Origin of the sequence: Natrinema altunense (assembly GCF_000731985.1) — an archaeon.
Taxonomy (GTDB): Archaea; Halobacteriota; Halobacteria; order Halobacteriales; family Natrialbaceae; genus Natrinema; species Natrinema altunense.
Genome location: NZ_JNCS01000005.1, coordinates 111,856 through 168,336 on the forward strand (window position 1 = coordinate 111,856; position 56,481 = coordinate 168,336).

The 56,481-nt window shown below is 65.4% G+C and carries 51 protein-coding genes and 1 tRNA gene (2 of these 52 cut by a window edge); 29 read left to right on the forward strand and 23 right to left on the reverse strand.

Annotated features, from left to right (window positions below; genetic code table 11):
* Together ALTAJ2_RS11530 and lrp are read right to left on the reverse strand one after the other, a co-directional pair.
* Positions 1-190 carry the 5' portion of a HalOD1 output domain-containing protein gene (locus ALTAJ2_RS11530; RefSeq protein ID WP_007109583.1) on the reverse strand. It extends 65 nt beyond the left edge of the window, so 190 of the gene's 255 nt are visible here — the first part of the coding sequence; its start codon is at positions 188-190; the stop codon falls past the left edge of the window.
* A gap of 129 nt (positions 191-319) precedes the next feature.
* Positions 320-775 (reverse strand): HTH-type transcriptional regulator Lrp, encoded by a 456-nt coding sequence (lrp, locus tag ALTAJ2_RS11535; RefSeq protein WP_050031469.1) that lies wholly within the window; start codon positions 773-775, stop codon positions 320-322.
* A 245-nt stretch (positions 776-1,020) separates the two neighbouring features.
* Between lrp and ALTAJ2_RS11540 the strand changes: the two genes are divergently transcribed.
* The gene (locus tag ALTAJ2_RS11540) at positions 1,021-1,338 is read left to right on the forward strand and encodes a hypothetical protein (protein ID WP_007109585.1); all 318 of its coding nucleotides are present in this window, start codon (positions 1,021-1,023) and stop codon (positions 1,336-1,338) included.
* A 190-nt stretch (positions 1,339-1,528) separates the two neighbouring features.
* Here ALTAJ2_RS11540 and ALTAJ2_RS11545 read toward each other — a convergent pair.
* Positions 1,529-1,603 (reverse strand) — tRNA-Glu (locus tag ALTAJ2_RS11545).
* 409 nt (positions 1,604-2,012) lie between these two features.
* Between ALTAJ2_RS11545 and ALTAJ2_RS11550 the strand changes: the two genes are divergently transcribed.
* Positions 2,013-2,750, forward strand: a complete 738-nt coding sequence (locus ALTAJ2_RS11550; protein WP_007109586.1) for a fumarylacetoacetate hydrolase family protein — start codon at positions 2,013-2,015, stop codon at positions 2,748-2,750.
* Positions 2,751-2,810: 60 nt separating this feature from the next.
* Complete coding sequence (locus ALTAJ2_RS11555) at positions 2,811-3,509, forward strand: MBL fold metallo-hydrolase (RefSeq protein ID WP_007109587.1); 699 nt, start codon at positions 2,811-2,813, stop codon at positions 3,507-3,509.
* A gap of 107 nt (positions 3,510-3,616) precedes the next feature.
* Here the strand turns inward: ALTAJ2_RS11555 and ALTAJ2_RS11560 are convergent, their stop codons facing one another.
* Positions 3,617-3,922, reverse strand: coding sequence for a hypothetical protein (locus ALTAJ2_RS11560; protein WP_007109588.1), 306 nt, complete (start codon positions 3,920-3,922; stop codon positions 3,617-3,619).
* Positions 3,923-4,170: 248 nt separating this feature from the next.
* Here ALTAJ2_RS11560 and ALTAJ2_RS11565 point away from each other — a divergent pair, with 248 nt between their 5' ends.
* A complete protein-coding gene (locus ALTAJ2_RS11565; RefSeq protein WP_007109589.1) occupies positions 4,171-5,523 on the forward strand; it encodes an Nramp family divalent metal transporter in 1,353 nt (450 codons plus the stop codon).
* Positions 5,524-5,585: 62 nt separating this feature from the next.
* Complete coding sequence (locus ALTAJ2_RS11570; RefSeq protein ID WP_144240244.1) at positions 5,586-6,578, forward strand: zinc-ribbon domain-containing protein; 993 nt, start codon at positions 5,586-5,588, stop codon at positions 6,576-6,578.
* A gap of 106 nt (positions 6,579-6,684) precedes the next feature.
* Here ALTAJ2_RS11570 and ALTAJ2_RS11575 read toward each other — a convergent pair whose 3' ends face one another.
* The 7 genes from ALTAJ2_RS11575 to ALTAJ2_RS11600 all read right to left on the reverse strand — a co-directional run bounded on the left by ALTAJ2_RS11575 (position 6,685) and on the right by ALTAJ2_RS11600 (position 16,120).
* Positions 6,685-7,776, reverse strand: coding sequence for a DNA topoisomerase IV subunit A (locus ALTAJ2_RS11575; protein ID WP_007109591.1), 1,092 nt, complete (start codon positions 7,774-7,776; stop codon positions 6,685-6,687).
* Positions 7,773-10,247: a DNA topoisomerase VI subunit B gene (locus ALTAJ2_RS11580; RefSeq protein ID WP_007109592.1), complete on the reverse strand. Its 2,475-nt coding sequence runs from the start codon at positions 10,245-10,247 to the stop codon at positions 7,773-7,775. The genes ALTAJ2_RS11575 and ALTAJ2_RS11580 overlap by 4 nt, the downstream gene beginning before the upstream one ends.
* A 121-nt stretch (positions 10,248-10,368) precedes the next feature.
* On the reverse strand, positions 10,369-10,725 hold the full coding sequence (locus ALTAJ2_RS18735) for a DsrE family protein (RefSeq protein WP_081603370.1): 357 nt from the start codon (positions 10,723-10,725) through the stop codon (positions 10,369-10,371).
* A 150-nt stretch (positions 10,726-10,875) separates the two neighbouring features.
* Positions 10,876-12,324, reverse strand: coding sequence for a dihydrolipoyl dehydrogenase (locus tag ALTAJ2_RS11585; protein WP_007109593.1), 1,449 nt, complete (start codon positions 12,322-12,324; stop codon positions 10,876-10,878).
* Positions 12,325-12,431: 107 nt separating this feature from the next.
* Complete coding sequence (locus ALTAJ2_RS11590) at positions 12,432-13,436, reverse strand: hypothetical protein (protein ID WP_007109594.1); 1,005 nt, start codon at positions 13,434-13,436, stop codon at positions 12,432-12,434.
* Positions 13,433-14,692, reverse strand: coding sequence for a hypothetical protein (locus ALTAJ2_RS11595; protein WP_007109595.1), 1,260 nt, complete (start codon positions 14,690-14,692; stop codon positions 13,433-13,435). Before ALTAJ2_RS11595 ends, ALTAJ2_RS11590 begins: the two co-directional genes overlap by 4 nt.
* A gap of 189 nt (positions 14,693-14,881) precedes the next feature.
* Positions 14,882-16,120, reverse strand: coding sequence for an NRAMP family divalent metal transporter (locus tag ALTAJ2_RS11600; protein ID WP_007109596.1), 1,239 nt, complete (start codon positions 16,118-16,120; stop codon positions 14,882-14,884).
* A 343-nt stretch (positions 16,121-16,463) separates the two neighbouring features.
* Here ALTAJ2_RS11600 and psmA point away from each other — a divergent pair, with 343 nt between their 5' ends.
* The 4 genes from psmA (at position 16,464) to gyrA (ending at position 22,450) form a co-directional block, all read left to right on the forward strand.
* On the forward strand, positions 16,464-17,207 hold the full coding sequence (psmA, locus tag ALTAJ2_RS11605; RefSeq protein ID WP_007109597.1) for an archaeal proteasome endopeptidase complex subunit alpha: 744 nt from the start codon (positions 16,464-16,466) through the stop codon (positions 17,205-17,207).
* Positions 17,200-17,919: an archaeal proteasome endopeptidase complex subunit beta gene (psmB, locus tag ALTAJ2_RS11610; protein ID WP_007109598.1), complete on the forward strand. Its 720-nt coding sequence runs from the start codon at positions 17,200-17,202 to the stop codon at positions 17,917-17,919. The genes psmA and psmB overlap by 8 nt, the downstream gene beginning before the upstream one ends.
* Before the next feature lie 100 nt (positions 17,920-18,019).
* Complete coding sequence (gene gyrB / locus ALTAJ2_RS11615) at positions 18,020-19,948, forward strand: DNA topoisomerase (ATP-hydrolyzing) subunit B (RefSeq protein WP_007109599.1); 1,929 nt, start codon at positions 18,020-18,022, stop codon at positions 19,946-19,948.
* A gap of 18 nt (positions 19,949-19,966) precedes the next feature.
* Complete coding sequence (gene gyrA, locus ALTAJ2_RS11620) at positions 19,967-22,450, forward strand: DNA gyrase subunit A (RefSeq protein WP_007109600.1); 2,484 nt, start codon at positions 19,967-19,969, stop codon at positions 22,448-22,450.
* 182 nt (positions 22,451-22,632) lie between these two features.
* On the opposite strand, the gene ALTAJ2_RS11625 is transcribed toward gyrA, so the two are convergent.
* On the reverse strand, positions 22,633-23,166 hold the full coding sequence (locus ALTAJ2_RS11625; protein WP_007109601.1) for an Rrf2 family transcriptional regulator: 534 nt from the start codon (positions 23,164-23,166) through the stop codon (positions 22,633-22,635).
* Positions 23,167-23,457: 291 nt separating this feature from the next.
* Positions 23,458-24,138 carry a metal-dependent transcriptional regulator gene (locus ALTAJ2_RS11630; RefSeq protein ID WP_007109602.1) on the reverse strand — a complete coding sequence of 227 codons (681 nt, stop codon included), beginning with the start codon at positions 24,136-24,138 and terminating at the stop codon, positions 23,458-23,460.
* Between the two features lie 97 nt (positions 24,139-24,235).
* On the opposite strand from ALTAJ2_RS11630, the gene rocF reads away from it, so the two are divergent.
* Entirely contained in the window at positions 24,236-25,156 is a 921-nt protein-coding gene (rocF, locus tag ALTAJ2_RS11635; RefSeq protein ID WP_007109603.1) for an arginase, read from the forward strand.
* 103 nt (positions 25,157-25,259) lie between these two features.
* On the forward strand, positions 25,260-26,429 hold the full coding sequence (locus tag ALTAJ2_RS11640; protein WP_007109604.1) for an NAD(P)/FAD-dependent oxidoreductase: 1,170 nt from the start codon (positions 25,260-25,262) through the stop codon (positions 26,427-26,429).
* A 126-nt stretch (positions 26,430-26,555) separates the two neighbouring features.
* Here the strand turns inward: ALTAJ2_RS11640 and ALTAJ2_RS11645 are convergent, their stop codons facing one another.
* The 3 genes from ALTAJ2_RS11645 to ALTAJ2_RS11655 all read right to left on the reverse strand — a co-directional run bounded on the left by ALTAJ2_RS11645 (position 26,556) and on the right by ALTAJ2_RS11655 (position 29,213).
* On the reverse strand, positions 26,556-27,650 hold the full coding sequence (locus tag ALTAJ2_RS11645; RefSeq protein WP_007109605.1) for a DUF4013 domain-containing protein: 1,095 nt from the start codon (positions 27,648-27,650) through the stop codon (positions 26,556-26,558).
* 123 nt (positions 27,651-27,773) lie between these two features.
* Complete coding sequence (locus ALTAJ2_RS11650) at positions 27,774-28,304, reverse strand: acyltransferase (RefSeq protein ID WP_007109606.1); 531 nt, start codon at positions 28,302-28,304, stop codon at positions 27,774-27,776.
* Between the two features lie 99 nt (positions 28,305-28,403).
* Positions 28,404-29,213 (reverse strand): Nmad3 family putative nucleotide modification protein, encoded by an 810-nt coding sequence (locus tag ALTAJ2_RS11655; RefSeq protein ID WP_049900536.1) that lies wholly within the window; start codon positions 29,211-29,213, stop codon positions 28,404-28,406.
* A gap of 332 nt (positions 29,214-29,545) precedes the next feature.
* Between ALTAJ2_RS11655 and ALTAJ2_RS11660 the strand changes: the two genes are divergently transcribed.
* The 3 genes from ALTAJ2_RS11660 to ALTAJ2_RS11670 all read left to right on the forward strand — a co-directional run bounded on the left by ALTAJ2_RS11660 (position 29,546) and on the right by ALTAJ2_RS11670 (position 34,379).
* Positions 29,546-30,280 (forward strand): MBL fold metallo-hydrolase, encoded by a 735-nt coding sequence (locus ALTAJ2_RS11660; protein ID WP_007109608.1) that lies wholly within the window; start codon positions 29,546-29,548, stop codon positions 30,278-30,280.
* A 215-nt stretch (positions 30,281-30,495) separates the two neighbouring features.
* Entirely contained in the window at positions 30,496-33,627 is a 3,132-nt protein-coding gene (locus ALTAJ2_RS11665; RefSeq protein ID WP_007109609.1) for an MMPL family transporter, read from the forward strand.
* Complete coding sequence (locus ALTAJ2_RS11670) at positions 33,624-34,379, forward strand: TrmB family transcriptional regulator (RefSeq protein WP_007109610.1); 756 nt, start codon at positions 33,624-33,626, stop codon at positions 34,377-34,379. Before ALTAJ2_RS11665 ends, ALTAJ2_RS11670 begins: the two co-directional genes overlap by 4 nt.
* A 28-nt stretch (positions 34,380-34,407) precedes the next feature.
* On the opposite strand, the gene ALTAJ2_RS11675 is transcribed toward ALTAJ2_RS11670, so the two are convergent.
* On the reverse strand, positions 34,408-35,475 hold the full coding sequence (locus ALTAJ2_RS11675; protein WP_007109611.1) for an mRNA surveillance protein pelota: 1,068 nt from the start codon (positions 35,473-35,475) through the stop codon (positions 34,408-34,410).
* Between the two features lie 190 nt (positions 35,476-35,665).
* Between ALTAJ2_RS11675 and ALTAJ2_RS11680 the strand changes: the two genes are divergently transcribed.
* From ALTAJ2_RS11680 to ALTAJ2_RS11700, 4 genes are all read left to right on the forward strand, one after another.
* Positions 35,666-36,283, forward strand: coding sequence for a hypothetical protein (locus tag ALTAJ2_RS11680; protein ID WP_007109612.1), 618 nt, complete (start codon positions 35,666-35,668; stop codon positions 36,281-36,283).
* A 340-nt stretch (positions 36,284-36,623) separates the two neighbouring features.
* Positions 36,624-37,166, forward strand: a complete 543-nt coding sequence (locus tag ALTAJ2_RS11690; RefSeq protein ID WP_007109614.1) for an HTH domain-containing protein — start codon at positions 36,624-36,626, stop codon at positions 37,164-37,166.
* Between the two features lie 406 nt (positions 37,167-37,572).
* Entirely contained in the window at positions 37,573-38,613 is a 1,041-nt protein-coding gene (locus ALTAJ2_RS11695) for a lysylphosphatidylglycerol synthase transmembrane domain-containing protein (protein WP_007109615.1), read from the forward strand.
* Between the two features lie 174 nt (positions 38,614-38,787).
* A complete protein-coding gene (locus ALTAJ2_RS11700; RefSeq protein ID WP_239647732.1) occupies positions 38,788-40,065 on the forward strand; it encodes a glycosyltransferase in 1,278 nt (425 codons plus the stop codon).
* A gap of 59 nt (positions 40,066-40,124) precedes the next feature.
* Here the strand turns inward: ALTAJ2_RS11700 and rqcH are convergent, their stop codons facing one another.
* Positions 40,125-42,272 carry a ribosome rescue protein RqcH gene (gene rqcH / locus ALTAJ2_RS11705; RefSeq protein ID WP_007109617.1) on the reverse strand — a complete coding sequence of 716 codons (2,148 nt, stop codon included), beginning with the start codon at positions 42,270-42,272 and terminating at the stop codon, positions 40,125-40,127.
* A 281-nt stretch (positions 42,273-42,553) separates the two neighbouring features.
* On the opposite strand from rqcH, the gene ALTAJ2_RS11710 reads away from it, so the two are divergent.
* From ALTAJ2_RS11710 to ALTAJ2_RS11720, 3 genes are all read left to right on the forward strand, one after another.
* Complete coding sequence (locus ALTAJ2_RS11710) at positions 42,554-43,198, forward strand: hypothetical protein (protein WP_007109618.1); 645 nt, start codon at positions 42,554-42,556, stop codon at positions 43,196-43,198.
* Between the two features lie 147 nt (positions 43,199-43,345).
* Positions 43,346-43,585 (forward strand): hypothetical protein, encoded by a 240-nt coding sequence (locus ALTAJ2_RS11715; RefSeq protein ID WP_007109619.1) that lies wholly within the window; start codon positions 43,346-43,348, stop codon positions 43,583-43,585.
* A gap of 134 nt (positions 43,586-43,719) precedes the next feature.
* Positions 43,720-44,550, forward strand: a complete 831-nt coding sequence (locus ALTAJ2_RS11720) for a ZIP family metal transporter (RefSeq protein WP_007109620.1) — start codon at positions 43,720-43,722, stop codon at positions 44,548-44,550.
* 442 nt (positions 44,551-44,992) lie between these two features.
* Here the strand turns inward: ALTAJ2_RS11720 and ALTAJ2_RS11725 are convergent, their stop codons facing one another.
* Positions 44,993-46,693, reverse strand: a complete 1,701-nt coding sequence (locus ALTAJ2_RS11725) for a tRNA uridine(34) 5-carboxymethylaminomethyl modification radical SAM/GNAT enzyme Elp3 (RefSeq protein WP_007109621.1) — start codon at positions 46,691-46,693, stop codon at positions 44,993-44,995.
* A 153-nt stretch (positions 46,694-46,846) separates the two neighbouring features.
* Here ALTAJ2_RS11725 and mbhE point away from each other — a divergent pair, with 153 nt between their 5' ends.
* The 7 genes from mbhE to mnhG all read left to right on the forward strand — a co-directional run bounded on the left by mbhE (position 46,847) and on the right by mnhG (position 53,066).
* Positions 46,847-49,279, forward strand: coding sequence for a hydrogen gas-evolving membrane-bound hydrogenase subunit E (gene mbhE, locus ALTAJ2_RS11730; protein WP_049900452.1), 2,433 nt, complete (start codon positions 46,847-46,849; stop codon positions 49,277-49,279).
* Positions 49,276-49,740 carry an MnhB domain-containing protein gene (locus tag ALTAJ2_RS11735; RefSeq protein WP_007109623.1) on the forward strand — a complete coding sequence of 155 codons (465 nt, stop codon included), beginning with the start codon at positions 49,276-49,278 and terminating at the stop codon, positions 49,738-49,740. Before mbhE ends, ALTAJ2_RS11735 begins: the two co-directional genes overlap by 4 nt.
* The gene (locus ALTAJ2_RS11740) at positions 49,737-50,090 is read left to right on the forward strand and encodes a sodium:proton antiporter (protein ID WP_007109624.1); all 354 of its coding nucleotides are present in this window, start codon (positions 49,737-49,739) and stop codon (positions 50,088-50,090) included. Before ALTAJ2_RS11735 ends, ALTAJ2_RS11740 begins: the two co-directional genes overlap by 4 nt.
* Positions 50,091-50,166: 76 nt before the next feature.
* Positions 50,167-51,816, forward strand: a complete 1,650-nt coding sequence (locus tag ALTAJ2_RS11745; protein WP_007109625.1) for a Na+/H+ antiporter subunit D — start codon at positions 50,167-50,169, stop codon at positions 51,814-51,816.
* Positions 51,816-52,421 (forward strand): Na+/H+ antiporter subunit E, encoded by a 606-nt coding sequence (locus tag ALTAJ2_RS11750; RefSeq protein WP_007109626.1) that lies wholly within the window; start codon positions 51,816-51,818, stop codon positions 52,419-52,421. The genes ALTAJ2_RS11745 and ALTAJ2_RS11750 overlap by 1 nt, the downstream gene beginning before the upstream one ends.
* Positions 52,414-52,704 carry a monovalent cation/H+ antiporter complex subunit F gene (locus tag ALTAJ2_RS11755; protein WP_007109627.1) on the forward strand — a complete coding sequence of 97 codons (291 nt, stop codon included), beginning with the start codon at positions 52,414-52,416 and terminating at the stop codon, positions 52,702-52,704. Before ALTAJ2_RS11750 ends, ALTAJ2_RS11755 begins: the two co-directional genes overlap by 8 nt.
* The gene (gene mnhG, locus ALTAJ2_RS11760) at positions 52,701-53,066 is read left to right on the forward strand and encodes a monovalent cation/H(+) antiporter subunit G (protein ID WP_007109628.1); all 366 of its coding nucleotides are present in this window, start codon (positions 52,701-52,703) and stop codon (positions 53,064-53,066) included. Before ALTAJ2_RS11755 ends, mnhG begins: the two co-directional genes overlap by 4 nt.
* A gap of 4 nt (positions 53,067-53,070) precedes the next feature.
* Here mnhG and ALTAJ2_RS11765 read toward each other — a convergent pair whose 3' ends face one another.
* Positions 53,071-53,523, reverse strand: coding sequence for an SHOCT domain-containing protein (locus ALTAJ2_RS11765; protein ID WP_007109629.1), 453 nt, complete (start codon positions 53,521-53,523; stop codon positions 53,071-53,073).
* A gap of 54 nt (positions 53,524-53,577) precedes the next feature.
* Positions 53,578-54,921, reverse strand: a complete 1,344-nt coding sequence (locus ALTAJ2_RS11770) for an RNA-guided endonuclease InsQ/TnpB family protein (RefSeq protein WP_007109630.1) — start codon at positions 54,919-54,921, stop codon at positions 53,578-53,580.
* 39 nt (positions 54,922-54,960) lie between these two features.
* On the opposite strand from ALTAJ2_RS11770, the gene ALTAJ2_RS19450 reads away from it, so the two are divergent.
* The gene (locus ALTAJ2_RS19450; RefSeq protein WP_160163692.1) at positions 54,961-55,101 is read left to right on the forward strand and encodes a hypothetical protein; all 141 of its coding nucleotides are present in this window, start codon (positions 54,961-54,963) and stop codon (positions 55,099-55,101) included.
* A 330-nt stretch (positions 55,102-55,431) separates the two neighbouring features.
* Here the strand turns inward: ALTAJ2_RS19450 and ALTAJ2_RS11775 are convergent, their stop codons facing one another.
* Positions 55,432-55,884, reverse strand: coding sequence for a response regulator (locus ALTAJ2_RS11775; protein WP_007109631.1), 453 nt, complete (start codon positions 55,882-55,884; stop codon positions 55,432-55,434).
* Positions 55,885-55,993: 109 nt separating this feature from the next.
* A protein-coding gene (locus tag ALTAJ2_RS11780; protein ID WP_007109632.1) for a DUF790 family protein crosses the window boundary here: on the reverse strand, positions 55,994-56,481 show its final stretch. It continues 1,090 nt past the right edge of the window; only the last 488 of its 1,578 coding nucleotides appear in the window; the start codon falls outside the window, past its right edge; its stop codon occupies positions 55,994-55,996.

A 56,481-nucleotide genomic window follows, 5' to 3' on the forward strand; every position in this document is an offset into this window, starting at 1 on the left:
AGGAAAACCCGATCCGACCGGCTCGGCACTCGCCCGATTCGGTCGTTGCAAAGATCGCTGCGAGGGCATCGGGATCGACCGCCTCGAACAACGGCGGTAACGACAGCGGATCGATGCCCTCGAGCGTCGCGACGCCGGTGACGATTCGCTCGTGCACCTCGTCGGTGTCGACTGCGAGGGAGTGGCCCATCGATACCTATCGCCACATCGTACTATTAATAACTTTCGGGGCGGCCAATTATTGTAGTTGTTCCGCACCCAACAAGAACCGGCATTGTTTCGATCGCAATCCGGGCTGGAAACCGTAGTATTCGGCGGCTTACTCCGTGTCGAGTTCGAACTGTTCGTTCTCCGAGACGGAGTTGAGAACGATGCTCGTATTCGACTGATTGATATCGGGATCGGTGATCAGCGTCTTGATCTGATCGTTCATATCGTCCGTATCCTGAAACTTCCCGATGGCGATCACGTCGTAGTCGCCAGTGACTTCGTAAACCGAGATCATCTGACGGTGGTCCTTCAGCGTCTCGGTGATCTCGGGGAGGGCGTTCCCTTCGGCTTTGAATTGCATGACGGCGGTGACGTCGTAGCCGACGGCATCGTAGTCGACTTTCGGCGTGTAGCCCTCGATCACGCCCTCGTCCTCGAGATCGGAGAGGTGGTTCGAGACGGTCGTGACGGAGACGTCGAGTTCCTCGGCGAGGCTTCGCAGACTCGCGCGGCCGTCGTCGAGCAGTTCGTTGACCAGATCGGAATCCAAGTGTTCGTAGGTCATTGTCCGATATACATTCCTCCTCGTACTAGGGGTTTACGAATATCCAGTTCTCTCCGGTACTATTGAGACGGTGTTGCGATGTGTGCGGACGAGTCGTCCGGAGGGCTGAATTAGTGACCGGGACCCGACCAATCTTCGCGGTCCTTGCCGGAGACACCACTGCATCTCGGTGCCCGATGGATGCGGCTATAACTCGTGAACGATTCAATGAGCGCGGTCATAGAGTCCGAGACGAAACGACCCGTATGACCTCCCTACTCGTCGGGGCAGTCCTTTTGCTCTGCCTCCTTCCGTCGCTGCTCTTCCTCGGGTTCTGGAACGGACTCGTCCACATGCAACGGCGTTCACTGATCGCTCGGACGAGTTCCCGTGCGGGCCACTCCGATCCGACCGTCACGTGGAGCGACGTCATCGACGCGTACGCCGATCCACGACACCGCCTCCTCGCGGCCCCGTCCGAACCGCAGTCGGCGACGACTCGTGACGGACAGTGTGCCGCGTGTGCCACAGTAAACGACTCGATCGCGTCGTTCTGTCGCAACTGTGGCCACACACTCGAGTGAGACAACCGACCGCTGCTCACGAAGGTGGTCGACTCGTCGCTTCCTACCGACCACGCGGACGGATCGCACCCGTGAACCGCCTCGGGGGCAAACCCGAGGCTTCCCGGCGACGCCTCGCTTCGCCCGGATGTCCGCGCTTCGACTACCGGAGCGTTCGCTCACCGTTTCGTTCTGTCGATCCTCAGGAGAGTGCTCCGTCTGGGATTTGAACCCAGGTCATCGGCTCGAAAGGCCGAAATGATTGGCCGGACTACACCAACGGAGCGTGCTTCGCAACTGGTTGTTGCCGAGGGCTAATGAAAAACGTTCCGTTCCGATCCGGCAGTGTCACGAGATCACGCACGCTAACCGGTTATTTCGCCGACAGCAGACGGTGTCAGCCGCTCGAGGACGCCGACTACTCCCACCCCCCTGCGTTCGGTCAGCCAGAATGGCATCTCGGGGCGGAAGGGCGGGCACGGTCTCCGAACCCCGTTGGACCGACGAACCGACGTCAGTACGCGGGTGGGAGCCGCTGCCCGGCGACCTGCCGAGCGAGACGGCGCTCGTTTCCGCGGAAACGGATCGGATGGGCGACGCTGAGTTTGCCGTGGCTGGACGCCCGGTCGTGGCCATCGGCCGGACGAAACCCGCCTCCTCAATCCTTTTTATCCCCTGCGCCCATTCCACCGAGCATGAAATACGTCCGCTTTCGCGATCCGGCCGGTGCGGTCCGCCGCGGCGAGTACGAGAACGGGACGGTTCGGTTCGGCACCGAGCGCTACGCGCTCGAGGACGACGATATCGACGTCCTCCCGCCGTCGGAGCCCTCGAAGGTCGTTTGCATCGGGAAGAACTACGCCGAGCACGCCGCGGAGTTCGACTCCGAGGTCCCCGACCGTCCAATGTTGTTCCTGAAGCCGCCGAACGCGCTCGCGGCCCACGGCGACACCGTGTCCCTGCCCGCGGGCAAGGACCGGATCGACTACGAGGCCGAACTCGGCGTCGTCATCGGCGAGCAGTGCCGGCACGTCTCCGAGGACGCCGCGATGGAGGTCGTGGATGGGTTCACCTGCGTCAACGATCTCTCGAATCGCGACGATCAGCGCCAGGAGCAAAACTGGATCCGCGGTAAGGCGTTCGACGGCGCTGCGCCCATGGGTCCCGTCCTCGCGACGCCCGACGAAGTACCCGCCGACGCGTCGGTGCGGACGCGAGTCAACGGCGAGACGAAACAGGACGGCTCCCGCGAGCAACTCATCTTCTCGGTCCCCGAACTGATCGCCGAGATCACGACCTACCTCACCTTGGAGCCCGGCGACGTGATCGCGACCGGCACGCCGGAGGGCGTCGGCCCGCTCTCGGACGGCGACGAGATCGAGATCGAAATCGAAGGCGTCGGCACGCTCGAGCACGCGGTCCGGATACCCTGAGTTGGGAGCCGCCGACGCGATCGGTGAACCCTTTTCGGGTCGCTCGAGGAACCACTAGACATGACGGTACGATTCGACGCGGTGACTCTCGAGTGGGTCGGCCTCGCGACCGTCAGGCTCGAGGGACAGACCGGCGCGGTCGTCTACACGGACCCCGGCCCGGAACGAGCCGGCGTTCTGGACGGCTCCGAGCCTCGAGACGGGGATCTGATCCTCGTTTCTCATGGCCACCACTACGACCCCGAATCGATTCGACGGGTCGCTCGCGATGACGCACTGGTCGTCGTCCACGAATCGATCGACGCGAGCGAGGGCAGCAGCGAGCGACCCGAGGACCTGCCGTTCGATGTCGAACGCGTCCGCGCGGACGAGTCGTTCGTCCTCGGACCGCTCGATCTCTTCACGACGCCGGCGTACAACGACCCCGACGGACCGCACACGGACGACGAGGGCGTTCCCTATCACCCCGAAGGACGAGGCTGTGGCTTCGGCATCACGATCGACGGCGTCACGGCGTTCTGGCCCGGCGATACCGACGTTCACGGCTTTCACGACGCCGTGACCGTCGACTGCTTCCTCCCACCGATCGACGGAACGGTCACGATGGATCGCCACGAGGCCGCGTCGCTGGCCGAACGAATCGAGCCCGACCTCGTGGTCCCGGTCCGCTACGATACCGTTCCTGCGGTCGAAGCCGACGCGGACGCGTTCGTCGTCGACGTCGCGAGACGCGGGATTCCGGTCGCTCTCGACGAATAAACGGCGCTGACGGCTGCGCCGAGGGTGCGCATCTCTCGAGCGACGAACGCGGTTACCGCGGTCGTCACGGGCGGTTGGCGGTGGTCGGGAAACACGCTCGCGGTGGATCAGACGCCCAGTCGCGACCAGACGAACACCGCGATACCGACGAGTACCAACACTGCGAACGCCGCCCACTGCCCGAACTCGGTGTCCGCGATCGGTGCGAACAGATCGACGAGGCCGGTCCCTTGCAGGAGGCCCAGCCCGAGCACCACCATGGCACCGATGGCGATGAGACCGATCGTGACGCCCTCCTTTAACATCCACGCGGTCTCGTCGGCCTCCTGTGCGGGGGAGGTCGTCGGCTCGTCGATCGCCTCCTCGTCGGGTTCGCTGTGCAACGGGCGTTCGCTGTCGTTGTCGTCGGCCATATCGCGAGTCTAGCCGGGAAGACCCGCCACAGACGGGAACCGATTGCACCTGCAGTCACAGGGCACCGACGAGAGGCCCGGCCATCTCGCCGACGTGATTGGTATCGAGTCGCAAGTCGCACGATATAAGTACCCCGTGGAAAATTCTTCGACAGTCATGATGTTTGTTACCATAGCCGGAGAGACGATCCGACTCGCCCCCGCGTTCTCGGGCGACGAGACGACACCCGGGACGATCGGTGATCCGGATGGGCAGTGAGGAGACGACGGTCCCCGAGCCGGACCTCGAGTACCCGGAGCGGGACTGGCGGGGGTTTTTCAGGGAACACTTCGGCCCATCGATGCTGTGGGCCCTGATCAGTATCGGCGGGAGCCACATCGTGCTCGCACCCACCCTCGGCGGGACCTTCGGGCTCGTCGCGATCTGGATGTTCGGGCTCATCTACGCCGCGAAGTACGGGGCCTGGGAACTCGGCATTCGGTACAACTACGGCGCTGGCGCGAACCCGATCGAAGCCTACGACCAGCTCCCCGGGCCGAAGAACTGGGCACTCTGGGTGACGATACTCGTGTTCACCGGGATGTACACGTTCATCACGGCCAGCGTCGGAATGAGCACGGCCGCGTTCGTCGCCGCGCTCACGCCCGGGTGGGTCACCGCTCCCATCGCGTACGTCGTCTTCGTCGGCGGCGCGGGCCTTCTCGTGACCGTCTCGCGGTACAGCCTGCTCGAGACGGCCCTGATCGCCTTTACGATCGCACTGGGCCTTCTCGTCCTCCTAGGCGTGATCGTCGGCCCGCCGTCGGGCGATGTCGTCCTCGAGACGGCCTTTGCGGTGCCCGATCTGACCGGGCCGGTCTTTATCGGACTGTTCGCCGCCGCCGCGGGTTTCGCACCGACCGGCTTCAGCACGAGCATCCTGATCGGCAGCTGGAGCATGGCGAAAGGCGACGGCGCGAGCGAACTCGAGGAGCGAGGGCTCGATCCCGACGACCCGAAACACCACGACTACATCCGGGCGTGGATCCGGACCGGTCGCCGCGACTTCAACATCGGCTACCTGTTCAGCTTCCTGCTGATCGTCGCGATGGTGGTTCTGGCGTCGAACGTGCTCTATCCGGAGCCACCGACGGACGCGAACCTCGCGGTCGCGATCGGCTCGATCCTGAGCGACTCCTTCGGCGAGTGGTCGTACTACGCGATGTTGCTCGGCGGGTTCGCCGCGCTGTACTCGACGGTTATCACGCTGCTGGACGGCGCTGCGCGCGCCACCGGTGATGTCCTGCCGATGGCCCTCGAGAACGACGATATCGACAGCGAGCGGGTACGGAAGCTGGTGGTCGTCGGCGTCGTCACCGTCAGCAGCGCGATGGTCCTCGCGCTGGGTGAGGTCCCGGTGACGCTGTTGCTCTCCGTCGCCGCGGTGTTAGCGGTCACCGAGATCGTTTTCTACCCGGCCAACTGGTACGTCGTCGAGAAGAACCTGCCCGACCCGTTCCGTCCCTCGCGGGCCTGGCACGCGTACTACGTCGTCAGCCTGCTCCTGGTATTGCTTTTCGGGGTGATGGGTGCCGCGGTTCGACTCGGGGTCATCGGTTGACCGTCCGGGTTGGAATTCCGACGGCTCCAAAGAGTTAGTGTCGCAGTCACCGACGGACGACTATGCGCAGTGACCGCCCACGACGCCGGCGCGACGGCCGAACTGGGTCGCTGTACTGCACCGACTGCGGCACACCCCTCGAGCCCGCGATGCGCTACTGTCCACGCTGTGGCGCGATGACCGCCCGCTCGAGCGGACGGTCGCGGTCGGCGGCGACATCGCTGTCGCAGCCGGGGGCCGAACACCGCCCGCGATCGGATACGAGCCGCGAGCCAGGCGGGACGATCGGCCGCGATTCGAACACGGCGACGGACCGCGACCGTCTCGAGCGTCGAATCGCCGCCGCCTCGCGGGAGGGCTGGCGACTGGAACACGACTTCGGCGATCACGCGGTGTTGGTCCGACGAACGTTCGGGGGCGTGGCCGATCACCTGTTGATCGCGTTGCTCACCGTCTGGTGGACGATGGGGATCGGAAACGTCCTCTACGGCGCGTACCGATACGTTGACGGTACCGAGCGGACAGTCGTGCGAGCGGAGTCGGTCGATACCGCCCGACCCGATGACACCACGACCGACTCGACCCTGTTCCGGCGGGGGTTCGCAGCCCTCGGATGGGTGCTGGCGGCGCTCACCGTCGCGATCGGCATCCAATTGGGGTCCTCTGCCGTAGGGCTCGGTCTGTTCGTGCTCGCACTCGGTCTCGCGATTGCGGCGACGAGCGTGCTCCCGTCGGTCAGTCGCCGCCTCGAGAACCGCCACTCGGTGCTGACGAACGGGCGGACACACACGGTCGACGACCGCTCCGTCGTCGCCCCCGACGAACCGTGTGCCGCGTGTGCCGGTCCCATCGACCGCGGACTCGAGCGGCGCTACCGTGCGGAACTGTGCATACTGGGCGTGCCGGTGACCGCCACCGGCGGCCGCAACTATTACTGTCGACAGTGTGCGAACGCGGAGTCAGCCGCGACCGCCGCGGGCGATCATGCGCCGGTCGTGGACCCGGAAATGAGCGATTCGTCAGCGGAGCCGAACGCGGAACGGGATCGGCTCTGAAATCGCCGTTCGTGGGGCTCGACCGTCCTCGGGACACGCCAGCGATCCCGAAGCGGCCCCGGTCGCGTCCGGACCGACCCGTCGGGTTTCGACGACGGTCGCCTCCTCAGAGGACGCCCATCTCGTCCAGCCGCTCCGGCAGATAGGTTTCGGTCACGAAGTCGAGGCCGTGAGACGCCAGCGACTGCTGTTCGGACTTCTTCCCGAGGTCGAGTTGCAGTTCGATCTGTTTCTCCCAGTACTCGGTCTGGAACCGCGGGTCCTCGAGTTCGCTCTCCAGGGCGTTGATGTCCGAATCGGAGAGCGGATCGGTCGGCAGTTCGTACTCGACGATGTCGGCGGGCTGGATGCCGATGAAGTCCGCTTCGGGGGTCGCGAGGTACTCCGACAGGTGGGCGGACTTGATCGAACCGTAGGCGACGGAGCCGTAGATGCGGTACGACCACGGGTCACCGTCGGTAAACACGGTCACTGGGAGCCCGAGTTCGTCGTGGAGTCGCTTGGTGATCCGGCGGGTCGCCCGCGCGGGTTGGCCCTTGAGGTGGACGATCAGGGCGTCGTACTCCTCGTCGAACCCGTTTTCGACGAGCCGGTCTCGCATGCCGCCGGTTTCGACGGCGAGGATGAAGTCGGCGTCACAGTCGAGAAATTCGATCGTGTCCGGATTGTTCGGAATCTGGTACCCGCCTTCGCCGACGTCTTCCTGACAGTGAATCTCGCGTTCGCCCCGCCGGGTCTGCTCGCGGAGGTGTAACGGCCCCATGAGGGTCGCACCGGATTCTTCGGGGCGCATGTGGAAGTCCTCGCGAGTGACCCCGGAAACGATTTCGAGGTCCTCGACCATGCTGTTGGACTCGTCCTGGTCGTTGAACTGGGCCTCGTCGTTGTCCCAACTCTCCGAGAGGTAGTAGAGTTCACGCAGGGTCGAGGACCGGTCCTCCTCGAGTTGGTCGGCGAGGAACTCGATCGTGTAGACCGCTTTGAGGAGCTTTCGTGCGCCGCGGACGGAGTTGGCCGATCGCGTCGACTCGCGGTCGCCGTAGACCCAGACGTCCATCTCCTCGTCGTACTCGATGTTGTTCTTCGTCCGCGTCGGCACGGACATGTGGGGGATCTCGCCCAGTTCGAACTGGTCGTAGAACTGCGCCGCGAGATCGATCAACTGTTCTCGTGCCTGTTGGGTGTCGTCTGCGCTCATTGGTTTACGGTCAGTTTCTCGCTTTCGACGCCTTTGACGTCCAGATCGAACGTCGCGTCGGCCGGGACCTCGTACTCGAGGGCCGCCTCGTCGTCGCTTCCCACCTCGGGTTCCCACTTGACGAACCACTCGCCGTCCATCTCGACGACCGTCGCGCCGTCCGAAAGGGCGGTCGGCTCCGCCGAGACGATGTCGGTGATCTCGAGGGATTCGTTCGTACTCGAGTTGTTCTCGACCACGACCGAGACCGCCTGTCCGTCGCCGTTTTCGTTCACGTCGCGCTCGACGAGGACGTTGTTCATGATGCGGGCGATCGCGTCGTCGATATCGGGCTCGTCGCGACCGGTCACTTCGGCGACCTTTGTGGCCATCTCCGGGAGGATCTTCCCGAGGACGTTCTGTTTCTTCCGGCGCTGTTGCATCGACCGGCGCTTGTTGAGGTAGCTCTTGAGGTCGCGGGCCGCCTCCCGGATCGCGAGCTCGATCTCGTCTTCGATCTCCGGGACGTTCGCGACGGCGTCTTTCGACTCGCTCGTGAAGGGAACGTTCGTCGAGGCGACGTGGATCATGATTACGACCGGCCCGTTCGGCAGGCCGGAGCCGCCTGGCTGGTCGAGCCCGTAGTTGCGCCAGCCGATCGACTTGACCACGTCCGTCGTCGCACAGGCACCGCGCTGATAGACCAGCGGCACTCGGTTCGCGAATCGCATTACGTCACCGGTCCCCTCCGCGGGTAACTCGCCGCCGTAGGCGATCCCCGCCTCGACGATGAACGGATCGCCGCCGGAGACGCCCGCATCGCGGGTCGCGGAGGCGTAGAAGTCCGCGTCGAACTCCTTCTTGAGACCGGCGGTGATGAGCTCCTCGGAGATGGGCGCGAGACACCGCGTCGGCGGTGCCATGATGTCGGTCGCGCGCATCGCGTCGACGAGGTCGCTGGTGGCGTCGCGGTCGCCGTCGAGTTCCCGGACGAGCGGCGGGTCGTCGGGGACGGTTGCCATCACGCCCCAGATCGCGTCGGTGACGTTCTCGCGGGCCGTCTTGCCGAAGGAGACGTCGTCGTACTCCTCGGTGAGGTCGGCGACCCGGTCGACGTGCTCCCGGAGGTCCGTGCGGGTGAGCCGGTGGCGGACGTTCCCGGCGTCTTCCTCGTCGCTCTCGAGTTCGGCGTCGAACTTGGCGGCGAGTCGGTCGGCAAAGGCGTGGATGATCTCGTCGTCCTTGCGGGTACTCGTCGCCTCGTCCGCGAGGTCGTAGAGGTCGGCGACCAGCCGGGAGTCGCCGTCTCCCTCGGCCCCGTCGCCCTCGTCCGTCTCGACGGCGTCGATCAGTTCGAGCCAGACCGCTTCGACCGCGTTCTCGCGGACGGTGTCGCCGAACGTCGTTCCGTGCTCGTCCTCGACCGCCTCGGCCGCCGATTCGACCGTCTCGAGCAGTTCGTGGTGTGCGATGCGGTCGTGGTCGGCGACGCCGTCGGCGATTGCTTCGGCGAACGCCGCCGTCGCCTCGGCACCCTTGTTCGCCGTCGCGTCCTCGACCGCGCCGTGGAGGTCGATGTCTTCATGTGTGGTCGGCGGCCGCCAGCGCATCTCCCGGCCGTAGTGGCGGTCGCGGAACGCGTCGATGATCGAGTCAGCGGTCTTCTTGCCGACGCGGGTGAACTCCTCCTGGACGAACCCCGAGACAGTCTGGGAGTCCGTCGCCGTCAGCATCTTCATCACGGTGCCGAGTTCGACGCCGTGGGGGTGGGGACGGATCTCCTCGGTCTCCGCGGGGAGTTGGTCGGTCGCGCGCTCGAACTTGAAGTGTTCCTGCGGTTCGCGCAACTCGAGGCGGGCGTGGGGATTGACGACCGCCGTGTGCTTGATGTAATCGTGGAGTTGCTGGCGGGCGCGCATGTTGGCCTCCATCTCGAGTTCGATGCGCGTCCCGTGGGGTCGATCCCAGGTGGTCGTCTCCTCGACGCTGATTTCGGGCTCGTTGGTATCGGTATCGACGATGAGTTCGAAGTACTCGGCCTCATCGGAGCCCTGCGTGCGACTGGTGATCTTGGCGGGTTTGCCGCTGGTCAGTTGAGCGTAGAGAACGGCGGCGGAGATCCCGATCCCCTGCTGGCCGCGGGATTGTTCGCGTGCGTGAAAGCGAGAGCCGTAGAGTAGTTTCCCGAAAACCTTCGGGAGCGATTCCTTGGTCAGACCCGGACCGTTGTCCTCGACGATCAGGCGATAGTAGTCGCCGATTTCCTGAATTTCGACGTAGATATCCGGGAGAATGCCCGACTCCTCGGCGGCGTCCAAGGCGTTGTCGACGGCCTCCTTGACGGCCGTGACGAGGCCTCGAGCGCCGCTGTCGAAGCCGAGCATGTGCTTGTTCTTCTCGAAGAACTCGGCGATGGAGATCGACTGCTGGCTCTCGGCCAGCTCCTCGGCGATCCCCGACTCGTCACCGAGTGTCGACTGGAACGACGTCATCGTCCCCCTGTACTAACGGCGGGGCTAAAAGCTGTGTGCTACCGGAGTGAAAGTGAATCCGCAGCGGCGTTTTCACTTCGTCGGTGCCGCAGATCGGTCCGTTGTCGGGTTCTCGAGCCGGTTAGTAGGTGATGATCTCGTAGTCGTCGTCGATCAGCGAGCGGATGCTCGGGTGCCCCTCGTTGTCGTCGATCGTGACGACCCCGGCGTCGTCGATCGCATCCTCGACGCCGAACGCGCCCGCGCAGTAGTCACAGGCCGCCGCCTCGTCGCTGACCGACCGATAGAGGTCGTGGTAGTCGTGGTCCTCGGCTTCCAGTTCCGGAATCCACTGAGTCCCGGCCCCGTCGAAGATCAGCTCGAGGTCGTCGTCGGGGTTCTCGACGAACTCCCTGGCCGCCTCGAGACCGTTGACGAGTCGCCCGGTATCGCTGTGCGATTCGGTGCCTGCCAGGATTACGATTGCTGCGTTCGTCAGTACGGATGGAGGGATGCCGGTGGACTACAAAAGGGAACGGCGGTCGTATGCACGGTCGAAGAGCCGTCGACGGCGGCGACTGTTAGTCGACTCGAGGCGTGCGATATCGGGGACGGAACGCGGCGGGTGGTCTCATCTTGCCGAACGACGTCAGTGATCGGGGCCGTGGTCGTGCCCGCCACCCCGCGTGAACTGCCCCGAAAAGGCCCGCTGGACGACCTCCGAGAGCGCGGGGTGGATGTGGACCGATTCCCGGATGTCCCGAACCGTTCCGGAGCCGGCCGTCATCGCGACGACGACCTCCTGGATCAGATCCGAAGCCTCGGGGCCGACGATGTGACAACCCAGAATCTCCCCCTCGAGGTCGATGATCGGCTTGACGAACCCCGACGCTTTCATCGCCGACCCGCGGGCGGTCTCCTCGTAGCGGTAGGTGTGCGTGGCGTACTCCCGATCCGCCTCCCGAACTTCTTGTTCGGTCAGGCCGACGCCGGCGACCTCCGGCGAGCCGAAGACGGCGAAGGGCATCGCCGAGTAGTCGACTGGCTCGAGGCCCTCGCCGAACAGGTTCCGCGTGACCGCCCGCGCCTCGTGGTTGGCGTTGTGTTTCAGCAGGTACTCGCCGACGATGTCGCCCAGCGCCCAGACGCCGTCGGCGGTCGCCCGCAGGTACTCGTCGGTCTCGACGAAGCCGGCCGCGTCGGTCTCGATGCCGGCGGCCTCGACGTTCAGCGTGTCGGTGTTGGGGACGCGGCCGGTCGCGACGAGCAGTTCGTCGCCGGTGACCGAGACCGTCTCGCCGGGACCGGCCGTCTCCGCGTCCGCGTCGCCGTCGGATTCCGAGAAGGGCCGAGCCTCGACGGTGATCGAGCCTCCGGACTCCACGACCGTGGTGGCCTCGTAGCCGGTGTAGACGTCGAAGCGGTCGGCGTAGCGCTCGGTAAATTCGGCGGCGACCTCCGCGTCGGCGTCGGGCAGCAGGTACGGCCGCCGGCCGACGATCGAGACGTCGCTGCCGAAGGTGCCGAAGAACTGCGCCAATTCGGCCGCGATGTAGCCGCCGCCGACGATGACGAGGTGGTCCGGGGTCGACTCGAGTTGGAGCGCCTCGCGGCTGGTGAGGGAGTCGACGGCCTCGATGCCGTCGATCGGCGGGACCGCCGGGCGGGTCCCGGCCGCCACGAGGACGGTGTCGGCGGTGAGTCGTTCGCCGTCGTGGTCCCCGACGACGAGTTCGATCGTCCGCTCGTCGACGAACCGACCCTCCGCTTGGTAGAGATCGTGGCGGTCCGACGAGACGAGGCCACGCTCGATCGAGTCGGAACTGCCGTGGACATCCGCGGTGACTTCCCGGACGATCTCGGCGAAGTCGACGTCCTCGACGGTCGCGTCGATGTGGAACGCGTCGGCCCGCTCGATCGTCTCCAGCACGTCGGCGTGATACAGCAACTGTTTCGAGGGGATACAGCCCCGATTCAGACAGGTCCCGCCGAGCCGCCCCTTCTCGACGATCGCGACCGACTGGCCCTGATTCGCCGCCGCGTTCGCCACGTCGAGCCCCGATCCGGAGCCGATGACGAGGAAGTCGTACTCCTCCATGGGCGGAGGACGGCCGCCAACGCAATGAATATCGGGCTGCGTTTCCGCGGGACCAGGTCGGAATCCGCTCGAGAGGTATTCGAAAACTACCGGGTGCCGACCCCGTGCTACCCCTCGACCGGCGGCCACTCCCACGCGTCCGCCTCGACCACGCCGAGGAGCCGCCGTCGCCGCTCGGTCTGGTCGGCCAGCGCCTCGGCGAAGGCCTCGTCGGAGACGGTCGGGATATCGGCCTCCCGCAGGCGCTCGAGGTCCGGGGCTCGCGGAACCGACGGTGCAGGATCGATGAACGAGTCGTCCAGCGTCTCGAGGTAGCTCTGTGCGCTCGAGCGACCGTTCTCGACGATCGCGGGGTCGAGCCCGTCCCCCTCGGGCATCGCATACCGGGACAGCATGAGCGTCTCGTCGAGGATCGGAACGGCGACGGCCGAGGCCCGCTCGGCCTGCTCGCTGTGGTAGTAGTGCAGGATCGGGTAGGACTTGTGCTGCTCGGCGAGGGAACTCAGATCCGCCGCGAGCGATTCGACGGTCAGCTCGAGCCCGCGGAAATCCTCGCCGTTCCAGCCGGTTCGGAGGACTGCCTCGCTGCGGTTGCCCAGCCCCGTGACGGTGCTGGCGAAGGAGCGTTTGTCGGCGACGGCACCGAGGACGGTCAGCACGTAGGAGACGCCGAGCGTGACGAAGGCCATACCGGTGGCCGTCGTGAACGCGCTGGCGACCTCCCAGACGTTGCCGCCGTAAACGGGCGTGTAGTCGCCGTTCCCGTCCGTGAACATCGTGTAGGCGACGTAGTAGAACCGCCCCCACCAGTCGGCGGGGCCGCCGGTCCGGCTGTTGACGACGGCGAGGGGCTCGCTCGCGAAGATGATCGTCCAGCCGATCCAGATGAGACCGATCCACGTCGCGAGCGTGAATATCAGAATGAGGGGGCCGGCGAGGCTGAGCGCCCGGTTGCGGTCCCCCGTCGCGGCGCGGAGCCCCTTCCAGATCCCGGTCGTAAGCCGGCCCGAGACGGGCCCGGAGCCGCCGTCGACCCACAGCGTCGTCCAGACGATGTCGACGATTCCAGTGACGAGGACGACGATCCCGACGGCGAGATAGACCGGGTTCATTCGGCGACCGCCCGTTCCTCGACGACCGCGGCCAGCACCTGCGCGATCTCGGCGTTGGTTTCGGGGCTGTAGTGGCCGCCCTCACCGCGTTCGACGTACAGCGACTCGACGTCACCGTCGTCGGGGACGAGATGCGTGGCCATATCGATCGTGGTCAACGCGTCGTATCGATCCGCGAGTCGCTCGAGCAAGTCGCCGTAGATGGGGCCGTGTTCCGACTCGTAGGTCGCGTACCGGAGCTGCTGGACCATCACGAACGTCGGTTCGAACTCCCGTTCGGCCGCGTAGTCGACGAACTCCTCGACGAGCGCGTCGAAGAGGAACTCGTGGGTCTCGAACAGCCGCTCGTGATACCGGACGCGGGGCCGTTCGAGCCGCAGCGCCGACTGCGTCTGGGCCAGGTCGAAGTCGATCCCCGGCAGCGACCGGCCGAACCGGCGCTCGAGTTCTTTCCCCGCGGTGTAAGCCGCATAGCGGACGTGTTCGTTTTTCTCGAGGAAGGCAGCGGTGTAGGGCCGCGTCGCGAAGTGCGGTTCGAACCAGTGGTCGTAATGGAAGTCGTACTCCCGGAGGACGTCGGCTTTCGACTCGAGGTCGAGCAGGTCCACCTTCTCGTCGACGGGGCTGTCGATCCGTTCCAACTCGCCGTCCTCGAGGACGTACCGTGGCTTGACCGCGAGGACGTTCCCGAACTCCTGATAGTGTTTCCAAACGGAGAGGATGCGCGCGATCGAGGAGGCGGTGACGACCATGAAAACGTGGTCGGTCGGATCATCCGGATACTGGCGTTTGAGCCGCATGAGCGCCTGGTCGAGGCCGTAGTTCCCGCCGCCGTAGTTGGCGACGTGGGTGTCGAGTTCCTGCGCGAGGTAGTGTTGGAACGTCTCGTCGTTGTCGACCTCCCGGCAGAAGCAGTAGGAGTCGCCGTAGGTCGAGACGGTGAGTTCGGCGTCGGGGTCGCGCTCTGCCGCCGGACAGACCCGGCTCGCGTACTCGTCGGTCGAGTAGGTGACGACGCTCCGGACCTCCTCGCCGGGGAGGTGGTCGCCGGTGTCCTTCTGTTTTTCCCGGTTCGGCTGGGGACACCAGCCAAGTTCGGGGTCGAAACTGCTGAACTTCCCCAGTAATTCCCGGTCGATCTCGGGGAACTCCTCGGTGGCGACCGAGGGGATCAGTTCGAGCGCCCGATACGACACGAGTTCGAAAACCACCGCACAACCGACGAGAACGAGCACGCCGGCGACGAGCGGAAGCATCGGCCCACCCTACCAGAACGGGGGATAAGTGGATTGTGCCGGAGCATGCCACATTCGGAGCGACGGCGACGGTCGAGACGCACGAACGGTCCGGCGAGCGGCCGAAAAGCAGGTCGAACGGCGGTGAGACGGTCCGTTCCCGACGTATCCACACCGGGACCGCTGACCCCGTCGCTCGCGAACGGCTACTCACAGGAGTTCGACGATCGAGCGAGTCAGCGATTCGGCCGTCACGAGCGAGATCAGAAACATCAGCACCACGGCGGCGATGAAGACCGCTTGCTCGAGTCGACTCGGGTCGGCGTACCGTTTGATCGCCGCAAACAGCGCCAGGGCCGTGATCGGCAGGCCGACGACGCCGTTGACCGCGGGCATCAGAAGCGCCAGCCTGACCGGTGTAAACTCGGTAAACGCCAGGATCGGGATCGCGAGGGCGACGGAGAGCCCGATCAGGAAGTGAACGGTCCGACGGAAGTGCATGTCGCCGAACTGCGTGTGCAGCGCGTAGGATTGAGGCACCATGAACCCGGCGGCGAACAGCGTGCCGGTCGCGCTCGTAAAGGATGCAGCGCCGACGGCGAGGACGAACACGCCGAGGACCCACGGCCCGACCATGTCGATGAGCGGCCGTGCGGGTGCGGTCAGCGTGAGCGTCCCGTCGGGAACGGCCATCGCCGCCGCGATGATCACCGTCGCGCTGAGGGCGACGACGGCGGCCAGTCCGAACGTGTGGTCTTTCCGGTACCGGGAGACGGCCTCCCAGTCCTTCTCGTGTTGCATGCTCGTCTGAATGAAGAAGTTCGGATAGTAGACCGTCGTCCCCATCAGCGCGATGATCATCGTCAGGTAGTCGAGGTCGGCGGCGATCGTCGGGACGAAACCGAGGGCGACCCCCCCGAGCGACGGCTGGAGGTTCGCGACGATAACGAGATACGAGGCGAAGATCCCGAGCACGAGCGTGGCGATGACGCCCTCGATACGGCTGTAGACACGGAGCTCGACCAGCGAGATACCGAGCGCAGCCATGAGGATAATTCCCACGCACAAACTCGAGAGCGGGGTGAGAAAGACCAGTGCGGCCCCGGCGAGTGCGTAGTTTGCGACGCTCCAGAACTGCATGATGAATGCGATGCCGATGGCGAACGGTTTCGCCGCCGTCGGTCCGATCACGCTCCTGATGTACTCCATGAGTGGTTCGTTTCTCGCCGCCAGCCGGGCCGACATCTCGTGCATCGTTAGCCCGACGCCGAGCGCCAGCGGCAGGACCCACAACAGGCCGAACCCGAAGCTGACGCCCGCCTGCGTCAGAATGTACACGGACCCGGCTCCGAAAATATTCGCCGCAAAGAGGAGCCCGAGCCCGTATTGATGAATTGTTTCTTTGGCCTTTTCGACGGAAACGTCCACCGCGGTACTGTGTTCTTCCATAAGTCGTGGCATCCCGAAAAGCGGCAGGTGTCTCGGCCCCCTCGAGCCACCCGACGGCTGCGCGGTTCTCGAGGCGGTTCGGACGGAACCCACGCACCTGTGTACACCTGTTCGGAATGCTGTACCAGAGTGACGGCTGGGAGTCGGTTGAGGGGAACGCTTGAGATAGCAGACGGCTCTTTCGTTCGCTGGCTCCGAACGAATCGCCGCATTCCCGCGAGCGCGGCGTGTGCTGGCAGTACGTTCTTGTGTGTCCGGGACGGACGGACCGCCGTAGGCCAGGTTGCCTTCAGAAGAAGGCCTATATATTTCTATCCCTTACCAGAGGTGAAGACTGAAATCTATGCAAGGACAATCCAATCAGCAGGCGTACGATCGGGGAATTACCATCTTCTCCCCGGACGGACGCCTCTACCAGGTCGAGTACGCCCGCGAGGCCGTCAAGCGCGGCACCGCGAGCGTCGGTCTTCGAACGTCCGACGGCGTCGTTCTCGCCGCCAACCGGCAGGTCAGTTCGCCGCTCATGGAACGCGAGAGCGTCGAGAAGATCCACAAGGCCGACGACCACGTCGGCGTCGCGAGCGCCGGCCACGTCGCCGACGCCCGCCAACTCGTCGATCTCGCTCGCCGCCGCGCACAGGGAGAACAGCTCCGCTACGGCCAGCGAATCGGCGTCGAAACGCTGACCCGCGCGGTCACCGACCACATTCAGGAGTACACCCAGACCGGCGGTGCCCGGCCGTTCGGCGTCGCCCTCCTCGTCGGCGGCATCGACGACGGCGAGCCGAAACTGTTCGAGACCGACCCTTCGGGGACGGACTACGAGTGGAAGGCGGCCGCTATCGGCGGCGACCGCGACACCATCCAGGGCTACCTCGAGGAGCACTACCGTGAGGACCTCGACGTCGACGGCGGCATCGAACTCGCCTTGAGCGCGCTCAGCGCCGCCGAGGACGACCTCGTCGATGCCGTCGACGTCGACGTCGCGACGGTCACGACCGACGACGAATCGTTCCGATCGGTCGAAACCGACCGCCTCGAGTCGATCCTCGCGGAGGTCGACACGCCGGAGGAGACCGATGAATAACTGGACTCAGCCGTCGACACCCCAGGGGAACGGCGACCCGTCGCCGTACGAGCCCGAACTGGGATCGCTTCCCGACGGCAGCCAGGCCAGCGACGACTACGGCGAGAACGTCAACTCCACGGGGACGACGACCATCGGTATCACGACCGACGAGGGCGTCGTCATCGCGACGGACATGCGTGCCAGTCTGGGCGGGCGGTTCGTCTCGAACAAGGACGTCCAGAAGGTCGAGCAGATCCACCCCACGGGCGCGCTGACGCTCGTCGGCTCGGTCGGCGGCGCACAGTCGTTCATCCGAACGCTGCGGGCCGAGGTCAACCTCTACGAGTCGCGTCGCGATGAGCCGATGCCCATCGAGGCGCTGGCAACGCTTGCGGGGAACTTCGCCCGCGGCGGCCCGTTCCGAGCGATCAACCCCATCCTCGGCGGCGTCGACGCCGAGGGGAGCCACGTCTACAGCATCGATCCCGCCGGCGGCGTGATGGCCGACGACTACACCGTCACCGGCAGCGGGATGCAACTCGCCTACGGCCTCCTCGAGCAGGAGTACGAGGACGACCTCTCGCTCGAGGCCGCCCAGTCAGTGGCGGCTCGTGCGATCGAAAGCGCCGTCGAGCGCGATACCGGCTCCGGCAACGGCGTCTTCCTCGCGGCGATCACCGACGAGGGCGTCGACATTCGGGGTCACGACGACTTCGACGCGGTTATCTAGGCCACAGCGGGGCCGTTCGCTCGGCGCTGTCCTGCTCGCGCTCGCGCGCGTACACGTGACTTTTATTAGGGCCGGACTGCTATCCGAAAGCAGGTTTTACATGTCCCAGGAAAGCGAGTACGGAGCCGGGCAGATTCAGGTCTTGGAAGGCCTGGAGGCTGTACGAAAGCGACCGGCGATGTACATCGGCTCTACCGATTCTCGAGGACTCCACCATCTGGTCTACGAAGTGGTGGACAACTCGATCGACGAGGCACTGGCCGGCCACTGCGACGACATCACCGTCTCGATCCACGAGGACGGATCGGTGAGCGTCGCGGACGACGGCCGTGGTATCCCCGTCGATACACACGAGGAGTACGACCGCCCTGCGCTCGAGGTCATTCTGACCGTCCTCCACGCCGGCGGCAAGTTCGACAACAAGTCCTATCAGGTCTCCGGCGGCCTTCACGGCGTCGGCGTCTCGGTCGTCAACGCCCTCTCCGAACGCCTCGAGGCCGAGGTCAAACGCGACGGCGTCTTCCGTCACGCGTTCGAGGCCGGGGAACCCGTCGGCGACATGGAGCGCGTTCGCGACATGGAACCCGACGAGGAAACGGGCACGGAGATCCGGTTCTGGCCGGATACCGACATCTTCGAGACCGGCGAGATTTCGTTTTCGACGCTGTCGAACCGGCTTCGAGAACTGGCCTTCCTCAACTCGGGGGTTCGCATCACGCTCCGGGACGAGCGCGAGGAGACCGACGAGGGCGAGACGGTCGCCGAGACCTACGAGTACGACGGCGGCATCCGCGAGTTCGTCGACTATCTGAACGAGACGCGCTCGGCGATGCACGACGACGTCATCTACTTCGAGGACGAGGCACAGAACATCCAGGTCGAAGTCGCGATGCAAGCCACCGAGGAGTTGCAGGGTTCGATCCACGCCTTCGCGAACAACATCAACACCCGCGAGGGCGGGACCCACCTCACCGGCTTCAAGACCGCGCTGACGCGGTGTGTCAACGACTACGCCAACGAGAACGACCTCCTCTCGGACCTCGATAACAACCTCAAGGGCGAGGACATCCGCGAGGGGCTGACGGCGGTCATCTCGATCAAGCACCCTGATCCCCAGTTCGAGGGGCAGACCAAAACGAAACTCGGTAACTCGGAAGTTCGTGGCATCGTCGAGAGCGCCATGCACGAGGGGCTGGGTACCTACTTCGAGGAGCACCCCGACACCGCCGAGGCGATCGTCGCCAAGGCCGTCGAGGCCGCGAAGGCCCGGATGGCTGCCCAGAAGGCCGAGGAACTCACCCGCCGGAAGTCCGCTCTGGAGTCCACCTCGCTGCCCGGTAAACTGGCCGACTGCCAGACCAAAGACCCCGACGAGGCCGAACTGTTCATCGCGGAGGGCGACTCCGCGGGCGGCAGCGCGAAACAGGCCCGCAACCCCGATTTCCAGGCTATCCTGCCCATCAAAGGGAAGATCCTGAACGTCGAGAAACACCGCCTCGACCGCATCCTCGAGAACGACGAGATCCGGAACATGATCACCGCCATCGGGGCAGGGATCGGCGACGAGTTCGACATCGAAGACGTCCGCTACAAGAAGATCATCATGGCGACCGACGCCGACGTCGACGGGGCACACATCCGGACACTCCTGTTGACGTTCTTCTACCGACACATGCGGCCGCTGCTCGAGGGCGGCTACGTCTACGCCACCCAGCCGCCGCTGTACCGCATCCGGTATCGCGGCGAGACCTACGACGCGATGACGGAGGCCGAACGCGACGCGATCGTCGCGGAGAAGTGCGACGGTACCCCCTCGCAGGTCCAACGGTTCAAGGGGCTCGGCGAGATGAACCCCGAACAGCTCTGGGAGACGACGATGAACCCCGACAACCGCATCTTAAAACAGATCACCATCGAGGACGCGGCCGCGGCGGACAAGATGTTCTCCGTCCTGATGGGCGACGCCGTCGAACCCCGCAAGCAGTTCATCAAGGACCACGCCCCCGAAGCCGAGTGGATCGACATATAGACGACGTGACGTAACCATATGAGTTCAGACGTACCCGATCCGACGGACGTAGAGGCACGGTCAGTCGAAAACGTCCGTATCGAAGACGAGATGGAGCAGAGTTACATCGACTACGCGATGAGCGTCATCGCCGGTCGCGCACTACCGGACGCCCGCGACGGGCTCAAACCCGTCCACCGGCGCATCCTCTATGCGATGCACGAGATGGGCGTTTCGAGCGGCTCGAGCCACCGCAAGTCCTCCTCGATCGTCGGGGAGACGATGGGTGACTACCACCCACACGGCGATAGCGCGATTTACGACACCTTGGTCCGGATGGCACAGGACTTCTCGATGCGGTATCCGCTGGTCGACGGCCAGGGGAACTTCGGCTCGATGGACGGCGATCCGGCCGCCGCACCCCGATACACGGAGGCCCGGATGGCCCCCGTCGCCGAGGAGTTGCTCGAGGACATCGACAAGGACACGGTCGACTTCTCGCCGAATTACGACGACCGCCTGCAGGAACCCGACGTGCTTCCGGCGGCGTTTCCGAACCTGCTCGTCAACGGCTCTTCGGGGATCGCGGTCGGGATGTCGACGAACATCCCGCCGCACAACTTGGGCGAGGTCATCGACGCGACGATCGAACTGATCGACGATCCCGACGCGACGGTCGACGACCTGATGGCGCACGTCAAAGGCCCCGACTTCCCGACGGGCGCGAACATCGTCGGCCGCGACGCCATCTACTCGGCGTACAAGACCGGCCGCGGTCGCCTCCGAGTCCGCGCGGAGTTCGAGGTCGAGGAGTGGAAGAACGGGCGCGAACGGATCGTCGTCACCGAACTCCCATTCCAGGCCAACAAGGCTCGCCTGGTCGAGCGCATCGCCGACGACGTCAACGAGGGCGAGATCGAGGGGATCTCGGACCTGCGCGACGAGTCCGACCGCGATGGTGTCCGGATCGTCATCGAACTCAACCGCGGGGCCAACGCCGAGGTCGTCAAGAACAAACTGCTCGAGAACCACCTCGAGCGGACGTTCGGCGTGATCAACCTCGCGCTGGTCGACGGCCAACCGCGCGTGCTCTCGCTCAAGGAGACGCTCGAGGAGTACATCTCCCACCGTCGCGAGGTCGTCCGCCGACGCAGCGAGTACGACCTCGCGGAAGCCGAGGACCGAGCACACATTCTCGAGGGACGGCTAACGGCCGTCGAGAACGCCGAGGACGTGGTCGAGTTGATCCGCGACAGCGAGACGCGGTCGGACGCGAAGGCGAACCTCCAGGCGGCCTACGACTTCTCCGCGGACCAGGCCGACCACATCGTCCGGATGCAACTGGGCAGCCTCACCTCGATGGAGGCTGCCGAGATCAACGAGGAGTACGAAGCAGTCCAGGCCGAGATCGAGCGGCTGACGGCGATCCTCGAGAGCGAGTCCGAGCTGCTCTCGGTGATCAAAGACGAACTCCGCGAGATCAAAGACGAGTACGCCGACGACCGTCGGACCTCGATCGTCGAGGACGAGGGGACGGTCACCCACGAGGACCTCATCCCGGAAGAGGAGGTGTTCGTGGTCATGACCGAAGACGACTACGTCAAGCGGATGCCGATCGAGCAGTTCGACCCCCAGGGTCGCGGCGGGAAAGGGATCATCGGCGCGGACGTCAAAACGGACGACAACGTCTCGACGGTCTTCCGGGCGAACACCCACGATTACCTGCTGTGCTTTACGAATCAGGGTGCAGTCTACCGGCTCAAGACCTACGAGATCCCCGAGATGGGGCGGACCGCACGCGGGAAATCCGCCGTCAACATCCTCGATCTCGATCCCGGCGAGGACATCACGGCCATCGTCGACACGGACGCCTTCGGCGACGACGAGTTCGTGACGATGGCGACCCGGAACGGCTACGTCAAGCGCACGGCCGGCGAGGAGTTCGACAACATCCTCTCGACGGGAATCATCGCCGCGGACTTGGAAGAAGGCGACGAACTCGTCGACGTCGAGGTCACCGACGGCTCGCAGGACCTCGTCATCGCGACCGAAGGCGGCATGACGATCCGCTTCGACGAGGCGGAAGTCCGCGCGATGGGCCGGAACGCACGCGGCGTCAACGGCATCAAACTGCAGGAGGGCGATGCCGTGGCTGGCCTCGTCGCGACCGACGAGGGCGACGAGCAGGCGCTGCTGACCGTCACGGAAAACGGCTACGGGAAGCGAACGCTGCTCTCCGAGTACCGCACTCAGTCCCGGTACGGCAAGGGGCTGATCGACATCAAGACCGGTGAGCGAAACGGTCCCGTGACGGCCGTCAAGGCGGTCGACGACGACGATCAACTCGTGTTGATGAGCGAGCGCGGCCAGATCGTCCGGACCCGCGTCGACGAGATTTCGACCGTCGGCCGCAACACGATGGGCGTGATCGTCATGGCGGTCGAAGACGGCGACGCGGTCGCCGCGGTCGACGACATCCCGGCGTCGGCGACCAGCGACGACACGTCCGACGCGTCCGAATAACGCGTTTCCGGCGACCGGAAACGACTCGAGACCGGCGGTTGGGGTCGGTCGACGGCAGCAAAACGAGGAGTACTCGAGTCCGTAACGAGTTGCACGCTGATCGCGCGGTCGGCATGCGATCGGAGATCAAGAGACGGCAGCGGCGACGCTCGAAGAGAGGGAGAACGCGGCCGCCCGGCGGATCAGTGAGCCGGTTCCTCGGCGGGCGCGACCATGTCGTCGATCCGCAGGATGAGGATGTTGTTCGTATCGTCTTTGCCGTCGACCGTCCCCTCGATGAGGAGCTTCGAGAGCGGCGTCGGGCCGACGGTGACGGAATCGTCCTCGTGAATTTCGCTGAGTGTGCCCTGAATGTGGATCTCCGCACGGCAGAGTTCCGGATGGTGAACGCTCGAGAGGTCGATCTCTTCGATGATGGTGTCGTCGATGGGTTCGCCCTCGTGTTGCATCGGGACGGCCGCGGGTTCGTCCATCTGCTGGATCTCGAGGGCCTCGTAGGCGGCGGCCGTTGGTTTGTAACCGCCCTTCGGGCCGGGGACGCCTTCGACCAGTTGGAGGGCCTTGAGGCTCTGCATCTGGTTGCGGATCGTCCCCGGGTTGCGGTCGACCTGTTCGGCGATGTCCTCGCCTTTGATGGCGTCTTCGGTCTCCTTGTGGAGGTTCGTGAGCGCGCGGAGGATTTTCTTCTGGCTCGGCGTGAGTTCGATTGATGACATAGGTATTTATTCGTATTTGGATTCCTTAAACCCGGCGGGTCAGCGGAATCGTTTCGCCAGGATTGTGACGTTTGAATCGGGTATGGGAAGGTGTTTCTCTTCGTTCGCCAGGGAGAGATCCGGGTATTTTATTCCACGCCCATCGGATTGGAAATAGCATTTCACTACGCCGGACGCCGTCGAGACCCACTCGAGGCGACCGGGCCGGACCCGCCTCCCAGCGGGGTTCGATTGCGTCACAGCAGCCGCGACCCGGTCCCATCCGAGTTGGGGAGTCGCAGTCCGGATCGACTACGGCTCGGGCTCTGCGGGCGCTGCGACCCAGACGTGGCTCGCGACGGATTCCGGTAGTGAAACGGGGTCGTCGGCCTCGCTCGAGCGGGCCGTCACCATCCCGAAGGGTGCGATCTCGATGATCTCGAGTTCGACGCCGGGCTCGACGCCGTGCTCGGCGAGATAGGAGAGGACTTCCGGATCGCGGTCGGCGACCTCGGCGACGGTCACGACAGTCCCCTCCTCGAACTCGGCGATCGATTTACCCTCGGGCCGTGTCGGGGGTTCGAGGTCGGCGCTCGGAATCGGCGAGCCGTGGGGGTCGACCTCGGGTTCGCCGAGGGCGTCCGCGACGCGCGCCTCGAAGTCCTCGCTGATGTGGTGTTCGAGTCGATCGGCCTCCGCGTGGACCTCCGACCAGTCGTAATCGAGGTGCTCGGTGAGGTAGGCCTCAAGCAGCCGGTGATGGCGGACGATCTCCAGGGCGACTGTCTCGCCCTCGTCCGTCAGGGTTACGCCGCGATACTTCTCCCGATCGACGAGTTCCCGGTCCTCGAGTTTGTCGAGCATGCTGGTGACCGTCGGCGACGTGACGTCCAGCTCATCGGCGATCTCCGAGGTCTTGATCCGATCGTCGGTCTCGCGTTGAAGCTGGTAGATCGCTTTGAGGTAGTCTTCCATCACGTCGCTCAGCATCATGCTGTGCCGAGTTTAGACGGGTCTAACCCTAAAGCTGTCGCCAGGGCGACCGCACCGCAATCGCCACGACCAAGCCGGCCGGTGATCTATCGGGCGTATGGAACGGACCGTCAGAATCATCGGGGCACCGATGGACTACGGAGCGAACCGCCGAGGCGTCGACATGGGACCGTCAGCGATTCGATACGCGGACCTCGCGGACGGCCTCGAGCGAGCAGGCGTCGACCCCGTCGACGACGGCGACCTGACGATGCCGCGGGCGGAAGAGCGCGATCCGGACGCCGACCAGCCCAGTCGGGGGGATGCGAAGTTCCTCCGGGAGATCGAGGACGTCTGTAAACGGGTACGCGACCGGGTCGCGACGACGCTCGCGGACGGCGAGTTCCCGCTCGTGCTGGGCGGGGATCATTCGGTCGCGATCGGGTCGCTGACCGGTTCGGCTCGCGACGCCGACCTCGGGGCGATCTGGTTCGACGCACACGCCGACCTCAATACGCCCGAGACGTCTCCCAGCGGAAACGTCCACGGGATGCCGCTGGCCGCCGCCCTCGGCCGCGGTGCGTTCGGCGAGACGGAGTGGGCACCCGCGCCTCGGCTACGGGAGTCGTCGATCGCCTACGTCGGACTCCGGAGCATCGACGACCGCGAGCGCGAACTGATCCGCGAGAGCGAGATCACCGCCTTCACCATGGCCGACATCGACCAGCGGGGGATCTCCGCGGTCGTCGACGACGCCCTCGCGGTCGCGACCGACGGCACCGACGGCGTCCACGTGAGCCTCGACCTCGACTGGCTCGATCCCAAGACGGCACCCGGGGTCGGCACCCCCGTCCGCGGCGGTGTCACCTACCGGGAAGCCCACGCCGCGCTCGAGACGCTCTCCCGACGCGACGAGGAGCAAGGAATCCTCCGATCGATGGACGTCGTCGAGGTGAATCCGATCCTGGACGAGGGGAACGAAACGGCGACGCTGGCGGCGGAGCTAACGGCCAGCACGTTCGGCAAACGTATCCTCTGAAGGCACTGACGACGGCGTTCGGACGAGCCGATGGCCTGTCAATAGTAAACATACCGATTCCTGTTTCAACAGCTTTGTATCATAGTGATTCCCAGTGTGGGATATGACTGAGAACGTCGTCGTGCTCGGTGCTGGATACGCCGGTACCGGTGCAATCAACAAGCTCCAGTCGGAGCTCGGGGGCAACGCGCGGCTGACCTGGATCGCCGATGTCGACTATCACCTCGTGCTACACGAAGCACACCGCGTTATTCGGGACCCGGACGTCCGGTCCGACATCACGTTCCCGACCACGCAGATCGCCGACCCGTCGACCCGGTTCATCCAGGACGAAGTCACCGGCCTCGACATCGACGAACAGGTCGTCGAACTCGCCGACGGCGACGACGTCGAGTACGACTACGTCCTCGTCGGGCTCGGCAGCCAGACCGCCTACTACGGCATTCCGGGTCTCGAGGAACACTCACTGACCCTCAAGAGCTTGGACGACGCCCTCGAGATCCACGAGGCCGTCAGCGATGCCAGCCGCGACGCGACCCGCGGCGAGCCCGCCCAGGTCGTCATCGGCGGTGCCGGCCTCTCCGGCATCCAGACCGCCGGCGAGATCGCCGAGTTCCGCGACGAACACCGCGCCCCCATCGAAATCCACCTCGTCGAAGCGCTCGAGGAGATCTTCCCGGGCAACGATCCGGAGATCCAGCAGGCGCTGCGCGACCTGCTCGAGGAAGCGGGCGTCCAGATCCATACGGACGACCCGATCACCGAGGCCACTGCGGATCACATCGAGTTCGACGAGGGCGAGCCCCTAGACCACGACGTTCTCGTCTGGACCGGCGGCATCACTGGACGGGACGCGATGGGGAACGCCGACCTCGAGAAGGAACACAACCGCGTCAACACCGGTGCGAACTTCCAGACCTCCGACGAGTGCGTGTTCGCGATCGGCGACTCGGCGATCATCGATCAGGGCGACCAGCCCGCACCGCCGACGGCACAGGCCGCCTGGCAGGCCGCGGAGGTCGCCGGCGAGAACATCGCGCGTGCGATCGAGAACCGACCGCTCCGGACCTGGGAACACGAGGACAAGGGGACGGTCGTCTCCGTCGGGGAAAAGGCGGTCGCCCACGACGTGAAGCCGGCCTTCGGGATTTCCCTGCCCGTCGATACCTTCGGCGGCCTCCCGGCCCAGAACCTGAAGAAGATGATCGCGGCCCGCTGGATCGCCGACGTGACCTCCTGGAACGAAGCACGGAAGTCCTGGTCGTCGCTGTAGTCCCGGCGTTTGAACCCAGGGTAGCGGTGGGTCGCCCCATCGGTACGGCCGGCGTCGTCGTCTCGCGGACCGATCCCATCGCGGACTGTTTTTGCTCGAAGTCGGTACGACGTTCCGACCGGATCGCTATCGCAGGCCGAGCGATGCGTCGGGGGCGACGGGTTCGACGTCGCCGGCCGCCGCCGCTTCGTTGTAGATGTAGCCCCACATGGCGAACGCGAGGTTTGCAGTGTACGCCGTGAACACGAAGTACAGCGGAATCAGCAGGACGATACCGAGAACGGTAATCGCGAGGACTACCGCAACGATACTGGCCGCGATCGACAGGACGAACCAGAACACGAACAGGAGGACGACGCCCTTGAGATAGTGTCGCGAGAGCGCGAACTCGAGGAGGCGACCGTTCGAAAACGTCTCGGTGAGACTGCCCGTCCCGATCAGGACGGGGACGATCGCCCCGGCGACGTAGACGCACGCGAATACGAGCAGTGTCCCGATCGCGAGGAGGACGAGTACGAGCGCCGAGGACTCCCCGACCACGGCGATCGCGCCGATGAACGCGGCCACGAGCACACTGAACGCGAGTGCGACGCCGAGATAGACGCCGACGAGGATCAGTCCGTCCGTTCCCAGTCCGCCCCAGTCGTCGAACGAGGGGACGTCGCCGTCTCCTCGCGCCGCCGCGCGACCGACGCGGTAGGAGTAACCGTAGGAAAACAGCAGCGGTACGAGGAGGAAGGACAAGAGAAGGAGGACGGAGTCGATCAGCAACGGCTTGCCGCCCTTCCCGAGCGGGAACGCGAACGAGAACTCGAAGATATCCCTGTCGTGGGACCGCGGTTCCGACGCGCCGGCCGGCCCCGGTTCCCGGTGGGCCGTCGCCGCGCCACTGGTTTCCGCGGTATCGCCGCTCCCCCACCCGGAGTCGTCCCTCGTCGAATCGGTGCTCGACCACCCGGACGTATCGTCGCGTGCGGAATCATCGGTCGACCACCCGGACGTCTCATCGGTCGTAGGAGTATCGGTCGACCATCCGGACGTGTCAGTACTTGCCGAGTCGGTACTCGACCACCCGACCGTGTCGTCGCTTCCGGAATCGTCGGTCGACCAGCCCGACGCAGTACCCGTGTCATCGTCCGACCCGGATAATTTCGCCCCACACTCCGGACAGAGGATGGTCCCCGGTTCGAATTCCTCGTCACAGTCGTGACAGTACGACATGGACAGGGATTCGTTCACTTCGGTATAGTAATTCTGTTCTCGAGGATACTCGTCGCGACCGAAGCGAGGACGGTAACCGGGAGACCCACGCTACGATACCGGAAGGGGACCGAACGGAGACGGTTACGTCGCAGCCGGAACGTCGTCGTCGCCCATTTGCCGGGCCGGGACGCCGGCAACCGTCGCTCCGGGTGGTACGTCGCGTGTCACCAGCGAGTTCGCCGCGACGCTTGCCCCCTCGCCGATCTCGACGCCCGGGAGGACGATCGCACCGGCCCCGATCATCGCCCGTTCGCCGACGACGACCTCGCCCGTTCGATACTCGTCCTGAAGGAACTCGTGACAGAGGATCGTCGCATCGTAGCCGACGATCGCGCCCGCCTCGACCGTGATCAAATCCGGCCAGAAGACGTCCGGCGTGGCCTCGAGCCCCCACGAGACGCCCGCGCCGACCGTGACGCCGATCCGTCGGAGGAGCCAGCGCTTGAGTCGGAGGCTAGGCGAGATCCGGACGAGCCAGACGACGACGTAGTTGATCGCGACCCGGAGCGGGTTGCGAGCGGCGGTCCAGTGGGCCAGCGAGTTTCGCGGCCCGGGCGTCTCGTGACGCTCGACGCGGTCGTGTCGCGGCGTCGGTTCGTCTGAAGCTGTCACTGGCCGTCACGTTTGACGCAGTAGTACATCAAACCGAGCGATGCGGAACCGGCTCTCGACGCGCCGAGCGCGATCGAGTCGAACGAAAGCCGCGGTTCCTCAGTCGCGGCCGTCCCGCGCGGCCGTTCGATCACTGGGGAGGCCGACCAGTTCCCGGAACGCAGCGCCCGAGAGTGCACACCGATAGGCGGGCTTGAACATCATGTTCGTGCCGCCGGCCCGAACGTTCCACTCGTCGGCGATCTCCTCGCGCAGGTAGTACTGCGCCCGCTCGTTGCCTTCCTTGACGTAGTAGTCGCTGAGCCGGATCGGATCGCGCTCGAAGAGGCCGCCCGGCTCGCGGCCGTCGACGATCACGACCGGTTTCTCGAGATACAACTCGCCGTCTCGGGCGCGTTTCGCGTGGGCGTTCGCCGGATGCGCCTCGAGAACGGCCGCGCGTTCGGCCGGCGGCGTGTCCGGCCCGACGACGACCACGTCGTCGACGGTGATGTAGCCGATCAGGTAGCGGTGGGCACGGTCCCCGTTGGGCCGTCGCAGGCCGGCGTAGAACCCAACGACGTCGCCCGACTCGAGCGCGCGCAGCCGCGAGACGTAGCCGCTGGTCCGGTGTTCGCCGTACGTCAGCGCCTCGAAGTTCGGGTCCCGGTGGAGCGGCCAGGACTCGAGGGCCTCGCCGGTGACGGTTTCGGTCCCGTCGTGCACTGGCTGGGGCGTGATCCGGGTCGTCAGGTCCGCGGCGGTGCCGTCGCCGGCTCGGAGCTCCCACGAACCGAGCGTTTCGGACTCGTCGGTCGCCCGCGTTTTCTCCGGGATCGGGACGTATTCGAAGCGCCCATCGTCGTAGAGCGGGGCTAGTGCGCCGACGTTCGTGCTGTCAGCGCCGACGCCGGCGAGAACGACAGTCATGGATTCGTCTCCGTCGATCGGGCCGACGGAGCGATAAAGCCGCCGATCGGTCGCCGAACCCCGCGCGGCGTCGTCACGATTGGCTGTCACGGATGGCCCACGACGTGTCGGTCCCCGGCAGCTACCGCGAGGCGAAGACGGCGCTTTCGCGGGCACACGGACCGACTCGAGCCGCTCGAGACGTTCCTGCCACGGGACATGGTCGGGGTCCGCGAACGGCAGGCCCGACTCCGAGACTGCGGCCGTGGACACGGAACACGGTCCCGGTGCGCCGCCGCGGACGGATCGGGTTCATAACAACTGTTATCGGGACGGCCGTTCCAAAGCCGCGTATGCGTGTCACCTTTCTCGGCACGGGCAGCGCGATGCCCACCGGCGAACGCTTTCAGGCGGGGCTTCTCGTGCAGGACGACGGCCGAACGCTGCTGCTAGATTGCGGTGCCGGCGTGCTCCAGCGACTCCAGCAATCCGGCGTCGGCTACGAGAACGTCTCGACCGTTCTCCTGACCCACCACCACCTCGACCACGTCGCCGACCTGCTGCCGCTGTTGAAGGCCCGCTGGCTCGCCGGCGAGGACCACCTCGAGATCGTCGGCCCGCAGGGGACCAAAGGGTTGGTCGACGACCTGCTTTCGGTCTACGACTACATGCAGGACAAAGTCGATCTGCAGGTTCGAGAGGTCGTTCCCGGTGAGTTTTCGATCACGGGGTTCGACGTCGCCGCCTACGAGACGCGTCACTCGCTGCCGTGTTTGGCCTACCGGTTCGACGACCGCTTTACCTTCAGCGGCGACAGCGAGGCGTTCGCCGGGCTAGCGAACTTCGCGGAGGGGTCGGCGATCCTCGCCCACGACTGCTCGTTCCCCGACGACGTCGACGTTTCCAACCACCCGACGCCCGAGACGCTGGGTCGGCAACTCGACGGCCGCGACATCGGGCGTGTCTACCTGACCCACCTCTATCCCCACACCGAAGGCCGCCACGAAGAGATGCTCGAGTCGATCGGTGCCCACTACGACGGCGACGTCCGGTTCGCCGAGGATCTCACGACGGTTTCCATCGAGTAGTCGCGCCGATCGCCGCCCGAATCGCTGCTCTTCTATCTCGTCGCGTAACGGTCACGGAGTACTGACAGTCGTGATCGCATGAGTTTATTTTATCCCATTTAATTTAATACCAATATATCCGTCACCCGGAACACGTATGTACCGCCGCGTTTGTAGGATCGTAACAACAGTATGGTCCTCACCGAAGAGACGGACACGAACGGAGCGGTGACCGAATGAGCGTTCCCGACCGGCTCGCGGACGCGATCACCACGCACACGCGGCTCGTGCTCGTGGTCCTCCTCGTCTCGACGGCGTTGATCGGTGCCGGAATGCCGATGGTCGACGACGACTCCTCGCTCGACCAGTTCGAGAGCGATTCGGAGGAAGCGAACGCTCTCGAGCGCATCAACGGGAACTTCACGAGCCAGCAACGGGAGAACACGACCAGCGTACAGGTGATCACGCGCGGCGACGACATTCTCACGAAGGAGTCGCTGCGCTCGTCGCTCGAGTTTCAGCAGGCACTCCGCGCGAACGAGTCGATCGACTCGACGCTCGCCGAGAACCAGTCGATCACCGGCATCGAGAACCTCGTCGCCATCACGGCGATCAGAACCGAGCGGGCCGCCGCCCTGAACGAGACGAGAGCGGACCTCGAGGACGGGCTCAACGAGACGGTCGAGCTTCAGCGGCAGTACGAGGCGTTGAACGAGTCGGTCGAGAGCAGTTCGACCGAAGCGCCGGCAGCAACCGCTTCGCCAACCGGGTCCGCCGAAAACGCCTCGGCCAACGAGTCGACCGCAGACGCGTCGCCCACCGAGGCCACCGAAAACGCCTCGAGTACCGAGTCGACCGACCCCGACTCCATCAGCGAGGACGAATACCGGATTCGGTCGGCCGAACTCGAGGCGCAGTTCGATGTCGTCGTCGAGGACGCGACGGCGGGACTCACCGAGGCCCAGACGGCCCAGTACGAGTCCGCAGTTCGGGAGGTTCGGGAGATCGAATCGCAGCGCTCCGAGATCCGGGCGGAAACGGCGACCCCGGCGGGCGATCCCGACTACCAGCGACTCTCCGCGCAACTCGAGGAGGCGTACCGGGCCGGGACGGCCGGCGTACTCGAGGACGAGTACGCGGCGCTCGAACGTGAGGACCGGCCGCCGCTCGACGAGCAGATCGCGGCGATCGAGGACCTGAGCGACGAGGACTACGAGCGCACCCTCGAGCGCACGCTTCCGTCGAACGGGTCCGACGACACCGCCGCCACCGCGTTACTGCCGTCCTCCTACGAGCCCGGACGGACCGAGGCCGACGCGCGGCTGACCTCCGTGATCCAGTCGACGGGCGGCGGCGACGCGAGCGGCATGGAAGCCGGCGCGGTCAGCGATCGAATCGTCGAGAGCCAACTCGACATTCGCGACCTGGCGGAGAGTCAAGAGCAGGAGTATCTCGTCTTCGGCGGCGGTCTCATGACCGACGAGATCGAACGGTCGATGGGCGACAGTCTCGCCATCGTCGGTCCGCTCGCGCTCCTGTTCGTCGTGGTCGCGCTGGTCGTCGCCTACCGCGACCTGCTCGATATCGTCCTCGGAATCACCGGCATCGTCGCCGTCCTCGTCTGGACGTTCGGCGTCATGGGCTGGGCCGGAATCGCGTTCAACCAGATGTTCGTGGCAGTCCCGGTGCTGTTGATCGGGCTCTCGATCGACTACGCGATCCACGTCTTCATGCGCCACCGGGAACAGCGCGAGGCCGACGGTCCCGACGGGACGGTCCGCGGCTCGATGACGGTCGCGCTCGCCGGCGTCGGCGTCGCCCTCGTCTGGGTGACCGCCACGACCGTCATCGGCTTCCTCTCGAACCTCGTCAGCCCGATCGGTCCCATTCGGGAGTTCGGCATCGTCAGCGCGGTCGGGATCGTCGCCGCGCTGATCGTCTTCGGGGCGTTGATCCCCGCCGCCAAGATCGAACTCGACGAGTTCCTCGAAAGCCGCGGCCTCGATCGCCGCAAGCGGGCCTTCGGGACCGGCGATAGCCGTTTCGGCGACGTGCTCGCCATCGGCGCGACCGCCGCTCGGAAAGCGCCGCTCGCCGTCCTCCTCGTCGCCGTCCTGCTCTCCGCGGGCGGCGTCTACGGTGCGACACAGGTCGACACCAGCTTCCAGCAGGAGGACTTCATCGCTGACAGCCCGCCGGACTGGACCGAATCCCTGCCCGGTCCGGCACAACCCGGCGAGTATCAGGCCAAAGACGACCTCGAGTACGTCAACCAGCACTTCCAGCGCCAGGACAGTCGGGCACAGCTCCTCGTCGAGGGGAACGTGACCGATCCCGACGCGCTCGCGCGGCTGGACGTCGCTCGCGAGGAGATCGCCGCGGACGGCGGCGTCGCCTACACCCTGGCGACCGGCGACGAGGACGTTCAGGACCCGCTCTCGACGATGGAGCGGGTCGCGGGACAGAACGAGTCGTTCAACGAGTCGTTCACCGCGGCCGACACCGACGACGACGACATCCCCGACGAGAACGTGTCGGCGCTATACGATCAGCTCTTCGAGCTCGACGGGGAGGCTGCGAAGCAGGTCCTCCATCGGACCGACGACGGGGAATATCAGTCGGCGCGGCTGATCATCGCCATACAGGGTGATGCCACGAACAGTGAGACGACGAGCGAGATGCGCGATATCGCCGGCACCATCGAGGACGGCAGCGACGGCCGCTGGAGCGCCACCGCGACCGGCGACCCGATCGTCGGGTACGTCGTCGAGCAGGACCTGCTCGATACCGTCCTCGAGAGCCTGCTGATCACGCTCGTGGCGGTCTTCGTCTTTCTGACCGTCGCCTACCGGCTGACGGGGAGCAGCGCGACGCTGGGGATCGTGACGTTGCTGCCGGTCGCGTTCTCGGTGAGTTGGATTCTGGGGACGATGTACTGGATCGGCATGCCGTTTAACGTCCTGACGGGGATGATTACGAGTCTCACGATCGGACTCGGCGTCGCCTACAGCATCCACGTCAGCGACCGCTACGCGCTCGAACTCGAGCGGCAGGGCAACGTCTGGTCGGCGCTTCGGACGACCGTTACCGGGACCGGGGGGGCGTTGCTCGGCAGCGCGGCCACGACCGTCGGCGGGTTCGGCACGCTCGCGCTCGCGATCCTCCCGGCGCTCCAACAGTTCGGGATCATCACCGCGCTGACGATCACGTACGCGTTCCTCGCGAGCGTCGTCGTGCTCCCGGCGTTGTTGGTCCTGTGGACGCGGTACTTCGGACCGGACGTCTCGTTCGATCCGTCCGAGCGACAGCCGGGAACGCCGACCGCGAGCGACGGCGGCATCGACCCGACTCGAGGTGACGACGAGTGAGCGGCGACGAAACCGCGGCCATCGACGCCTTCGAACAGCTGGGCCTCACCAGCTACGAGGCCAAGGTGTTCATCGCGCTGCACCGGCTGAGCGCGGGCACGGCCAGGGACGTCGCCGACATCACGGACGTGCCGCGCTCGCAGGTCTACAGCGTCGCCGAGAGCTTGGAGGACCGCGGCCTGCTCGAAGTCCAGCAGTCGAACCCGATCCGGTACCGCCCGGTCAGCGTCGAGGAGGCCCGAGAGACGCTTCGGAGCCAGTTCGAGCGAGAACAGGAGCGGGCGTTCGAATACGTCGAAGCCGTCGAAAGCGAACCCGAGGGGGAAGAAACCCAGGAGAACATCTGGACGGTTCGCGGACGGGACCGGGTCGACGACCGGTCGGTCGACATCCTCTCACAGGCCGAGCATCGGATCGTCTTCGGGACCCGCCTCCCGGAACTCGTCACGCCGTCGATCGAACGGACGCTCGCCGAGCGCGCGGCGGCCGGCGTCTCGGTCTCCGTCGTGAGCGGCCGGGATGCCGTCCGGGAGCAGTTCGCCGCCGTCGACGGCGTCACCATCGAACGCCCGCCGGCCCACCGGACGGACGATCAGCGGTCGGGTCGGATCGTCATCGCCGACGACGACAGTATCCTGTTGAGCGTCCGGGGCGGCGAGGACGGCGAAACCGCGATCTGGAGTTCTGGCTCGCTGTTTGCCTCCGTGCTCATCCAACTGATCGAGGCCAGCGACGAGATGGCCGTCGAGTGAGCGCCACGGACCCGCGGACAGTTCGCGCTCACTCGAGGCGATATCGCAACAGTGCCGCGATCCCGCCGAGGTTCGAGAGCTGCTGGCCGGGCGGGAACTCGCTCGAGAAGACCGTCACCTCGCCGCCTTTCTGCTCGGTCGTCCGGACGATGTCGTCGACGCTGATCGCCCACTCGCCGTCGGGTCCGCGTTCCCGCTGCAATCGATCGTCGAGCACGAGCAGGCGTTCGATCGCCCCGAACTCGGCGGCCTTTTTCACCTGTTCGGGACCATACGCCGCCTTCGCGCCGTCGGCGATGCGCCGCGTGAGTTCGTCGATGTACTCGGCCTCGCTCTCGATGCGGGTCTCCTCCTGTACGTCCGCGACCGCACCGCGTTTGAGCACCTCGTGGACCCCGCGGTCGCCGACGGCCGCCGTGTCGACCATCGTGACCAACTCGGCGACCGCGGGCTCGTTCTCCTCGAGATACTTGTAAGCGTCTTGCTTCGTAAAGCCCGGCCCCGCGAGGATGATCGCGTCGACCTCGAGGCGTGAGAGGACCGTCGCGAGTTCGTCGAACAGTTCCGAGCGGCCGCGGGCGTACTCGCCTTTGCCGGTCGTGCCGGTGATCGTCGCCCGTTCCTCGGTGCCGTACTGGGCGACGGTGTGGACGTGGGCCTGGCCTTCCTCGACGGTCGCGATCGCCACGTCCGGGTTCTCGGTGGCCTCCTCGGCCTCCTCGAGGCGGGCCGTCTGATCGGGTTTGAACCGCTTCTCGATCGAGAGTTCGTCGCGCGGTTCCACGTTGAGGGTGTGATGAAAGTGCAACTGATCCTCGCGCGAACAGGCGACGATCTCGCCACCGACCCGCAGCCGATTGGCAAACTTGTGGAACTCGACGGTCTCGACGGCGAGTGCAACCCACATGTGCTCGCGTTCGCCGCCGGTGTCGCGCATCTGGTCGTCGTTGCGCTGGATGCGCCGGGTCGTATCGCCCGCGACGCGGTCGCCGGGCTCGAGGACGTACTGTAGGTGCCAGAGGTCGTCGACGCTCTCGGGGACGACCGTCACCCGTTCGCGGCCGCCCTCGACCTGCTCCCGGTCTTTGATCTGCATGGAGGTTCGTTCGCAGGGTGGCGGTAAGTGGACTGCGATCGGTTCGTCCCGTTCGGCGATGCGACGCCGCGCCGGCGTTCGTGCGATCGCCTGCGCTCGGGAGGGACGTGACCGGGCTCGGCTATGTTATTTGTCCACATCCTTCATAGTTAGGGGCTGCGACTATGCGCGTTGCGCCCTAGTATCAACTATGAACCTCGGACACCTGTCCCAACTCGAAGACTTCGGTACCCGGTCGCTCGTCACCCACGCGATCATGGCGGTGACGTTTACCAGTGCGATCGCCGCGGGACTGTTCGTCGACGGCCAGGTCGGCCTCGTCTCGTTCGTCGCGTTCCTCAACTTCACCGCCGGGGTGTGGGTCGCACAGTCGACACACTCGCTCGGCAACGCTCGAACCGACGACTCCTACAACGGGATTTTGGCGGTGTTGTTCGATACGACCGGTGAAAAGACCTACCACGGGCTCGAGACCGGCCGGCTCGCGCGACTGCTCACGCTGATCGCGGCCGTGACGGCGGTTTCGCTGCTGGTCTCCGGACAAGTCCTCTCCGGTGCGGTCGCCTCGATCGGTGCCGTCGCGATCGGCGTCGTCGCGCTCGTGACCGCGATGGTCGGGTTCCTGATCGCGATGGGGTCGTCCTACGACGCGGCCGAGCGCCGAGCGGCCCGCACCATCGACCGCAACGACGAGGACACCGAGCCCGAACGGCCGACCATCCCGACAACCGAGTTCGACGACGCCTCGGATAGCCGGATCTCGATTCACGAGATGCACATGGACGACTCCGCCGCGAGACGACGATAGCAGCCCGCTGCGAGCCCGTTTCTCATCGGCCGTTCGACGGCGATACCGTTCCGCGAACGACAGCGGATACGCGAACGCGGCGGTTCGTCGAACAGGTCGGTCACCCTCGTATCGAGCGACCGTCCCGTTCTCCATCCGGGCGACGTGTCGCGACGACGCACGGTCGACTGTACCGAAAATACGAGTGAAATCAGGACCCCGTCTCGGGTCGTCTGGACACTCGACTCCGATTCGACGGCCGATCTGATGCGGAAGCCGACAGTCGAGGTCGACCGGACGTTGTTAGCTTTATAGTCCTGACTGGTGGCCCCGATGATGTGGTTGCCACCGAACAGCAATAATGAGAGACGCAAATCCAGCCTCCACGGAGACGGTTCGGATCGAGGTGTTTCTCCGAAACAACGCCTCCGCGGCCGTCGTGGAACCGCTCAGATCGATCGTTTCGCGAGCGCGGTGCCTCGAGGAGCGAGCGATAGCGGCCGACGTGCGCGTCAAAACGTGGACATCGGTTCGGACTGCGCTCGAGGAACTCAGCGACGCCGGGCCGTCGGTATCGCTCACCGTCGACGCGTTCGAGTCCTGGGCCGACCGCGAGGGGTACACGCTCCGTCCGGCGTTCGACCGCCACGAAACCGACCCGATGCTCGAGCACCGTCCCGCCACCGAAATCCAGGTCCCGACGGTATGCGTCGCCGTCTACGAGGACGACGACCTCCAGTGTGTCGCACCCTGTTCGGACGGCGACCGCACCTACACCGTCGAGGAGTGTCTCGACGCGCTCGAGGACGGCAGCACGCGGCCGTTCCCCGATCGGGGCGACCCGATTCGGGACGGGTTCGGCGACGCCACCGAAACCGCCGCGCAAACGGAGAAAGGAGAGTAACACGCCGCTCGAGGGAGACTCCGAAGTGGCAGCAAAGCCACCGTGGATAGCGGCGGTCCCATCGCGCTCCCATCGAGTGAGCGGACTCACCTGTCGGTTCCAGTGTATCCTCGGGAAGACATTGAATCAGCGAAAGACGGGGGATAGCCGTGTACTTCATTCAGGTGCGCGAGATCGCTCGGAGCGAATCCCCGTGTAGTGATCCGCCGAATGAACTAAGTTTAAATGCGATCCGGCCGTTCAGCCGATCATGAAATTCAGCCCTCTCCGATCCGTGAGCATCTATTTATCGTCCTCTCGACAACGACCTGTCCCCATCTCGAGCCATGTGTTCCTCGACTAACACCACCTCTATCGGCACGTGCAACGCTCTGCCACCGGATCTCGCCCGCAATGGGACAGCGTAATGACCTCTGAGGAGCTATTCGATTGGCGATCCATTCTGATCGGATTCGTCGGCGCCGGACTCGTTCTCTCGGTACTGCTCTTCACTGTCGGTGTCGACGGAATCGTTGCACAACTACGGCGGGCTCAGCCTGCAGTCATCGCCATCTTACTTGGTCTCATCCCTCTCTGGCTCGTCGCTTGGGGACTCTGTCTACACACCGTCTTGCGCGCACTGGGAACGCCAACCTCTCGAGTCCAGTCGATCGTCGTGTTTACCGCTGCGACCTTCGCGAATCAAGTCACCCCATTCGGGCAGGCCGGCGGGGAACCCATCAGTGCTTTCTTGATTTCCGAGGCCGCCGACACGGAGTACGAGAACGGGTTGGCCGCCATCGCGAGCGTCGATACCCTGCATTTTTTCCCCTCGATCGGGATGGGGCTCGTCGGTATCGGACTGTTCGTCCTGCGCGGGTTCGACTTCGGGCGGAACCTACTCCTGGCTAGTCTCACTGTCGTAGTACTTCTCGCCGGGTTTGTTCTCGCGCTGACGCTCGGGTGGCGGTTCCGCCATCGAATCGAGACGACGGTTCTCTCGGTGCTTCCGCCGATCGTTCGCTGGGTTGGCCGGACCGTTCCACGGGTTAGCGCGCCGACGCGAGCGGACATCGAACACCGCGTAGGTGGGTTCTTCGATTCGATCGCACGTATCGCCAGTAACCCGCGGCTCCTGGTCCTGGCCGGCCTGTTCTCGTGTATCGGGTGGCTTACGCTGGCGATCTGTCTCTGGATCTCGCTCGCGTCGATCGGCGTTACTGTCCCCTTCGTGGCGATGCTCATCGTGCTTCCTGTCGCCAGCATCGCCGGAATATTCCCGCTTCCGGGCGGTATCGGCGGCGTCGAGACGGCGTTTATCGTTCTGGTCGTCTCCACAACCGGAGTCGCGACGACGGCCGCCACGGCCGCCGTCGTCATCTATCGGGGAGCGACCTACTGGGTTCCGATGCTGGTCGGTGGCGGTATCACTGCTGTGATCCTGGACAACCTGCATCGTCGCTACTAATACCCGAAAGAGCCGCGAGTTCCTTCAGCCGTCGGACTGTGAGACCCGTTTTGCTAACGGAATGCTGACAACTGGCGAAAGACGTAACGCTGCTCGGAGACGCTCTATATGGCGAATTTGTGAACGTTAAACAACATATGAAGGTTTATGTTGCCATCGTTACAAGCCGGCAGTATGGCTTCCCTCCATCGATACCTCCTAACCACTGGTATCGTTGCCTGCGTTCTCGCCCTCACAGCACTAACACTGATGGCCGATTTTCTCGCCATCGTGGTCATCGGACACGCCCTTCCGCTCCTCGGTGCCGTCTTCGACACGCGTGTCTGGCTCGTGGTTGCTGTCGCGGCCCTCGCGATCTCGTTGCTGTTGTATCTCTCGTCGCTGTTTCGGGAGGATCCCGACGCGCTGGTCCATTCGGGCCGGTCCGTCGAGGCGCTGGTCCCCGTCCACGACGAACCCGAGGTCATACACCGCTCGGTGGAACGACTGGCAGCCTCGACCTACGAGGACCTCACCATCACAATCGTCTGCGAACCGGATGACCACTCCTCTATCGATCGGGCTGACGATTTGGCGGCCGACTACGAGTGTGTCCAATATATCCAGAATCGTCGGTCGGGATCGAAGGCAGGGGCGCTCAATGATGCCATCGAACGGAGCGATGCCGATGTAATCGCGATGTTTGATGCCGATCAAGAACCCCACCCGGAGCTAATCGCCCACGGGATGGCCGCGTTACGAGACCACGACATCGCGCGGGTCCGAAGCCTTCCCCGACCGACTGGCCTCATCGAATCGATAGCGTACTACGAGTATCTGCTCCTCTTTTTCCTGCCACAGAAACTCGCTCGCTCTCTGCTGGGACTTCGCATCGTTGGAACCCGCAGTGTCCTCATAGAGCGATCGGTCTTCGATACGGTGGGACGGTTCGACGAGGGAGCACTGACCGAGGATATGGACTTCACCCATCGGTGTCACCAAGCCGATCTCTCGATCCGGGAACTATCGTACTACCCCTGTTTCGAGGAGGCGGCGCACACGCTGCGGGACTGGTGGGGACAGCGGGTTCGCTGGATTACGGGCCATCTCTCTATTTGTCATGGCCACGTCCACGACTGGCGCAATCTGTCTGACCCGGCGTACCTCAGTTCGCTACTGTCACTTGTGGGGACGTTCGTTGCGGGGGTTGTCCTCTCGGTAACAGTCCCGAAACTCATCGTCGCGACGCTCTCGTATCCCGGTTTCGTCGCTGCAGGGCTGGCTGGCATCTACGGCGTCGTACTCGCAACCCGCGGCATCGATAACTACACCGCCGGAACCGAAGGGTTCGATCTCGCGTGGCTACTCATCCCGGTCACACTGACGCTCTACGGACTCGTTGTCGTGCAAGTCGTCGTCAGCTATGCCCTCGGGCGGGAAGTCAACTGGTACCAGGTGGAAAAACACGGCTGACCGATGCGACTTCGTTCGGACAGCCGGGTTCTCGCTCGGCACTGCCAGCACTCCGGGCCTCAGTCGTCCGCGATCCGGCTGCCACCCGGTGGCATGAAGTGCTGAATCCGGTCCGGACTGGCGATCTTGCGGACGAACGTCTCGTCCTCGAAGCGCTCGCGGAAGCGCCGATAGAGCCGTTTGGCTGCGTCCGCCTGGGCGTACCGTCCGGGCTCGAGTTCGATCGTCGTCACTGCCTGGCCCTCGATTGCCGATGGCGGGCCGCCGATGACGCGGGTGTACGGTTCGCACTGAATCCCGACCGCCGCGCCGACCGCCGTATCCCGGTAGTAGGTCCGGTCGCCCCGGATCGCGAACCCGCCTTTCTCCAAGTACTCACCGCTCTCGGGGGTCTTTGAAACCTGATCGGAGTCGACGGCGTAGACGTCGCCCGCGTAGCGGCCGTCCTTCCAGACCGACGAGTAGGAGACGGCGAACTGCGCCGCTTCCGCGATGCTCGACTCCGGGAGATCGATGTCGCTCGAGGAGGCCTCGCTCGGGTCGGTCGCCTTCAATACGGTGACGGGCCCGCCGTGGGCTTGCGTGTGAAGGACTTTGTCCCCGGGCTCGAGGTACTTCTTCACGAGCTCCTCGTTCTGGTCGGCGTTTCGACCGCCGATCACGAGGAAGCCGTCGCTGGTGTTGAACCAGCGAAAGCGATCGAACCAAGGCTCGTTCTCGCGGATCGGGATGGACGACTCCGAGAGCCAGTCGCGCGGGAGGTCGTCCCCGTCTTCGTCGGTCTCGTCGTCGTCTCCGCCGCCGCTCTCGTCGGCTTCCCACTCGTCACGGCGGCGCTTGGCGTCCGCCAAGTCCTGGCGGGTGTCCTCGATGGCCGCGAGCGCGCCGTCTTTCTTCTCCTCGACGCGTTTGGCCTCGGTGTAGAGCCGGTCCGCGTTCTGTTCGACGCCCTGCTGGGCATCGAGATCGATCCGCTCGTCGTCGATCTCGACGGTGACCGTGCCGTCGCTGCCGTCGATATCGACGATGGCCGCCGCGGCATCGATGCCCTGCTCGGCACCTTCTTCGAACCGCTCCCTGATATCGTCCCACGACCGCTCCCGCTCGCGGGCCCCCTGGATCGTCGAGAGGATGTCGTCGACCAGTCCGTACTCCGCGTAGAGCAGTTCCGCTTGCTCGCGTAGCGACGCGGCCTCCTGCTCGAACCCCTCGATCGCCCCCTGCTGTTGCTCGATGATGCGCTCGTGTTTGGCGATCTCCGACTCGAAGTCGGGCCGCTGGTCGGTCGGATCCGGCTCTTCCTCCTCCGCGAGTTCCAGCCGGAAGAAGTAGGCGTCGAGCGCCGAGAGAAACGAATCGTAGGGCTCGCCCTCGAGGTCGTCGTGTTCCTCGAGCGGGAACGGCGTGACGTCGACGACGCGGGCGTCGGCATCGTCGCTTTCGTCCTCGTCGTCGTCCCGTTCGAGATAGAGCCGCGGATCGAAGCTACCGTTCCGAATGTCGAGCGCGAGGCGTTCGATGGTCGCGTAGAGCTGGTCGTAGACGTCCTCGTCGGCGTCGTCGATGTCCAGACCTTTCTCGACGCCGGCGCGGGTACACACCTCCTCGGCGTAGAGCCCGCCGAAGTTCAGTTGGGTCGCGAGCGTCCGGACCACGTCCGTATCGGAGTCGTCCATCTCGTGGTCGAACGCGTCCCGCGAGACCGTCAACGGGTTCGTCCGGGTGTCGGGGAACTCGTAGCGCGAGCCCGGGACGACGGTGCGGGACTTCAGGCGGACGGTCTCGAGGCAGTCGATCACCTCGTACTCGCCGTCGGTGACCGCGACGTTACCCTGTCCGAACAGTTCGACGATGATCCGGGTCGTGCCGTCGTCGCGCTCGAAAACGAACTCGAGGATGCGGTCGAACTCGTACTGCTCGACGCCCGCGAAGTCCGCACCTGACAGTCGGTTCCGGAGCATCATCGCGAACTGCGGCGGCCGACCGGGGGCGTCGGGCACTCGCTCGGGGGCGACCGTGTGGGCGCGCTTGACCTCGCCGACCTCGAGGATCAGTTCCATGCGACCTCGATCGAAGTCCCGCATCTTGAGCCGGACGAGGTCGTCGCCGTAGAGGTACGCTTTGTCGACCTTCGCTCCCTCGTAGGCACCGAGTTCCCCGACGAGGGCGGCGAGATCGACGCTGGTGAGCTCCCGCTTTGGATCCATACCACACACTGCCCGGCCCGGTCAAAAAGACGTGTCGCTCCGACGCGCACGCGTCCGCCTGACAACTGACGGCTCGACTCGACTACTCGTCCGCGAGTGAGCGCGCCCCGCCGACTCGCACGGCCCCGGGACGCCGCCGAGGTCGGAAAGCCTAATCCGTGCCAGGACCCAGAAGGAGCCATGCACGAGGCTACCGGTGGCACCACCCGCGAGTCGACCGGATCGACGTCGGGTGATGGGCAGGGGTACCGATCGCGCAACCCCAATGGGGGGCAGACCGTATGAGCGCGGGCGACGACCAACCGTGGGAGAACGTCTCCCGGTTTCCGAACTTCCTCGAGCATCTCGAGGGGCAAGGCGGTGCCACGATCAGGGGGATCGTCGACCGGATCGAGGCGGACATCGACATGGACGGGGTCGTCTACCACGACCGCGGCATCCGATCGCCGGGCTACGATGCCACCTTCGTCCCCGAGCCGGAGGGGGATCGACTGCGACCCGCGTTCAGCGTCGAACTCCACACCGTCGGTCCGCGCAGCGTCTGGGCGGTGTTCGATGCGACGCTCTCCTGGGACTTCTACCTGCTCGAGTCGGCGGGCATCGCGGCGATCGCCTGGGTGAGCGACGAGGAGTACAACGCCGAGGAGGCCGGGATGTTCATGTCGAAACACGACGCCCTCGCAGCGGGTCGGTTCTCCTTTGGCACCTTCATCTACGCCGACGAGGACTGGCAGGAACAACTGGCACTCATCGAAGGAACCGACACGCCCGCCTTCCTCCAGCGCGACGACGGCAGCACGCTCGTGCCGACCAGCCAGTCCGATTTCTACAACGTCGTCAACTCGACGCCGACGGAGTTCCGTACCAACGGCGGCGGTGCGCCCGCCCACCTCGGTCTGCTCGAACTCGAGGTCACGATCGACTGACGGCGGCCCCTCGGCCGGGACGCGAGCAGTGGAACCGGCGTCGACCCAGCCGGTCCGACGGACTATCCGCTCAGCGTCCGACCCACTCCTCTGCTCTCACGGGAAAACCGAGTTCTCGCCGTCGCGGTCGTCCTCTTTTTCGCCGGATTGGGCGTCGGCATCGCCCTCGAGATCGAACACCTCCTCTTCGGCGTCCTCGTGATGGTCGTGATCCCGATCCGCGGACCACAGTTGTATCTCGCGGCGGCCGACGGCGACGACGAGTTCGCGCCGCGAACTCGCGTTCGAACCGCAGTCGGCGTCAGTCCGTTCTTGCTGCTGTCGTTTATGGGAGCGCCGATGGGACCGACCGGACGCTCGTCGGCCTGCTTGTCGCCGGACTGCTGATCGGCTCTCTCGCGTACGAGGGTGTCGGCGGCTACCGGAGTACGCGTGAGGTCTAATCAGACACCTGTGTGAGACTGCGGTCGGCGACCGCGCCGAACGGAAGCGTTTTGCCCGCCCGGCCGAACCGGGGCGATATGTCGCCGCTCGAGGACGTCGTCATCGTCGCGACCATTGCGGGCTGTATGACGGGGGTCGGCGCACTCCCGCTCCTGTATACTGATCGAATCAGCCACCGCGTCTACGACGGCTCGCTCGGCCTCGCAGCGGGCATCATGGTCGGCGCTGCCGTCTTCGCGCTCGTCCTTCCCGGCCTCGAGTTGGGGTCGCCGCTCGAGGTCGTCGCCGGACTCCTAGCGGGCGGGGGCTTCCTCCTCGCGGTTAACGCCGTCTTCCCCCACCTCCATCTCCTGTTCCGGGGGGAACGCGTCGAAGGGACGAAGGAACTCGATCCCGCCGACGAGTTCCCCACCGCCGAGGACGGGGCCGTTACCGAACCGCTCCGCGACGGCGGCGACGACCTGCGACGGGCCGCGCTGGTCGGCGGGACCGTTACCATCCACAACGTCCCCGAAGGGCTCGCGGTCGGTATCGCGTTCGCCAGCGGCGAAACGGCGCTCGGGATCGCCATCGCGACGGCGATCGCCGTCCAGAACGTCCCCGACGGGTTCGCGATGGCCGTGCCGGCGGTCCGAGCGGGCGTCTCCGCTCCCCGAACGCTGTTCTACACCACGCTCTCGGGCGGCGTTCCGGAACCGATCGCCGCCGCTATCGGCTTCTCGCTGGTCGCGGTCGTCTCCGGACTGTTCCCCCTCGCCGCCGGCTTTGCCGCCGGCGCGATGATCGCCGTCGTCTTCCGGGAACTCATCCCCTCGAGTCACGGCCACGGGTACGCCGACACCGCGACGGCGGCGTTCGTCGTCGGATTCGCCCTCATGCTCGTCGTCGACACCGTTCTCGCGGTCTGAGACGGTCCCACGCTCTGTTCCGATAGCGGATCGCGCGAACGGGATGCGACTCAGCAAGCCGACGTTCTCCCCGTGGCTCTCAGGAACCCCGCGTCACCGCCGTCACGTTCGTCTCCGTTCTCCCGCGGTGCTACTCGAGACGGCCGTCGGGATCGAACGGCGAAAAGGATCCGGGTGACGAGCGCGCCCAACGGTCGCCCCAGGGGATCGAGCAACCGGATGGCGGAATCGGCGCGCCCGAACGGGACAGTGCGGTGTGTCGCTGTCGAAGTGGGGGGAGTCGACAGCGTACCGACGATCGTCGGCATCGAATTGTAGACTCGTATCCGTGATAAATTTTATGCTATCCATCACAGTTGAAATAAGGGGACGGCGTCGAGCAGCCGCGATAGTTCCGTGTCGGAGGTACGGGCTCGACGCCGGGACGATCGACACCCTCGCGTCAGAGTCGCTTGCTGACGTACGGGCCGTCCTGATGATAGCCGAGCTTGTTCCGGTAGTACTCCCGCGCGCCGATGCCGGAGATCACGCTGACCTTGTCGTAGCCGGCGTCGGCGGCGAGTTCCTCGGCGCGGGCCATCAGACGGCGGCCGTACCCCTGATGCTGGTGCTGCTCGGTCCCGGCCGCTCGCGTCCCCTGCCCGCTCACGGGGTCCGCGTCGGGCTCGCTCCCCACCGCGACCTCCGACCCGTACACGTGCAGTTCGCGGACGAGCGCCGCGTTCTCGAGTTCCGGTCGAACGGGGTCGTTCGGGAAGCGAAGCCGACAGAAGCCGACGAGGAGGTCCTTCTCGAAGTCCTCGACGGAGATGAAGTGCTCGGTGCCGCCGCAGGCCTCGTAGCGCATCACGTCGAGATCGACGGTTTCGGGTTCCTCGTCGTGCATCCCGGCCTCGCGACAGCGGATGCACTCACACTCCCAGCCGTGTTCGTCCATGCGCTTGCGCGCGAGTTGTCGGAGGTTCGACTTCCAGACACCGGCATCGATGAAGTCCGCCGGGATGTCCCGCTGGACGCGCTGGAGCCGCGTGTACCGGGGGATCATGTCCTTGATCTCCGCGATCAGGTCGGCGGCCTCGTCGTTGGACAGCGGCTCGTACTCGTCTTTGTGCCACCAGTCGTAGGTCGCAGTGCCCCGCACCACGAGCGTCGGATAGATCTTCAGGTAGTCGGGCTTCCACTGCTCCTCCTCGAAGAGGCGTCGGAAGTCCTCGAGACACATCTCCTTGCTCATTCCGGGCTGGCCCGGCATCATGTGGAAGCCGACCTTGAACGCCGAGTCGCGTAGTCGCTGGTTGGCGTCGATCGAGGCCTGCGCGCCGTGGCCGCGGTGCATGTCGCGGTTGATCCGCTCGTAGGTCGTCTGGACGCCCACCTCGACTTTGGTGCCGCCGAGATCGAGCATCCGGTCGATCTGTTCGGGGTCACACCAGTCGGGCTTCGTCTCGAACGTCGTCCCGATGTTGCGGATGTCCGCGGTCTCGTTTTCGGCGATGACGTCCTCGAGATATTGCCACTCGTACTCCTCGGGATCTTCGGCGAAGCTAACCCCCTGGGCCGGCTCGGGCTCCTTGTCGACGTCGTAGTCGTTCATCGCCTCGAGGGCTCGCTTGACGAACCACTCCTGATAGTCGTGGCTGCGGGCGGTCATCGTCCCGCCCATCAGGATGAGTTCGACCTTGTCGACGGGATGGCCGATCTGGCGCAGTTGCTCGAGTCGCAGCGTCACCTGTCCGTAGGGGTCGTACTCGTTCTGGACGCCGCGGGCGGCGGCGGGCTCCTCGCCGGTGTAACTCTGCGACGAGGAGAACTCGGAGTCGGGGCCGCCGGGGCAGTAGAGACACTTGCCGTGGGGACACCGCTCGGGGGAGGTCATGATCGCGACCGGCGAGACGCCGGAGGCCGTCCGGACCGGCTTGCGCTGGAGCACGGTCTCCAAGTCCTCCCGGTGCTCCTCGGGCGCGTAGTCCAGCAACTCGGAGTTCTTCGGCACCTTGGGTGCCGAGTGTTCCGAACAGGCCTCGAGTTTGGCTTTCTCGACCTCGTCGCGCTCGACCTCGCCGGCGAGGATCCGCTCGACGAGCGTCTCACAGACCCGCTCGAACGCTTCGGTTTCGGTCGGTTCTGGCGTCTCGGTACTCACTACACGTGATTCGTCGCCGTTCGCGAATAAGCGTGTCGGACTCCCGGACCGAGTCGCCGATTCACGCCGACGCGCGTGCGTCGATTCCGTACAGTCGCGGCTTCCGAAAGGTAATCGTTTAAGGGTGGTCTCCCCCTACCCTCGGCGTACTGAATGTCTCCCGACCTGGCGATGGTCATCGCCGCGGTCGCGTTACCGTTCGTCGTCGCAGCGCTCACGCCGGTCGTCTTTCGCGTCCTCGGAGAGGGAACCGGATTCGTGGGGACCGTCGTGGCGCTCACCTCGTTCGGCCTCCTCGCGACCCAGTATGGGTCGGCAGGGACCGTCGGACTCGAGTGGGTCCCGTCGCTCGACCTCGCGCTCCGGTTCTACGTGGACGGCTGGGCGCTGCTGTTCGCGATGTTGGCGTGTGGTATCGGCGCGCTCATCTTCGCCTATTCGCCCGCGTACATGCACGGCGAATCGGGCCTCGTCAGGTACTACGCCGCATTGCTCGCCTTCATGGGCTCGATCGTCGGCGTCGCGCTCGCCGCCGACCTGATCGCGATGTTCCTCTTCTGGGAACTCACCAGCCTCGCGTCGTTCGTTCTCATCGGCTACTACACCGCGGACGACTCCTCGCAGTACGCCGCCCGGATGGCCATGCTCATCACCGTCGGCGGCGGCCTCTTCCTGCTCGTCGGCCTCCTCTTGCTCTCGCTCGTCGCGAGCGATGTCCTCGGCCCCGACGCTGCGTTCAACCTCGCAGCGATGCTCGAGAGTCCCGAAACGATGCAAACGGCCCTGCGGGAGCGTGGGTTGTTCCTCCCGGTGCTCGGACTGCTCGCGATCGGTGCGGGGACCAAGTCGGCACAGGTTCCGCTCCACTTCTGGCTGCCCAACGCGATGGCAGCGCCGACGCCCGTCTCGGCGTTTCTCCACTCCGCGACGATGGTCAAGGTCGGCGTCTACTTCATCGGCCGAGTCCGCCCGATGCTCGTGAGCACCGAGTGGCTGTTCCTCTTCGCGACGCTCGGCCTGACGACGATGACGGTCTGTGCGATCATGGCCGTCGCGTCGACGGACATCAAGGAACTGCTCGCCTACTCGACGGCGAGTCACCTCGGGCTGATGGTCGCCGGCTTCGGTTTTACATCGGTCTACGGCGCGGAGACCGGCGTCTTCCACCTGCTCAATCACGCGCTGTTCAAGGCCGCGCTGTTCCTCGTCGCCGGCATCATCGCCCACGAGGCGGGGACGCGAGAGATCGACGAACTCAGCGGGCTCCGCCACGATCTGCCGGTGACAGCGGTAATTACTGTCATCGTCGCGCTCAGCATGGCCGGCATTCCGCCGTTCAACGGGTTCTACTCGAAGGAACTCCTCTTCGAGGCCGCCGTCGAGGCGAGTCAGCACCACGACATCGGCCTGCTAGGCTGGCTCTACCCTGCCGTCGCCGTCTTCGGCAGCATCTTTACCGTCCTCTACTCGCTGCGATTCCTCTCGCTGTTCTTCGGCGAGCGACCCGAGGCGCTCGGCCACGTCCACCGTCCGCCCGTCACCCTGCTCGTCCCACCGGCCGTGCTGGCGCTGCTCGCCGCGGTCGTCAGCGTCGATCCCCAACTCGCCGTCGACGCCATCGTCCAGTCCGGGCTCGAGGCGACGGCGGTCGATCCCCACGAAATGCACGTCGGCCTCCCGACGTCCTACTCGCCCGCGCTGGGGATGAGCGCCGTCACGATCGGCGTCGGACTCGTCGCGTACCCGTCCTACGGCCGGCTCCACGACGCGATTCGATCGATCCCGCGGACAGTGCCGCCGATCGAAGCGAACTGGTGGTACGATACCGCCGTCGACGGCCTCAGCGGCGAGGGGCGGGTGTTCGCCGAGACGGTCCACGACGGCACCCTCCGAACGTACGCGACGTGGACGCTAACGGCGACCTGTACGCTCGCGCTCGCCGGCTTCGTTGCGGCCGGTGCCATCGCGCCGACCGAACTGGGCGTCGAGGTCTCGCTCGCCATCGCGCTCGTCTTGCTCGTCGCGGTGATCGGCGGCGTCGCCGTCGCGACGGCCGAGTCGCACATCGCCGGCGTGCTCACCCTGTCGATCCTCGGCTTCATGGTCGCCATCTTCTACATCCTCGCGAGCGCGCCCGATCTCGCCTTGACACAGCTCGTCGTCGAGACGCTGGTGCTCGTGATTTTCCTGCTCGTGATCGAGGAGATTCCCGAGCGCTACGAGGTCGAGATCGGGACGGTCGCCCGTGACGCCGTCCTCTCGGTCCTCGTCGGCGCGACCGCGTTCGTCACCGTGCTCGTCACGACCGGGACCCGGCCCGACGGCTCGAGCGAGATCGCTCGTGCCTACGCCGAGCAGGCCATTCCGCGGGGCGGCGGGGCCAACATCGTCAACGTCACTCTCGTCGACTTCCGTGGCTTCGATACCCTCGGCGAACTCGCCGTGATCGCGCTCGCCGCGATTTCGATCCTGACGCTGATCGTCATGCGCGACCGCGACGGCGACCGAACCGCGACTCACGACGGCGACGAACTGACCGGCGACGATTCCGCAGGGACGTCCAGTGACGGGGGTGACGACGAATGACGACGGTCATCATGCGCACGACCGCTCGAGTGATCGTCCCGATCATCCTGGTCGTCGCGATCTCGCTGTTCTTCGACGGCCACAACCTCCCCGGCGGTGGTTTCATCGGCGGCGTGCTCACGACGACGGCCTTTGCGATCGTCTACATGGGCTTCGGGCTCGACTTCTTGGAGCGCGGCATCCTCGGCCGCGATGTCGACCCGGGCAAGGAGCCGTCGCGGGACCGCGTCGTACTGGCGTATCGTCGCCTCTTCGCCTACGGCTTCGCGCTCGCCGTCCTCAGCGGTCTCGCGCCGCTGCTGTTCGGCAAGCCGTTCCTCACGCAGACGTTCGAGATGCTCGAGGGGGTCCCGATCTACGATCATCTCGAGGTCGCGAGCGCGCTCGCGTTCGACTTCGGCGTCTACTGCGTGGTCGTCGGTGGACTGTTGACGATCCTCTCGGTGGTGGGAGCCGAATGACCGGAATCGTCCTCGCAGCCGCGATCGGGACGCTCTTCGCCCTCGGGACGTTCCTGCTCTTGCGCCGGGACCTGATCCGGGTCGTCTGGGGGCTGGCGATCATCAGCCAGGCCGCGAACGTCTATCTGCTGGCGATGGGCGGGATCGCACCGGCGACCGCCGAGTCGGTGCCGATCCTGGCGGGCCATGGCGAGCACGTTCCGGAGACAGCCGATCCGCTGGTCCAGGCGCTCGTGTTGACCGCGATCGTCATCGGATTCGGCATGACCGCGTTCGCGCTCGTGCTGTCGTATCGGGTCTACGAGGAACACGACACGCTCGACGTAACTGAACTCGGTGAGAGCGAATGACGACGATGGCGACAGCGACGACGATGATGATGAGTCCCCGAAACCGGACGGCGACGGCGACGACGGGTGAGCGGCGATGACGGCGACGCCCGCCGGCACGGCATCGACGCTCGTGATCGCACCGATGCTGGTCGTCCTCGTCGCGGCCGCCGGCACGCTGCTGCTCGGCCGGCATCCCCGCGCTCGGACGGCCGTCAGCCTCGCCGGCGGGGCGGGCTACGCGATCGCGGTCGCGGCGATCGACTGGTATATCGTCCTCGGGCCGGACGCACCCGGGATCGCGACGTATCAGGTCGGCGACTTGCCGGCCCCATTCGGGATCACGCTCGTCGCCGACGGCCTGTCGGCGTTCATGCTAACGATGGTCGCGATCCTCGGCATCGCGTCGCTGGTCTTCTCGACCAGACACCTCCCCGGCGGCGAGGGACGCAGTTACTACTTCCCGCTCTTTCACTTCCTCGCGCTGGGCGTTACCGGTGCCTTCCTCACCGGCGACCTGTTCAACCTCTTCGTCTGGTTCGAGGTGATGTTGATGGCCAGTTACGTCTTCGTCGCCTACAGCGGCGGCCCCCAACACACCCGCGCCGCGTTCTGGTACGTCACGCTCAACCTGCTTGCCAGCGCCGTCTTCCTGCTCGGTGTCGGCGGCATCTACGCGACGACCGGGACGCTCAACATGGCCGATCTCGCACAACGGCTCGCGGAGCCGGCGGCCTACGGCCTCGAGCCCGTGCCGGTCGTCGGCCTCCTCGGACTGCTCCTGTCGGTGTTCGCGATCAAGGCCGGTCTCGTCCCGTTCCAGTTCTGGATTCCGACCGCCTACCGGGCCGCGCCGCCCCAGATTACCGCCCTCCTGGCGGGGGCGACGAAAAAAGTCGGCATCTACGCCATCATCCGACTCTCCTTTACGATCTTTGCGGGTGCGGAGGTCGCCGTCGACCTCCCGCTTCCGCTCGTCGACGTTGCGATCACCGGCGACTCACCGTTGCCGTTCGTCGGCGCGGCGCTGTTCGTCATGGCGGCCGGCAGCATCCTCCTGGGTGGTATCGGTGCCGTCGGCCGCGACTCCATGGAAGGGGTCTTCGCGTACTCGAGCATCGGCCAGGTCGGGTTCATCGCGATCCCGGTCGCGATCGCGACGACGGCGGCCGGCCCGGAGCTACGCACGTTCGCGATCATCGCCGCGCTGGTGTACGCGCTCAACCACACCCTGGCGAAGGGGCTGCTCTTCCTCGCGGTCGGGACGGTCAGGTCCGCGACGGGAACGAGTCGCTTCGCCGATCTCGGCGGCCTGGCAAAGCGGTCGCCGCCGCTGGCACTCGCCGTGTTCGTCGGCTCGCTCGCACTCGTCGGCATCCCGCCGTTGTCCGGCTTCTTCGGGAAGTTCCTCGTCTTCGACGCCGCCGCTCGAGCGGGCTCCGGACCCGTTCTCGTCCTCCTGCTCGTCGGGTCGCTGTTGACGATCGCCTACGCGACCCGCCTCTGGAATCGGAGTTTCTGGGGCGCACGGACGGACGCCGTCGAGGCGGCGACCGTCGACCCCGTTCAGGTCGCGATCCTCGTCGGCCTCGCGGTCGCGATCATCGCGGTCGGCGTCGGCTTCGAACCCGTCTACGAGTTCGCGGAGACGGCCGCCGAGGCCGCGCTCGATACCGAGGGATACGTCGACGCCGTCGATCCGCAGACGGCGAGCGAACTGGCCGGCTCGAACGGAGGTGGTCACTGATGCGGGTCCGGACCTGGCCGGTCGTCGGCGTCGTCTTCGCCGTTCTGTGGGTGTTCGTCGTCGGACAGCCGCTGACCCCCATCTCGCTCGTTCGCGGCTTCCTCTCGGGACTGCTCGTCGGCCTGCCGGTGGCGTTCGTCTTCCGGCGGCTGTACGGCAAGTCCGTGGATCTCGGGCGCGGGGTTCGAGCACTCCCCTACGCCGGGCTCTACCTGGGCGCGTTCACCTGGGAACTCCTGCGGGCGAACCTCGACGTCGCCTATCGGGTGCTTTCGCCCGGCATGCCGATCGAGCCGGAAGTGATTCTGGTCCCGCTGCGGGTCGAGTCAGACGTCGCGATCACGGTCATCGCAAACAGCATCACGATCACGCCCGGCACCGTGACGTTGGACTACGACGAGGAGACCAACGCGCTGTACGTCCACGGCGTCAACGGCCGTCATCCCGAGGCGATCGCCGAACCGATCCGCACCTGGGAGAACTACGCCCTCGAGCTGTTCGACGAGGACGCATCGCCGTCGGACCCGCCGCCGGACATCGTCGTCTCCGGCGGGGAAAGAGACAGGGGACCGGATCGACAACCGGGAGGTGTCGACGATGACTGAGAGCGATCCCGCCGTCCTCGAGACGGCGATCCGGGCCGCACTGGTCCTCGTTAGCGGGCTCTGTGTCCTGTGTGGCTATCGCGTGATCCGCGGACCGACGAACCCTGACCGCGTGGTCGCCTTAGACGCCATCGCGACGAACGTCGTCGCGATCGCGGTCCTGTTCGCTCTGCTGACCGGCCGGGGGCTGTTCATCACCGTGAGCCTCGTGCTCGCGATCATCGGCTTCATCGCGACCGTCGCCGTCGCCAAGTTCGTCACCGACGGCGAGGTGATCGAATGATTCACACGACTATCGTCATCGCGCTGCTCGTCGTCGGCGTCTTCTTCCTGACCGTCGGGACGATCGGGCTGTTACGGTTGCCGAACGTCTACAACCGGATGCACGCCACGAGCAAGCCGACGACGCTCGGCACCGCCGCGATCTTCCTGGCCGGCGTCGCGGAGTTCGGCCCCGGCAGCGAGGGGCTGACCGCGCTCATCGGGATCGCCTTCCTCTTCCTGACGGTCCCCACCGGTTCGCACATGATCGCCCGCGCCGCCGAGCGGATCGGCATTCCCTTCCTGGGCAGCGTCACCTGGCCCGACCCGTCGGCGGTCGAGCGCCCGGACCAGTCCGACGAGCCCGAGTCGACCGACGACTAGGGCGTCAGCGTTCGAACTCGCGCTCCTCGTTCCGCTCCCGTTCCGGATCGACGGTTCGATCCGGTCGACGGTGTTCGCGAGCCCGCGCCCGGGCGTCCTCGGGCGTTTCGGTATCCAGCAGCCGCTCGAGTTTGCGCTCGAACTGTGCGTCGGTCAACTCGCCCGCGGCGTAGCGTTCGCGCAGGGTCTCGAGTGCGTCGCGAGCGTCGGTTGCGGAGTCAGTCGGCGGCGTCCCGGCGTCCCGTTCCATCTCGGCCGTCTCCGGGGCGTTCCGTTCCCGATCGTTCTCGGGCTTCTCGTCGAACAGCATCCCGATTATCGGTACGACCGCGATGTAACCGACGAGCAACGCCGCGAGCCACCAGTCTTGGCCCGTGACCATCGCACCGAGCCAGATCGCCGTGACGAGCAGCGACGCGATGCCGGACGCATGCTCACGAAACCGAGTCGATGACATCCTCCCCGTGGTGAACGACGGGGTTTCCTCTCCGACGTGGGAGTCTCAGACTGTCTAAGAGTCCCCGGAGGCAACATTCCCGTCACGGTTGACGGTACTCGGGTCTGTGCGCTGTTCTTTGGGACGGAGAGAGCGTGGTGACTCCGACCAGTTGTGGTCGTCCCACTCGAACCGCACGGGCCGTGCCATCGGCCTGACTGCCTTCTCAGTGTGCCGTCTCAGGAACGCTTCTGAGGCTGTAAGGTCGGCGTGTCCCTCGAACCCACATGGGCAGGTGAGTGTGTCCTGATGTCGTGTCGTTCGGTCTGTCGAACCGCACTGCGGGCACTCTTGGCTGGTCCACGCCTCTGACCGCACTTCGACCGCAATCCCGTATTCTTCAGCAGTACACGCCAGTCGATTGGTGAATTGCTTGAACGCCCAGAAGTTGTGAGTCTTGGCGTTCACTCTGACCGACCAGTGGGTTTCGAGTACGTCGGTCAACCCACCGATATACACCGTGTCCACGCCCTCGGCGTACAGTCGTTCGAGTAGGTCACGACACAGTGCTTCTTGGGCGTGGTCGCGGCGGCGTGTCCGTTTCTGGTACAGTCGTCGGATACGCTTGCTACTGTACCTGCCTTCTTCGAGTTTCGACTGCAACCGGGCGATTTCTCGCGTTGTCTCACGGAATCGCTGGAACAACTCGCGGCCTTCGTACAGGTATTGCTCGCCGGTCGTGGTGGTGCAAGCAACGAGATTGTTGGCACCAATATCCAGAGCAGCCGTTTCGTCGGCCAGTGGAGTGTCCCGTGCATCGTCAGAAACAGTCACGGGTTGCGAAGCTCTGAACGTGCTGTCAGTCTCGTCGTACCACAGTTCTAGTCTGCCTTGGTCTTCGTAGTCAGGCCAGTTTGGGTCGCCAACGATTTCCAGCCGGAGACGGCTTTTCGGGCTGTTGTGCCTGTCACGGAGTTCTTTTCCGACGACCATCTCAAGCCGGGACCGGTCGCCCCATTCGACGGTGTAGGCGTCCTTTCGGACGACGCCTTTCAGAACACGTCCGTCGTCTTCGTTGCCACGGAAGCCCGGCGGTTCGGGGTGTTCCGTAACCGACGTGTTCGACTCGTCGTGAAACTGCTTCTTGTTCTCGAAGAACCCGCGCCACGCTTCGGTGTTTGCTCGCCGGACAGTCTGGGCGGTGGACGCGCCGAGAACGGCTTTGTACTTACCTTCGAGAGCGCCAGTATCGGCGTCCCACACGTCTTCGCCCTCGAAGCCGTCCTCGTCGTTGTAGCGCATGAGGCGCTGGTAGTTGATCTCGTTCCAGAGAGCGGCGGAAGCGTCCAACAGGTCCCGTAGCACCTGCTCATCGTCGTCGGTGAGCGGTCGCACGGCGAACGTGTTGGTGCGCTTCATCCAAAGTATAATCAGTCCCAATGTCTAATAAGTCCACCGATGAGGCCAAACATCGACATTGACTGGGCAATCCACGGACGAATCAAAGACTACGCAGAAGCAAACGACCTGAACCTCTCGGAAGCCTATGCAGAGGTGTTAGAAGCAGGTCTTGAAACGTTGGAGACTCAAGACCAGTAGTAACACAGCGGTTTCTCACCGGAGCTTGCGCGATTCACGCCCGCCGTGAACGGCGGGATTCACTCGCTGTTAAAGATAGCTGCTCTCCGGTGCGATCGGAACCGGTCCCCTCGATCGCATCCATACGATGCCTTCGTGCCGGGACCGAAAATACGTTATCGGGCCCGGGTTCGCCGACCGATATCGCCCGCCTCGGTCTGGCTCGTCGCCTCGCGGTCGCAAGACGGCTCGAAAAAACGGCCCCTCCGAACGCGGGCGAACCGAACTCGGCGGAGACGAGTGACGAACGGAACCCGACGTCTCACTCCCATCGGGTTCCGACGGGAGCCCCTACGACGGGACCGGCGGCAGCGTCGCTTCGTCGAACCAGAACGCCTCGACCGCACGCCCGATGTCGGCGAACTCGCTGGGAGCGGTCGGCTTCGTGAGGTACGCGTTCGCAGCCAGTTCGTAGCTCCTGACGACATCTTCGGTCGCCGCCGAACTGGAGAGGACGAGCACCGGCAACGAGGCCAGGTCCGGATCGTCCCTGATCGTCTCGAGGACTTCGAACCCGTCCGTGCCGGGCAGGTTCAGATCGAGCAAGACGAGATCGATATCCGGACCGGCCGCGGTCGCCGCCCGCTCTCGCAGGAACTCGAGGGCGGCGTCGCCGTCGGAGACCGCGTGGAACGTCGTGTCGAACCCCACCGATTTGAAGGCCTCCTCGACGAGTCGAACGTCGCCGGGATTGTCCTCGACGAGCAGGAGAGAGCCGGGACCGGTGGAGTGGGACGGTGGCACTGTCCAGCAGTTCTCCTCTCAGGGGAATAAGCCTACGTACAAAGCACGTTGGCTACGGACCAGCCGCGGTCGAGTCGACGCCCGTCCGGCGCTGCCACCGCCGGACCGATCACTCCCGTTCGACGAGCGTGCCGCCGGCCAACCCCTCCCACTCGACGCGATACCCCAGCCGCGAGAGCACCGCGCTCGAGTCGTCGATACCGGCCTCCGCCAGGACCGTTTCGGCGTCGGCGAGCGCCATGCCGGGTTCGATCTCCTCGGCGAGCGCGTCGAGTACGGCGGGCCGAATCAGCGTCCGCCCGACGCGGTCGTGTTCGGGGACGGACGTATCCGCGAGCGCGTCCGCACTCACGCCGTGGCGAGCGGCCAGCGTCTCCAGCGTAATCACGGCGTCGTCCGGCCGCAGTTCGTCGGGCAACGCGGCCGCGCTCTCGGCGACGAACTGCCGCTCGTACTCCCGGAGGACGTCGACGACGTCTTTGACCCGGACCGTCCCGGCGTAGGGAATCGCACGGTGATCGCGGGCGGCGATGTCCTCGCCCACGCCGAGGGACTCGTCGACGGCAACCAGCATGTCAACGTCCTCGAGCCCCGACA

What these genes read in the sequence shown, in the direction of transcription:
- ALTAJ2_RS11660 (WP_007109608.1), top strand. Translation starts at nt 29,546, where the DNA reads ATGCGTGTCACCTTTCTCGGCACGGGCAGCGCGATGCCCACCGGCGAA.
- ALTAJ2_RS11595 (WP_007109595.1), bottom strand. Translation starts at nt 14,692, where the DNA reads ATGCTTCCGCTCGTCGCCGGCGTGCTCGTTCTCGTCGGTTGTGCGGTG.
- ALTAJ2_RS19450 (WP_160163692.1), top strand. Translation starts at nt 54,961, where the DNA reads ATGAGGCCAAACATCGACATTGACTGGGCAATCCACGGACGAATCAAA.
- ALTAJ2_RS11750 (WP_007109626.1), top strand. Translation starts at nt 51,816, where the DNA reads ATGCGGGTCCGGACCTGGCCGGTCGTCGGCGTCGTCTTCGCCGTTCTG.
- ALTAJ2_RS11770 (WP_007109630.1), bottom strand. Translation starts at nt 54,921, where the DNA reads ATGAAGCGCACCAACACGTTCGCCGTGCGACCGCTCACCGACGACGAT.
- ALTAJ2_RS11555 (WP_007109587.1), top strand. Translation starts at nt 2,811, where the DNA reads ATGACGGTACGATTCGACGCGGTGACTCTCGAGTGGGTCGGCCTCGCG.
- ALTAJ2_RS11645 (WP_007109605.1), bottom strand. Translation starts at nt 27,650, where the DNA reads ATGTCGTACTGTCACGACTGTGACGAGGAATTCGAACCGGGGACCATC.
- ALTAJ2_RS11550 (WP_007109586.1), top strand. Translation starts at nt 2,013, where the DNA reads ATGAAATACGTCCGCTTTCGCGATCCGGCCGGTGCGGTCCGCCGCGGC.
- ALTAJ2_RS11735 (WP_007109623.1), top strand. Translation starts at nt 49,276, where the DNA reads ATGACGACGGTCATCATGCGCACGACCGCTCGAGTGATCGTCCCGATC.
- psmA (WP_007109597.1), top strand. Translation starts at nt 16,464, where the DNA reads ATGCAAGGACAATCCAATCAGCAGGCGTACGATCGGGGAATTACCATC.
- ALTAJ2_RS11690 (WP_007109614.1), top strand. Translation starts at nt 36,624, where the DNA reads ATGAGAGACGCAAATCCAGCCTCCACGGAGACGGTTCGGATCGAGGTG.
- psmB (WP_007109598.1), top strand. Translation starts at nt 17,200, where the DNA reads ATGAATAACTGGACTCAGCCGTCGACACCCCAGGGGAACGGCGACCCG.
- rocF (WP_007109603.1), top strand. Translation starts at nt 24,236, where the DNA reads ATGGAACGGACCGTCAGAATCATCGGGGCACCGATGGACTACGGAGCG.
- ALTAJ2_RS11540 (WP_007109585.1), top strand. Translation starts at nt 1,021, where the DNA reads ATGACCTCCCTACTCGTCGGGGCAGTCCTTTTGCTCTGCCTCCTTCCG.
- gyrB (WP_007109599.1), top strand. Translation starts at nt 18,020, where the DNA reads ATGTCCCAGGAAAGCGAGTACGGAGCCGGGCAGATTCAGGTCTTGGAA.
- ALTAJ2_RS11675 (WP_007109611.1), bottom strand. Translation starts at nt 35,475, where the DNA reads ATGCAGATCAAAGACCGGGAGCAGGTCGAGGGCGGCCGCGAACGGGTG.
- ALTAJ2_RS11585 (WP_007109593.1), bottom strand. Translation starts at nt 12,324, where the DNA reads ATGGAGGAGTACGACTTCCTCGTCATCGGCTCCGGATCGGGGCTCGAC.
- ALTAJ2_RS11625 (WP_007109601.1), bottom strand. Translation starts at nt 23,166, where the DNA reads ATGTCATCAATCGAACTCACGCCGAGCCAGAAGAAAATCCTCCGCGCG.
- rqcH (WP_007109617.1), bottom strand. Translation starts at nt 42,272, where the DNA reads ATGGATCCAAAGCGGGAGCTCACCAGCGTCGATCTCGCCGCCCTCGTC.
- ALTAJ2_RS11695 (WP_007109615.1), top strand. Translation starts at nt 37,573, where the DNA reads ATGACCTCTGAGGAGCTATTCGATTGGCGATCCATTCTGATCGGATTC.
- ALTAJ2_RS11630 (WP_007109602.1), bottom strand. Translation starts at nt 24,138, where the DNA reads ATGATGCTGAGCGACGTGATGGAAGACTACCTCAAAGCGATCTACCAG.
- ALTAJ2_RS11700 (WP_239647732.1), top strand. Translation starts at nt 38,788, where the DNA reads ATGGCTTCCCTCCATCGATACCTCCTAACCACTGGTATCGTTGCCTGC.
- mnhG (WP_007109628.1), top strand. Translation starts at nt 52,701, where the DNA reads ATGATTCACACGACTATCGTCATCGCGCTGCTCGTCGTCGGCGTCTTC.
- ALTAJ2_RS11565 (WP_007109589.1), top strand. Translation starts at nt 4,171, where the DNA reads ATGGGCAGTGAGGAGACGACGGTCCCCGAGCCGGACCTCGAGTACCCG.
- ALTAJ2_RS11765 (WP_007109629.1), bottom strand. Translation starts at nt 53,523, where the DNA reads ATGTCATCGACTCGGTTTCGTGAGCATGCGTCCGGCATCGCGTCGCTG.
- mbhE (WP_049900452.1), top strand. Translation starts at nt 46,847, where the DNA reads ATGTCTCCCGACCTGGCGATGGTCATCGCCGCGGTCGCGTTACCGTTC.
- gyrA (WP_007109600.1), top strand. Translation starts at nt 19,967, where the DNA reads ATGAGTTCAGACGTACCCGATCCGACGGACGTAGAGGCACGGTCAGTC.
- ALTAJ2_RS11710 (WP_007109618.1), top strand. Translation starts at nt 42,554, where the DNA reads ATGAGCGCGGGCGACGACCAACCGTGGGAGAACGTCTCCCGGTTTCCG.
- ALTAJ2_RS11590 (WP_007109594.1), bottom strand. Translation starts at nt 13,436, where the DNA reads ATGAACCCGGTCTATCTCGCCGTCGGGATCGTCGTCCTCGTCACTGGA.
- ALTAJ2_RS11720 (WP_007109620.1), top strand. Translation starts at nt 43,720, where the DNA reads ATGTCGCCGCTCGAGGACGTCGTCATCGTCGCGACCATTGCGGGCTGT.
- lrp (WP_050031469.1), bottom strand. Translation starts at nt 775, where the DNA reads ATGACCTACGAACACTTGGATTCCGATCTGGTCAACGAACTGCTCGAC.
- ALTAJ2_RS11560 (WP_007109588.1), bottom strand. Translation starts at nt 3,922, where the DNA reads ATGGCCGACGACAACGACAGCGAACGCCCGTTGCACAGCGAACCCGAC.
- ALTAJ2_RS11680 (WP_007109612.1), top strand. Translation starts at nt 35,666, where the DNA reads ATGAACCTCGGACACCTGTCCCAACTCGAAGACTTCGGTACCCGGTCG.
- ALTAJ2_RS11655 (WP_049900536.1), bottom strand. Translation starts at nt 29,213, where the DNA reads ATGACTGTCGTTCTCGCCGGCGTCGGCGCTGACAGCACGAACGTCGGC.
- ALTAJ2_RS11745 (WP_007109625.1), top strand. Translation starts at nt 50,167, where the DNA reads ATGACGGCGACGCCCGCCGGCACGGCATCGACGCTCGTGATCGCACCG.
- ALTAJ2_RS11740 (WP_007109624.1), top strand. Translation starts at nt 49,737, where the DNA reads ATGACCGGAATCGTCCTCGCAGCCGCGATCGGGACGCTCTTCGCCCTC.
- ALTAJ2_RS11640 (WP_007109604.1), top strand. Translation starts at nt 25,260, where the DNA reads ATGACTGAGAACGTCGTCGTGCTCGGTGCTGGATACGCCGGTACCGGT.
- ALTAJ2_RS11665 (WP_007109609.1), top strand. Translation starts at nt 30,496, where the DNA reads ATGAGCGTTCCCGACCGGCTCGCGGACGCGATCACCACGCACACGCGG.
- ALTAJ2_RS11570 (WP_144240244.1), top strand. Translation starts at nt 5,586, where the DNA reads ATGCGCAGTGACCGCCCACGACGCCGGCGCGACGGCCGAACTGGGTCG.
- ALTAJ2_RS11580 (WP_007109592.1), bottom strand. Translation starts at nt 10,247, where the DNA reads ATGACGTCGTTCCAGTCGACACTCGGTGACGAGTCGGGGATCGCCGAG.
- ALTAJ2_RS11575 (WP_007109591.1), bottom strand. Translation starts at nt 7,776, where the DNA reads ATGAGCGCAGACGACACCCAACAGGCACGAGAACAGTTGATCGATCTC.
- ALTAJ2_RS11755 (WP_007109627.1), top strand. Translation starts at nt 52,414, where the DNA reads ATGACTGAGAGCGATCCCGCCGTCCTCGAGACGGCGATCCGGGCCGCA.
- ALTAJ2_RS11600 (WP_007109596.1), bottom strand. Translation starts at nt 16,120, where the DNA reads ATGGAAGAACACAGTACCGCGGTGGACGTTTCCGTCGAAAAGGCCAAA.